This is a genomic window from Polynucleobacter sp. MWH-Svant-W18, assembly GCF_018687495.1.
Classification (GTDB): domain Bacteria; phylum Pseudomonadota; class Gammaproteobacteria; order Burkholderiales; family Burkholderiaceae; genus Polynucleobacter.
On the sequence record NZ_CP061293.1, the window covers coordinates 112,983 to 170,297 of the forward strand.

57 protein-coding genes and 1 tRNA gene (1 of these 58 cut by a window edge) are annotated in these 57,315 nt (G+C 46.0%); 36 read left to right on the forward strand and 22 right to left on the reverse strand.

All coding sequences use genetic code 11. The annotated features are described in order from the left end of the window. Positions 1-10: 10 nt before the first annotated feature. Positions 11-433 carry a large conductance mechanosensitive channel protein MscL gene (mscL, locus tag C2757_RS00655; protein ID WP_215374806.1) on the reverse strand — a complete coding sequence of 141 codons (423 nt, stop codon included), beginning with the start codon at positions 431-433 and terminating at the stop codon, positions 11-13. A 137-nt stretch (positions 434-570) separates the two neighbouring features. On the opposite strand from mscL, the gene petA reads away from it, so the two are divergent. The 6 genes from petA to C2757_RS00685 all read left to right on the forward strand — a co-directional run bounded on the left by petA (position 571) and on the right by C2757_RS00685 (position 4,637). Then, positions 571-1,173, forward strand: coding sequence for a ubiquinol-cytochrome c reductase iron-sulfur subunit (gene petA, locus C2757_RS00660; RefSeq protein WP_215374808.1), 603 nt, complete (start codon positions 571-573; stop codon positions 1,171-1,173). Positions 1,174-1,183: 10 nt separating this feature from the next. Continuing rightward, a complete protein-coding gene (locus tag C2757_RS00665) occupies positions 1,184-2,584 on the forward strand; it encodes a cytochrome bc complex cytochrome b subunit (RefSeq protein WP_215374811.1) in 1,401 nt (466 codons plus the stop codon). A gap of 41 nt (positions 2,585-2,625) precedes the next feature. After that, positions 2,626-3,399 carry a cytochrome c1 gene (locus C2757_RS00670; RefSeq protein WP_371817021.1) on the forward strand — a complete coding sequence of 258 codons (774 nt, stop codon included), beginning with the start codon at positions 2,626-2,628 and terminating at the stop codon, positions 3,397-3,399. A gap of 97 nt (positions 3,400-3,496) precedes the next feature. After that, entirely contained in the window at positions 3,497-4,108 is a 612-nt protein-coding gene (locus C2757_RS00675) for a glutathione S-transferase N-terminal domain-containing protein (protein ID WP_215374814.1), read from the forward strand. Between the two features lie 28 nt (positions 4,109-4,136). Beyond that, complete coding sequence (locus C2757_RS00680) at positions 4,137-4,544, forward strand: ClpXP protease specificity-enhancing factor (RefSeq protein ID WP_215374817.1); 408 nt, start codon at positions 4,137-4,139, stop codon at positions 4,542-4,544. A 17-nt stretch (positions 4,545-4,561) separates the two neighbouring features. Further along, a tRNA-Thr gene (locus C2757_RS00685) sits at positions 4,562-4,637 on the forward strand. Between the two features lie 52 nt (positions 4,638-4,689). On the opposite strand, the gene C2757_RS00690 is transcribed toward C2757_RS00685, so the two are convergent. Beyond that, entirely contained in the window at positions 4,690-6,039 is a 1,350-nt protein-coding gene (locus C2757_RS00690) for an MFS transporter (protein ID WP_215374820.1), read from the reverse strand. A 173-nt stretch (positions 6,040-6,212) separates the two neighbouring features. Between C2757_RS00690 and C2757_RS00695 the strand changes: the two genes are divergently transcribed. Then, complete coding sequence (locus C2757_RS00695; RefSeq protein ID WP_215374823.1) at positions 6,213-6,797, forward strand: phasin family protein; 585 nt, start codon at positions 6,213-6,215, stop codon at positions 6,795-6,797. 86 nt (positions 6,798-6,883) lie between these two features. Here the strand turns inward: C2757_RS00695 and rmuC are convergent, their stop codons facing one another. The 5 genes from rmuC to hemA form a co-directional block, all read right to left on the reverse strand. Continuing rightward, positions 6,884-8,158: a DNA recombination protein RmuC gene (gene rmuC, locus C2757_RS00700; RefSeq protein ID WP_215374826.1), complete on the reverse strand. Its 1,275-nt coding sequence runs from the start codon at positions 8,156-8,158 to the stop codon at positions 6,884-6,886. A 12-nt stretch (positions 8,159-8,170) separates the two neighbouring features. Further along, entirely contained in the window at positions 8,171-8,479 is a 309-nt protein-coding gene (grxD, locus tag C2757_RS00705) for a Grx4 family monothiol glutaredoxin (protein WP_215374829.1), read from the reverse strand. Between the two features lie 98 nt (positions 8,480-8,577). Beyond that, positions 8,578-9,429 carry a peptide chain release factor N(5)-glutamine methyltransferase gene (gene prmC / locus C2757_RS00710; protein ID WP_215374831.1) on the reverse strand — a complete coding sequence of 284 codons (852 nt, stop codon included), beginning with the start codon at positions 9,427-9,429 and terminating at the stop codon, positions 8,578-8,580. A gap of 6 nt (positions 9,430-9,435) precedes the next feature. Beyond that, positions 9,436-10,515, reverse strand: coding sequence for a peptide chain release factor 1 (prfA, locus tag C2757_RS00715; protein WP_215374834.1), 1,080 nt, complete (start codon positions 10,513-10,515; stop codon positions 9,436-9,438). Next, entirely contained in the window at positions 10,516-11,832 is a 1,317-nt protein-coding gene (hemA, locus tag C2757_RS00720; RefSeq protein WP_215374837.1) for a glutamyl-tRNA reductase, read from the reverse strand. Here hemA and C2757_RS00725 point away from each other — a divergent pair. Further along, a complete protein-coding gene (locus C2757_RS00725) occupies positions 11,803-12,075 on the forward strand; it encodes a hypothetical protein (protein WP_215374840.1) in 273 nt (90 codons plus the stop codon). The genes hemA and C2757_RS00725 overlap by 30 nt on opposite strands. 43 nt (positions 12,076-12,118) lie before the next feature. Here C2757_RS00725 and C2757_RS00730 read toward each other — a convergent pair whose 3' ends face one another. From C2757_RS00730 to C2757_RS00745, 4 genes are read right to left on the reverse strand one after another with little or no spacing between them, the layout of a single operon-like run. Beyond that, positions 12,119-12,874 carry a uracil-DNA glycosylase gene (locus C2757_RS00730; RefSeq protein WP_215374843.1) on the reverse strand — a complete coding sequence of 252 codons (756 nt, stop codon included), beginning with the start codon at positions 12,872-12,874 and terminating at the stop codon, positions 12,119-12,121. 8 nt (positions 12,875-12,882) lie between these two features. Next, positions 12,883-14,676: a M61 family metallopeptidase gene (locus C2757_RS00735; RefSeq protein WP_215374846.1), complete on the reverse strand. Its 1,794-nt coding sequence runs from the start codon at positions 14,674-14,676 to the stop codon at positions 12,883-12,885. Positions 14,677-14,678: 2 nt separating this feature from the next. Then, positions 14,679-15,395, reverse strand: coding sequence for a DsbC family protein (locus C2757_RS00740; protein ID WP_215374849.1), 717 nt, complete (start codon positions 15,393-15,395; stop codon positions 14,679-14,681). After that, positions 15,388-16,662: an FAD-dependent monooxygenase gene (locus tag C2757_RS00745; RefSeq protein ID WP_215374852.1), complete on the reverse strand. Its 1,275-nt coding sequence runs from the start codon at positions 16,660-16,662 to the stop codon at positions 15,388-15,390. The genes C2757_RS00740 and C2757_RS00745 overlap by 8 nt, the downstream gene beginning before the upstream one ends. A gap of 40 nt (positions 16,663-16,702) precedes the next feature. On the opposite strand from C2757_RS00745, the gene ychF reads away from it, so the two are divergent. Further along, positions 16,703-17,797 carry a redox-regulated ATPase YchF gene (ychF, locus tag C2757_RS00750; protein ID WP_215374855.1) on the forward strand — a complete coding sequence of 365 codons (1,095 nt, stop codon included), beginning with the start codon at positions 16,703-16,705 and terminating at the stop codon, positions 17,795-17,797. Here ychF and C2757_RS00755 read toward each other — a convergent pair whose 3' ends face one another. Continuing rightward, positions 17,798-18,148, reverse strand: a complete 351-nt coding sequence (locus C2757_RS00755; RefSeq protein WP_215374858.1) for a hypothetical protein — start codon at positions 18,146-18,148, stop codon at positions 17,798-17,800. 123 nt (positions 18,149-18,271) lie between these two features. Here C2757_RS00755 and C2757_RS00760 point away from each other — a divergent pair, with 123 nt between their 5' ends. Then, positions 18,272-18,841, forward strand: coding sequence for a hypothetical protein (locus tag C2757_RS00760; protein ID WP_215374861.1), 570 nt, complete (start codon positions 18,272-18,274; stop codon positions 18,839-18,841). Here the strand turns inward: C2757_RS00760 and trpC are convergent. Genes trpC through rpe form a run of 5 tightly spaced genes read right to left on the reverse strand, consistent with a single transcriptional unit; the run spans position 18,822 to position 23,445 of the window. After that, positions 18,822-19,625, reverse strand: a complete 804-nt coding sequence (trpC, locus tag C2757_RS00765; RefSeq protein WP_215374864.1) for an indole-3-glycerol phosphate synthase TrpC — start codon at positions 19,623-19,625, stop codon at positions 18,822-18,824. The genes C2757_RS00760 and trpC overlap by 20 nt on opposite strands. Before the next feature lie 6 nt (positions 19,626-19,631). Beyond that, complete coding sequence (gene trpD, locus C2757_RS00770; RefSeq protein ID WP_215374867.1) at positions 19,632-20,657, reverse strand: anthranilate phosphoribosyltransferase; 1,026 nt, start codon at positions 20,655-20,657, stop codon at positions 19,632-19,634. Between the two features lie 7 nt (positions 20,658-20,664). Continuing rightward, complete coding sequence (locus C2757_RS00775) at positions 20,665-21,231, reverse strand: aminodeoxychorismate/anthranilate synthase component II (RefSeq protein WP_215374870.1); 567 nt, start codon at positions 21,229-21,231, stop codon at positions 20,665-20,667. Continuing rightward, the gene (gene trpE / locus C2757_RS00780) at positions 21,215-22,720 is read right to left on the reverse strand and encodes an anthranilate synthase component I (protein ID WP_215374873.1); all 1,506 of its coding nucleotides are present in this window, start codon (positions 22,718-22,720) and stop codon (positions 21,215-21,217) included. Before trpE ends, C2757_RS00775 begins: the two co-directional genes overlap by 17 nt. Then, entirely contained in the window at positions 22,720-23,445 is a 726-nt protein-coding gene (gene rpe / locus C2757_RS00785; RefSeq protein ID WP_215374876.1) for a ribulose-phosphate 3-epimerase, read from the reverse strand. Before rpe ends, trpE begins: the two co-directional genes overlap by 1 nt. Before the next feature lie 49 nt (positions 23,446-23,494). Between rpe and apaG the strand changes: the two genes are divergently transcribed. The 3 genes from apaG to C2757_RS00800 all read left to right on the forward strand — a co-directional run bounded on the left by apaG (position 23,495) and on the right by C2757_RS00800 (position 25,930). After that, positions 23,495-23,869 (forward strand): Co2+/Mg2+ efflux protein ApaG, encoded by a 375-nt coding sequence (apaG, locus tag C2757_RS00790; RefSeq protein ID WP_215374879.1) that lies wholly within the window; start codon positions 23,495-23,497, stop codon positions 23,867-23,869. Positions 23,870-23,994: 125 nt separating this feature from the next. Further along, on the forward strand, positions 23,995-25,125 hold the full coding sequence (locus C2757_RS00795) for a murein transglycosylase A (RefSeq protein WP_215374882.1): 1,131 nt from the start codon (positions 23,995-23,997) through the stop codon (positions 25,123-25,125). Between the two features lie 28 nt (positions 25,126-25,153). After that, positions 25,154-25,930 (forward strand): enoyl-CoA hydratase, encoded by a 777-nt coding sequence (locus tag C2757_RS00800; RefSeq protein WP_215374885.1) that lies wholly within the window; start codon positions 25,154-25,156, stop codon positions 25,928-25,930. A gap of 7 nt (positions 25,931-25,937) precedes the next feature. Here the strand turns inward: C2757_RS00800 and C2757_RS00805 are convergent, their stop codons facing one another. The 4 genes from C2757_RS00805 to bioA are packed head-to-tail and all read right to left on the reverse strand — an operon-like array spanning position 25,938 to position 30,485. Continuing rightward, on the reverse strand, positions 25,938-27,131 hold the full coding sequence (locus tag C2757_RS00805; RefSeq protein ID WP_215374888.1) for a M20 aminoacylase family protein: 1,194 nt from the start codon (positions 27,129-27,131) through the stop codon (positions 25,938-25,940). Between the two features lie 59 nt (positions 27,132-27,190). Beyond that, positions 27,191-27,898, reverse strand: coding sequence for a dethiobiotin synthase (bioD, locus tag C2757_RS00810; protein ID WP_251366757.1), 708 nt, complete (start codon positions 27,896-27,898; stop codon positions 27,191-27,193). A gap of 8 nt (positions 27,899-27,906) precedes the next feature. Beyond that, complete coding sequence (bioF, locus tag C2757_RS00815; protein WP_215374894.1) at positions 27,907-29,142, reverse strand: 8-amino-7-oxononanoate synthase; 1,236 nt, start codon at positions 29,140-29,142, stop codon at positions 27,907-27,909. Continuing rightward, a complete protein-coding gene (gene bioA / locus C2757_RS00820) occupies positions 29,139-30,485 on the reverse strand; it encodes an adenosylmethionine--8-amino-7-oxononanoate transaminase (RefSeq protein WP_215374897.1) in 1,347 nt (448 codons plus the stop codon). Before bioA ends, bioF begins: the two co-directional genes overlap by 4 nt. A gap of 89 nt (positions 30,486-30,574) precedes the next feature. Between bioA and bioB the strand changes: the two genes are divergently transcribed. From bioB to lpxC, 19 genes are all read left to right on the forward strand, one after another. After that, entirely contained in the window at positions 30,575-31,612 is a 1,038-nt protein-coding gene (gene bioB / locus C2757_RS00825; RefSeq protein ID WP_215374900.1) for a biotin synthase BioB, read from the forward strand. A gap of 12 nt (positions 31,613-31,624) precedes the next feature. Next, positions 31,625-32,254, forward strand: a complete 630-nt coding sequence (coq7, locus tag C2757_RS00830) for a 2-polyprenyl-3-methyl-6-methoxy-1,4-benzoquinone monooxygenase (protein WP_215374902.1) — start codon at positions 31,625-31,627, stop codon at positions 32,252-32,254. Between the two features lie 293 nt (positions 32,255-32,547). Next, a complete protein-coding gene (gene mraZ / locus C2757_RS00835) occupies positions 32,548-32,976 on the forward strand; it encodes a division/cell wall cluster transcriptional repressor MraZ (protein WP_215376719.1) in 429 nt (142 codons plus the stop codon). A gap of 12 nt (positions 32,977-32,988) precedes the next feature. Further along, positions 32,989-33,939, forward strand: a complete 951-nt coding sequence (gene rsmH / locus C2757_RS00840) for a 16S rRNA (cytosine(1402)-N(4))-methyltransferase RsmH (protein WP_215374905.1) — start codon at positions 32,989-32,991, stop codon at positions 33,937-33,939. Continuing rightward, on the forward strand, positions 33,936-34,202 hold the full coding sequence (gene ftsL, locus C2757_RS00845; protein WP_215374908.1) for a cell division protein FtsL: 267 nt from the start codon (positions 33,936-33,938) through the stop codon (positions 34,200-34,202). The genes rsmH and ftsL overlap by 4 nt, the downstream gene beginning before the upstream one ends. After that, the gene (locus tag C2757_RS00850) at positions 34,199-35,971 is read left to right on the forward strand and encodes a penicillin-binding protein 2 (protein WP_215374911.1); all 1,773 of its coding nucleotides are present in this window, start codon (positions 34,199-34,201) and stop codon (positions 35,969-35,971) included. Before ftsL ends, C2757_RS00850 begins: the two co-directional genes overlap by 4 nt. After that, positions 35,968-37,518 (forward strand): UDP-N-acetylmuramoyl-L-alanyl-D-glutamate--2,6-diaminopimelate ligase, encoded by a 1,551-nt coding sequence (locus tag C2757_RS00855; RefSeq protein WP_215374915.1) that lies wholly within the window; start codon positions 35,968-35,970, stop codon positions 37,516-37,518. The genes C2757_RS00850 and C2757_RS00855 overlap by 4 nt, the downstream gene beginning before the upstream one ends. Then, positions 37,518-38,966: a UDP-N-acetylmuramoyl-tripeptide--D-alanyl-D-alanine ligase gene (murF, locus tag C2757_RS00860; protein ID WP_215374918.1), complete on the forward strand. Its 1,449-nt coding sequence runs from the start codon at positions 37,518-37,520 to the stop codon at positions 38,964-38,966. Before C2757_RS00855 ends, murF begins: the two co-directional genes overlap by 1 nt. Further along, the gene (gene mraY / locus C2757_RS00865) at positions 38,957-40,126 is read left to right on the forward strand and encodes a phospho-N-acetylmuramoyl-pentapeptide-transferase (protein WP_215374921.1); all 1,170 of its coding nucleotides are present in this window, start codon (positions 38,957-38,959) and stop codon (positions 40,124-40,126) included. The genes murF and mraY overlap by 10 nt, the downstream gene beginning before the upstream one ends. A 13-nt stretch (positions 40,127-40,139) precedes the next feature. Then, a complete protein-coding gene (gene murD / locus C2757_RS00870) occupies positions 40,140-41,762 on the forward strand; it encodes a UDP-N-acetylmuramoyl-L-alanine--D-glutamate ligase (RefSeq protein ID WP_215374923.1) in 1,623 nt (540 codons plus the stop codon). Continuing rightward, positions 41,759-43,030 (forward strand): putative lipid II flippase FtsW, encoded by a 1,272-nt coding sequence (ftsW, locus tag C2757_RS00875; RefSeq protein ID WP_215374926.1) that lies wholly within the window; start codon positions 41,759-41,761, stop codon positions 43,028-43,030. The genes murD and ftsW overlap by 4 nt, the downstream gene beginning before the upstream one ends. Continuing rightward, positions 43,027-44,100, forward strand: coding sequence for an undecaprenyldiphospho-muramoylpentapeptide beta-N-acetylglucosaminyltransferase (gene murG, locus C2757_RS00880; protein WP_251366758.1), 1,074 nt, complete (start codon positions 43,027-43,029; stop codon positions 44,098-44,100). The genes ftsW and murG overlap by 4 nt, the downstream gene beginning before the upstream one ends. Then, on the forward strand, positions 44,097-45,533 hold the full coding sequence (gene murC / locus C2757_RS00885; RefSeq protein WP_215374929.1) for a UDP-N-acetylmuramate--L-alanine ligase: 1,437 nt from the start codon (positions 44,097-44,099) through the stop codon (positions 45,531-45,533). The genes murG and murC overlap by 4 nt, the downstream gene beginning before the upstream one ends. Before the next feature lie 19 nt (positions 45,534-45,552). Beyond that, a complete protein-coding gene (locus C2757_RS00890) occupies positions 45,553-46,539 on the forward strand; it encodes a D-alanine--D-alanine ligase (protein ID WP_215376725.1) in 987 nt (328 codons plus the stop codon). After that, on the forward strand, positions 46,536-47,393 hold the full coding sequence (locus tag C2757_RS00895; protein WP_215374932.1) for a cell division protein FtsQ/DivIB: 858 nt from the start codon (positions 46,536-46,538) through the stop codon (positions 47,391-47,393). Before C2757_RS00890 ends, C2757_RS00895 begins: the two co-directional genes overlap by 4 nt. Positions 47,394-47,402: 9 nt before the next feature. Next, positions 47,403-48,632 (forward strand): cell division protein FtsA, encoded by a 1,230-nt coding sequence (gene ftsA / locus C2757_RS00900; protein WP_215374935.1) that lies wholly within the window; start codon positions 47,403-47,405, stop codon positions 48,630-48,632. A gap of 48 nt (positions 48,633-48,680) precedes the next feature. Continuing rightward, a complete protein-coding gene (gene ftsZ, locus C2757_RS00905) occupies positions 48,681-50,021 on the forward strand; it encodes a cell division protein FtsZ (RefSeq protein ID WP_215374938.1) in 1,341 nt (446 codons plus the stop codon). A gap of 111 nt (positions 50,022-50,132) precedes the next feature. Next, entirely contained in the window at positions 50,133-50,633 is a 501-nt protein-coding gene (locus C2757_RS00910) for a peroxiredoxin (protein ID WP_215374940.1), read from the forward strand. Between the two features lie 31 nt (positions 50,634-50,664). Then, positions 50,665-51,579: a UDP-3-O-acyl-N-acetylglucosamine deacetylase gene (gene lpxC / locus C2757_RS00915; RefSeq protein WP_215374943.1), complete on the forward strand. Its 915-nt coding sequence runs from the start codon at positions 50,665-50,667 to the stop codon at positions 51,577-51,579. 7 nt (positions 51,580-51,586) lie between these two features. Here lpxC and C2757_RS00920 read toward each other — a convergent pair whose 3' ends face one another. Further along, positions 51,587-52,117 (reverse strand): hypothetical protein, encoded by a 531-nt coding sequence (locus tag C2757_RS00920; RefSeq protein WP_251366759.1) that lies wholly within the window; start codon positions 52,115-52,117, stop codon positions 51,587-51,589. 24 nt (positions 52,118-52,141) lie between these two features. Between C2757_RS00920 and secA the strand changes: the two genes are divergently transcribed. The 4 genes from secA to C2757_RS00940 form a co-directional block, all read left to right on the forward strand. Next, positions 52,142-54,907, forward strand: a complete 2,766-nt coding sequence (secA, locus tag C2757_RS00925; protein ID WP_215374946.1) for a preprotein translocase subunit SecA — start codon at positions 52,142-52,144, stop codon at positions 54,905-54,907. A 64-nt stretch (positions 54,908-54,971) separates the two neighbouring features. Next, positions 54,972-56,207 (forward strand): bifunctional glutamate N-acetyltransferase/amino-acid acetyltransferase ArgJ, encoded by a 1,236-nt coding sequence (gene argJ, locus C2757_RS00930; RefSeq protein ID WP_215374949.1) that lies wholly within the window; start codon positions 54,972-54,974, stop codon positions 56,205-56,207. Between the two features lie 14 nt (positions 56,208-56,221). Further along, positions 56,222-57,079, forward strand: a complete 858-nt coding sequence (locus C2757_RS00935; RefSeq protein ID WP_215374951.1) for an ATP-binding protein — start codon at positions 56,222-56,224, stop codon at positions 57,077-57,079. 14 nt (positions 57,080-57,093) lie between these two features. Next, a protein-coding gene (locus C2757_RS00940) for an NUDIX domain-containing protein (protein WP_215374954.1) crosses the window boundary here: on the forward strand, positions 57,094-57,315 show its 5' portion. It continues 201 nt past the right edge of the window; the window shows 222 of its 423 coding nt (coding positions 1-222); its start codon is at positions 57,094-57,096; its stop codon lies beyond the right edge, outside the window.

The window sequence follows — 57,315 nt, forward strand, 5'->3', positions numbered from 1 at the left end:
ACTTTATGAATTATTTTTTGAGGCTGTCACGAATTTCACGCAACAACACAATATCTTCTGGTGTTGGTGGTGGAGGAGGGGCATCCATAATGCGAATTTTGTTGACAACCTTGACCATTTGAAAAATTACGAATGCCAGCAAAATGAAATTAATAGAAATAGTGATGAAGTTGCCATAGGCGAAAATCGGCACCCCAGCCTTTTTGAGGGCGTCAAAAGTTCTGGGAACTCCCTCTGGGACGTGACCCAAGACAATAAATAGGTTTGTAAAGTCGATATGACCCCCAAAAAGGGTCGAAATAACCGGCATGACGACATCATTTACCAAGGAATCGACGATTTTGCCGAAGGCCCCGCCAATAATCACACCAACTGCCAAATCAATCACATTGCCCTTAACGGCAAAGTCCCGAAATTCCTTTAAAACGCTCATTTAGCCTTCCCTTCCTATCTGGATCCTGATTAACTCGAGATTAACCCCATAACTTTCTTGCTTACCCCACTTTTTACTTTAAAATCCTATCTTTAAGCAATTTCCACCCATAAATACCCTTTTTAGGAATTTTGTAAATGAGTGACAAGCCCTCAATGGACAAGGATCGCCGTAACTGGTTGATCGCCACTTCGGCAGTAGGTGGTGTAGGTGCAGCAGCAGCCCTTTACCCTTTTATAGATAGTTTTGAGCCATCAGAGCGTGCAAAAGCCGCTGGTGCTGCAGTCGAAATCGATATCACTGGCATGCAGCCTGATGAGATGAGAACAGTTGAATGGCGCGGTAAGCCTGTTTGGGTTATTCGTCGCACACCAGAGCAAGTTGCTGAACTTTCTAAGTTGGATAGTGAATTGGCTGATCCAGATTCATTGCGTGATCCTGCTCAGTTCACTCCACCTTATGCTCAGAATCAATGGCGCTCCATTAAGCCTGAATACCTTGTGGTAGTTGGTATTTGCACTCACTTGGGTTGTTCACCAAATGCGAAGTTTGAAGCGGGTCCACAACCATCCTTGCCAAATACTTGGCCAGGTGGTTTCCTTTGCCCATGTCATGGCTCTACTTTTGACATGGCCGGCCGTGTGTATAAAAACAAACCAGCCCCAGATAACCTTGAAGTGCCGCCACATATGTATTTGAGCGATACCAAGATTTTGGTTGGCGACGATAAGAAGGCCTAAGGAGAGATAGATGGCATTCCACGAAAAACAAGTTCCAGCAGACGCCTCTGCTGCTCAAAAGCTGATGGCTTGGGTTGACTCACGCCTGCCGGTAACAGAAGCTTTCAAGCGGCATATGAGTGAGTATTACGCACCAAAGAATTTAAATTTCTTCTATATTTTTGGCGCCTTAGCGATTGTTGTGTTGGTAAACCAGATATTTACCGGTATTTTCTTGACCATGAACTACAAGCCTGACGCTGCCAAGGCGTTTGATTCTGTTGAGTACATCATGCGCGAAGTGCCGTGGGGCTGGGTGATTCGCTATATGCACTCTACCGGCGCCTCTATGTTCTTCGTAGTGGTTTACATGCATATGTTCCGCGGTTTGATCTACGGTTCTTATCGCAAGCCACGTGAATTGATTTGGATTTTCGGTTGCGCAATTTTCTTGTGCTTGATGGGCGAGGCATTCTTCGGTTACTTGCTCCCATGGGGTCAGATGTCTTACTGGGGCGCTCAAGTAATTGTGAACTTGTTCTCTGCAATCCCATTCATTGGTCCAGACCTATCCCTTTGGTTGCGTGGTGATTATGTTGTGGGTGATGCAACTCTGAACCGCTTCTTTGCATTCCACGTGATTGCGATTCCACTGATATTGGTTGGTTTGGTAGCAGCCCATATTCTTGCTTTGCATGAAGTTGGTTCCAATAATCCTGATGGCGTTGAGATCAAAGATACCCTTGATGCAAACGGACACCCAGTAGACGGCATTCCTTTCCATCCTTATTACAGCGTGCATGACGTGATGTATTTGGGCGGATTTTTAATGGTCTTTGCTTGCATCGTGTTCTTTGCTCCAGAGATGGGCGGCTACTTCCTTGAAGCCAATAACTTTGTACCTGCAAATCCATTGCAAACGCCTCCACACATTGCGCCGGTCTGGTATTTCACACCGTTCTACTCTATGTTGCGTGCAACTACCTCAAACTTCTTGTTGCCCTTATGGATTTTCTTGGCAGTGATTTTGGGTATGTTTGCCTTGAAAACCAAAGATCTTAAGGTGAAGGGTGCTTGTGCTGCAATCGCTTTGGCTTTAGCTGGCGGCTTCTATTTGTTTGATGCTAAGTTTTGGGGTGTTGTGATCATGGGTGGTTCTGTAGTGATCATGTTCTTCTTGCCATGGCTTGATCATTCCCCAGTGAAATCCATTCGCTATCGCCCAGATTTCCATAAATATATTTATGGCGTCTTTGTGGTGAGCTTCGTGATCTTGGGTTACTTGGGAATTCAGCCACCATCACCAGTATTTGAAAAGATTTCTCAGGTTTGCACTATTTACTATCTGGGCTTCTTCTTAGGAATGCCGTTCTGGAGCACGCTTGGTACATTCAAGCCAGTTCCAACACGCGTTACCTTTAAGTCCCATTAATTTAAGCCTGCGATAACAGCGAAGAGAAATTAGGAACTAGTATGAAACGAATTCTGCAAACTTTGATGGGCATCTGCCAAGCCACAGTATTAGTTGCCGCCCTTGGTCTGAGTCTGAATGCCAATGCAAATGAAGGCGGCTTTCCATTAGACGCTGCACCTAACCGCGTAAGCAACAATGCTTCATTGCAAAACGGTGCAAAGATTTTTGTGAACTATTGCTTAAATTGCCACGCAGCATCTAGCATGCGTTACAACCGCTTGCGCGATATTGGCCTAACTGATCAGCAAATCAAAGACAATCTGATTTTTACTGATGCCAAGGTGGGTGACTTGATGACCATTTCAATGTCTCCAAAGGAGGCTAAGGCATGGTTTGGTAAGAATCCTCCAGACTTATCTGTAGAGGCTCGTGCGCGTGGAACGGATTGGCTGTATACCTACTTCCGTACCTTCTACAAAGACGACACCACTCAAACGGGTTGGAATAATTTGGTTTATCCAAACGTAGGTATGCCGCATGTTCTTTGGCAGCTACAGGGTGAGCGTGCTGCGAAGTTTGAAGAGCACAAAGATCCGCATGATGAAGGCAGAATGGAAAAGGTGTTTGTTGGCTTTGAGCAATTAACACCTGGAACGATGAAGCCCCAAGAATATGACGACAACATCGCTGACTTGGTTGCTTTTATGTCTTGGATGGCCGAGCCAGTCCAACTGGAGCGTAAGCGTCTTGGCGTGATAGTGCTTTTGTTCTTGGCGATCTTCACGATCTTGGCTTGGCGTCTAAACAAAGCTTATTGGAAAGATATCCACTAATGTAGTTCATGAGCCCTGAATTGGGACTCATGAGTGAAAAGATTTAACGCTGATGTGCGTTTGTTGTATTGAAGTAGAAATTTAAGGAACTATATTTATGATGGTGTTGTACTCGGGTACTAACTGCCCCTTCTCGCAACGCTGCCGTTTGGTGCTTTTTGAAAAAGGCATGGATTTTGAAATCCGCGATGTTGACTTGTTTAATAAGCCAGAAGATATCTCGGTGATGAACCCTTATGGCCAAGTGCCGATCTTGGTTGAGCGCGATCTTATTTTGTATGAATCAAACATCATCAATGAATATATTGATGAGCGTTTTCCTCATCCACAGTTGATGCCGCCTGATCCAGTAGCCCGTGCGCGTGCACGTCTCTTCCTCTTCAATTTTGAGAAAGAGTTATTTGTACACGTTGCCTCATTGGAAAATGAAAAAGGTAAGGCTGCAGAAAAGAATCATGAAAAAGCGCGTTTAGCTATTCGTGATCGCTTGACACAGTTGGCGCCGATTTTTGTTAAGAATAAGTACATGCTCGGTGATGAGTTCTCAATGCTAGACGTTGCCATTGCGCCATTGCTATGGCGTCTTGAGCACTACGGTATTGATCTTTCTCGTAATGCTGCAGCACTCTTGAAATACGCTGAGCGTATTTTCAGCAGACCAGCCTATATCGAAGCATTGACCCCTTCAGAAAAGGTCATGCGCCGCTAAGCAATTCTAGCGGTTCATTATGGTCGGGATGTCTGACGTTCCAAGCAATAAACCCTATCTAATCCGTGCCCTACATCAGTGGTGCACGGATTTTGGTTTTACACCCTTCATTGCTGTTTTTGTAGATGCAAGGGTTGAGGTGCCAATGGAGTTTGTGAAGAATGATGAGATTGTTTTAAATCTCTCGCTAGAGGCATGTCACCAGCTGCAAATGGAAAATGATTGGATCAGCTTTCAAGCCCGGTTTGGGGGCGTTCCTAGAAAGATTATGGTGCCCGTGAGCCATGTCTTGGCGATTTATGCCAGAGAGAATGGGCAGGGCATGTCTTTCCCGTTTGATCCTGCCAAAGCCAGGGATCTACACGTTGCTGATTCTGGGGATCAGGAGTCTGAAAAACCCAAAGCCGGCAGACCTTCCTTGAGGATTGTGAAATAAGTTAAAATATCCCTGTTGCCCCTTTAGCTCATCTGGTAGAGCAACTGATTTGTAATCAGTAGGTGGTCTGTTCGAGTCGGACAAGGGGCACCAAAAAATTCAAAAGCCACTAAGCAGATTGCCTTGGTGGCTTTTTCTTTTGGGGCTAGAGTCTTAAGTCCGCATTTCTGGTCTCGGGTAAATATAAAAGTGCAATAAGTGCCGCGCAAGCAAGAAAGATTGTTGGGTACCATAAACCTGCCAAATCATTACCCCATTGTTGATTAAGCCAGGTAATAACCAGCGGCAAAAGTCCACCAATCCACCCGGCTGCAAGATTATGGGGGAGGGTGGCGGCACTATTTCGAGTCTTAGCCGGAAATAGCTCCGCCAATAGAGCTGTTTGTGGGCCAATCACTAAGGCTAGCGACAAAGAGAGAGCCGTTAAAAGTAGTCCGATCAAAATGATGGTGCTGTTGGTATTTGGCGCTTCAAGATATTGCCCGCTTAAACTTTGCAGCATTTCAAACGCTGGTTGAGTAAATACTGCGCCCAACAAAAGCCCGCAAATCACAACCGGCCTTCTCCCAACTTTATCTGATAGCCAGCCAGCAAAAAGTGTGAAAGGGAAAAGGGCTAAGGTCGCATAAATACTGAGTTGGTCTACTAGTCCCGCCGGTAGCTTAACTGAGGTCTTTAAAAAGATTGCGGTATAAACCTGAACACAGAAAAACAGGACGGCTCCGCCAGCCGAGATGCAAAAGAAAAGCAAGAACATGTGCTTACGAGTTTGCGGGTCACGAAAATTACTCAGCAATGGATGCACAGTCTTTTGCTGAGTTTTGCTAAGCCCCAAAAATATAGGGGTCTCTTCTAGGGACCGTCGAGTGTAAAAAGCAATGATGAGTAAAAAAAACGAAATCCAAAAAGGTACGCGCCATCCCCATGATAGAAACTCTTCTGGTGATAAGCATTGCCTCAGAAAAGCAATCTGCAATGTTGAAAATAAAATTCCCAGTGGACCCATCAACTGCAAAAAACTGGTCTTAAAGCCCCTATATTTGCTGCCAGCGTGCTCGGTAAGATAAACGGCGCCACCGCCAATTTCACCACCGGCAGATAAACCTTGAAGTAGGCGCAAACTTACCAAGAGGATTGGGGCCCAGATACCAACTTGTGCATAAGTGGGTAAAAATCCCACGCTGACTGTTGCGAGACCCATCAGCGCAATGGTCATCATGAAAACGGGTTTGCGACCAATGCGATCGCCCATTGAGCCGAATATTGCTGCGCCAACAGGACGGACTACCATTCCAACCCCAAAGGTCGCTAAGCTGGCCAAAAGGCCTGTGCTTGGGTCGCTTGACGGAAAGAAAAGGGGCCCAAAAACAACCGCTAGGGTAGCAAAGGTCAGAAAGTCATACCATTCCAAAAATGTCCCAAAGCAGGTTGCAATGGCTATTTTTCGATAGGAATTTGAACCTTTAATTTTTTCTAAGTTATTGATTTTATTCAATTTATATAATCTTGTGAATTATTTGTTGCAAAGCAGCAAAAAGTTCTTGATTTGCCATATTCCTTCAGTTACAGTTTGATGGTGCAGTGCAATATTTAAGCATCCGAAGTTTCCAAATTATTAAATCGCGCACTTAATGAACTAGTTGTACCACTGAATTTATGGAGAAATACATGAACCAAGCTCAAATCACCGCTAAATTGTCTCAAATGAATAGCAAAGGCCTCGAGGCCTCATTTTCTTTAAGCGAAGCTGCTTTGGAAAATGCCCAAAAATTGGCTGAGTTGAACTACGCTGCTTCTAAGGATGTATTGGTAAATGCTCAAGATGGTATTGCGCAAGTATTGTCTGCTAAAGACCCAAAAGAAGTTACAGAACTTTTGAGTACAGAAACATTGCAAGCTGCCAGCAATCAAGCAGTTGCCTACCAAAAGAAAGTTAGCAAAGTATTGCGCGAAGGCAATAAAGAATTTGCAAATGTAGTTGATGCCAGCATCGACCAGTTGCAAGATGGATTCCAGGATTGGATGAATACCTTTGCCGCTAATGCACCTGCAGGCTCAGATGTATTTTTGTCTTCTTTCAAAACTGCATACGGTAGCGCATTGCAAGGCTTTGAGCAGTTCCGCGCTGCTAGCAAAGAAGCATTTGCAACTGCAGAAAAAACTACTGATCAAGCAATTGAAGCGGTTCAAGGTCAAATTGCTCAAGTAAAGAAAGCAGCTACACCGGCATCACGTGCACGTAAATCTGTATAAGTCACTGAAGCAATAGATTTATCGGAATTGGGTTTTAAATAAATCCCCGCTTAGTACGAACTAGGCGGGGATTTTTCTTGCTTGGTTTACTCAGAATCCGAAGAGGATTCGATCAGGGGGGTTGATAGGTTCTTGCTGGGTTTGACGCCGAGCTCACGAACTTTTTCAGCGGAGCGAATCAGATTGCCTTTGCCAGTCTTGAGCTTATTAAAGGCATCGTGGTAGCTGGTTTGTGCTTGATCCAGACGTTGCCCAAGCTTTTCTAAGTCTTCAACAAAACCTACAAATTTGTCATAAAGATTGCCACACTGTTTAGCAATTTCGAGTGCATTGCGGTTCTGGTGATCTTGTCTCCAGAGATGAGCGACAGTACGTAAGGTTGCCATCAGCGTACTTGGGCAAACCAACACAATATTCTTAGACAAGGCTTCTTGATAGAGATTTGGCGCTGTCTTTAAAGCCAATAAAAATGCGGGTTCAATGGGTACAAACATTAAAACAAAATCAACAGAGCCAGCGCCATACAAGGCGCTATAGTTCTTTCCAGAAAGCCCTTGAATATGCTGACGTAAAGACTGGATGTGGGCCGCTAGCTCTTGTTCGGCGATTACTGGGTCAGTAGTCTCGGCATGCCTTGCGTAAGCGGTAATGGAGACCTTGCTATCGACGACCAGACTTCTTCCTTCGGGAAGCTTAATGACTACGTCGGGCTGAAGACGTGAGCCATCAGCTTGCGTATGGCTATCCTGCACAAGGTACTCTTCACCCTTGCGAAGGCCAGAGGATTCTAGGATGGATTCCAGAACGAGTTCGCCCCAGTTGCCTTGAACCTTGGAGTCACCTTTGAGTGCTTGGGTGAGGGAACGTGTCTCATCAGACATGCGCAGATTCAGATTAGCAAGGCGCTCAATTTCACTTTTGAGGGCATGGCGTTCGCGCGCTTCATTGCCATAAGAGGTATTGACCTGCTCTTTGAATTCAGTCAACTTGGTTTGCAAAGGCTTAAGAAGTGCATCAAGGCTGGCAGTATTTTGTTCTGCAAAGCGCTTTGACTTATCTTCTAAAATCTCATTAGCCAGATTTTTAAATTGATTTGTAAGAGCCTCTTTAGCTTCATTCAATGATTCAATGCGTCCAAGACCTTGCTTGCGTTCAGAATCTAATTCAGCCTCGAGACGAATGGCATTTTGAAGGGCTTGATCACGTTCGGCCCTGAGACTAAATGCTAGAGCAACTTCGGTTTGTATTTGAAGTTCTGCACGCGCAAGACTTGAGCGCAAACTGAGCGCATAAACCAAAAGGCCTGCACATACAGCAAATGGCAGGCCAAATAGTAGGAGGGAGTTTAGATCAAAAGTCACTCAGGCAATACTTTAGGCTTTAACCAGTTTCTGAAGTTCACCTGACTGGAACATTTCAGTCATGATGTCTGAGCCACCAATGAACTCGCCGTTGATATATAGCTGAGGGATGGTTGGCCAATTGGCATACTCTTTGATGCCTTGGCGAATCCCAGCATCCTCCAATACGTTCACAGTATGGAGTTTTTCAACGCCGCTAGCTTTCAAGATATTGATTGCGTTGCCAGAGAATCCACATTGCGGAAACTGTGCAGTTCCCTTCATAAATAAGACAACAGGATGGCTAGTAACGATTTCTTTGATTTGAGCTTGTGTGTCCATAAATTCTTTCTTGAAAGCAGTCATTCTGTAAAAAGGGCTTGAAACGCTATAGGATAGATTTTAAGACTTTATGTGGAAAAAGGTTATTAAAGAAACTTCTAGGCATCAGCTTTCCTTCCAGAGGCGACGCGCCTATGACCGGCCAAATCCAGGTGCGCCTGAATGTCAGCAAACCCGGCAGCCCTCATCAAACCCATCACTGCATCCGATTGGTCAAAGCCATGTTCAAGCGCCAGTAGGCCATTGGGGGTGAGATATTTCTTTGCGTCACTGATGATGGCCCTTATGCACTCAAGTCCATCGGCCTGATCAGTCAGTGCTGAGATAGGCTCAAAGCGAAGGTCACCCTGAGTCAAGTGCGGATCTTGTTTGGCAATATAAGGGGGATTGCTGAGGATGATGTCAAAGCAAGTTTCAGCATCTAAGGCCTGATACCAGTTGCCCTGTAAAAATTGCACTTGATTCTCTAAATCCAAAAGTTTGGCATTGGTTTTTGCAATCTCCAAAGCCTCAGAGAACTGATCTGTGGCTATCACTATTGCATTGCGTGCCGAAGATGCGACTGCTAAAGCAATGGCTCCAGAGCCAGTACCCAAATCCAATACCTTCGCTGAGTGATGAAGGCGTTTGATTTCTCGCAGACCAATTTCAACTAATAACTCAGTTTCAGGGCGGGGGATGAGGACGCCAGGTGCAACTTGGAGCTCAATATTGTGAAAACCTCTTTTACCAATGAGGTAAGCAATTGGTTCACCTTGAATTCTTTTGGACTCAAGGTACTTCCAGCTCTCTAGTGCCTTGGCGTTGAGCTCTAGATCATCCCGCGATAACAGGGCAGAGCGTGGTAATTGGTAATGGACATCAAGTACGTGCGCCATCAGAATGCGCGCTTCATTTGGTGGCAGTACAGAAGCGCCCAGCAAAGAGCGTAAGCGCAATTCTTGCCCCATGAATGCTTAGCTGTCGCCCAGGGCGGCGAGCAGTTCTGCTTGGTGCTCAGAGGCTAAAGCATTGCACAGATCATCAATGTCACCATCCATCATGGCATCTATTTTGTAGAGTGTGAGATTGATGCGGTGGTCAGTGATGCGTCCTTGTGGAAAGTTATAAGTACGGATGCGATCACTTCGATCACCCGAGCCAATCAGGGATTTTCGGGTTTGGGCTTCAAGCTGATGCTTCTCACGCTCACGCGCATCCATAATCCGAGAGACTAAGACTTTCATAGCCTGCTCACGATTGCGATGTTGGCTGCGATCATCCTGGCATTCCACTACTGTACCGGTAGGTAAGTGGGTGATGCGGACGGCAGAATCAGTTTTATTGATATGCTGGCCACCAGCACCAGAGGCGCGGAAAGTATCGATGCGTAACTCAGCAGGATTAATCTTCACGGCTTCTAATTCATCTGCTTCGGGCATCACTGCTACGGTACAAGCCGATGTATGAATACGTCCCTGAGTTTCTGTCTGGGGAACGCGTTGTACGCGATGCCCTCCAGACTCAAACTTGAGGCGAGAATAAACGGATTGACCAACCAAGCGGAGGACAACCTCTTTATATCCACCCAAGTCAGATTCAGCGGCACTCACAACCTCTACTTTCCAGCCTTGACGTTCTGCAAAGCGGGTGTACATACGCAAAAGATCGCCAGCAAAGAGGGCGCTTTCATCACCACCAGTTCCTGCTCGAATTTCTAAGAAGACATTGCGCTCATCATTTTCATCTTTAGGTAGTAGTAGCTTTTGCAAAGTTCCTTCAAGCAATTCCATGGTGGCTAAGGCTTCTTTTTGCTCCTCATCGGCAAAGTCCTTCATATCTGGATCTTTGCGCATTTCTTCTGCAGCTTGTGCATCTGCCTCAGCTTGCTTGTAGAGGCCAAACTGCTCCACCACAGTCGCGATATCAGAATGTTCACGCGTGAGTTTCCGATAGGCATCCATATCTTTGGTTGCTTCTTCGGAAGTTAACAGGGAATTAAGTTCGGCTAAGCGCGTGTCTAGATGTTCTAGCTTAGCCCGCATGCTAGGCTTCATCTAATGGTCTTCTGGCTTAGCGTGGGAGGCAAATAGTTTGGGTAAGAGCTTAATGAGGGCATCACGTTCTGCCCCATTGGAATGTTGTAAGGCATGAAGCGAGCCATGTAAAAATTTATTGGTCAAACCTTGTGCCATGGCATTGAGCACTTCTTGCGGGTCTTCACCACGCATGAGACGTTTCATGGCGCGCTCTAACTCAAGTTGTCTGAGGCGCTCACCTTGCTGCTGGATATCTTGAATAATTGGTACGGTATTGCGTCCTTGCATCCAATGCATGAAGTTCCCAACCCGATCTTCAATAATAGCTTCGGCTTGACTGACTGCAGCTTGGCGTAAGTTAGCGCCAGTTTGAATCATCACACCCAAATCATCTACGGTGTATAGATAGACATCGTCCAAACGAGAGATCTCGGGCTCAAAGTCACGAGGTACGGCAAGATCAATCATGACCATCGGCTTATGGCGGCGTTGTTTCAGAGCACTTTCGACCATACCCAGACCAATGATCGGCAAGGAAGAAGCTGTACTAGAAACAATAATGTCAAATTCATGGAGGCGGCCAGGAAGTTCTGAAAGCTTAAAGGACTGGGCGTCAATACCTTGAGCGGAAATGGAGTCTGCTAATTCTTGACCACGTTCAATCGTGCGGTTGGCGATCACTACATTTTTTGGTTTACGTGCAACAAAATGCGTCGCGCAAAGCGAGATCATGTCGCCAGCACCAATAAACAAAATACGCTGATCAGAAATCTTTTCAAAGATTCTTTCGGTAAGACGAACTGAGGCAGCTGCCATTGAAATCGAATGGGCGCCAATTTCAGTAGAACCACGCACTTCTTTTGCTACTGCAAATGTTTTCTGAAAAAGTTGATTGAGGTAGGTTCCCAATACGCCCGCATCATTTGCAGTCCGAACTGCATCTTTCATTTGTCCCAAAATTTGGGTCTCACCAATCACCATGGAATCCAAGCCACAGGCAACCCTGAAGGCATGACGCACTGCATCGGATTGGGGTAATGAGTAAATATGGGGCTGTAGACTACTTGTTGAGACCTGTTGGGTTTTGGCTAGCCAATCAAAAGTAGCTTCGTGAAGAAGGCTGGCAGCGCTGGCATCATTTGCTGCGCAGTAAACCTCAGTACGATTGCAGGTTGACAAGATGGTTGCTTCAGGCAGGCCGGTCTGATTCGCGCCAACCAAATGTTGGCGTAAATCGTGCAACGCTTCTTGAAGAAATTCAGGGTCGAAGGCGACCTTTTCCCGAATGGCGACCGGCGCTGTGTGATGATTGATGCCGAGTGTCAACAACTTCATAATGGTGATTATAGATTTGATGGCGGCATTAATGGGGGCAACAATGGGGTTTTTGGCTTTTCTGGTGATTGGGGGTATTTCTGGGGCTTCAGCCTGGATTTTTTATCCTGGGCAAGCTGCTCGACCAAAGGCGGGCAGGCTTTTGCTGGCGGCCTTTCTGGGCTTTTTGGCTGCAATCGTGAGCTCCTACCTTGGGCAATATCTGGGATTTTTTCAGTCAGGGCAAATGCTAGAGTGGTTTAGCGCCATTTTTGCCTCTTGCCTGGTGGGCTGTATTTTTACCGCTCTAGCGAAATAGTTCCGCCTGATCTGTTGAAGCAATCCACCGAATCTCTTCTTTGCCAAACTGTTTTAGCCATTGGTTGGTTTTGGTGAAGTGCCCACAGCTTGCTTTAGCGCCAGGCTCTAAAAAAGGCTGATTGGTCTTATATACGCCCAGGCCTGAAGGGTGTGATGATTGCAGAATGACTTGATCCTTGCCCGCTTCTATCAGTGGGAGTTTGGATTGGGCATGACCACCCCACAGCATCCAAATTAAATGTGGTTTTTGGAATGCTAGACCTGAAATCAATTGATCAACAAAGCCTTTCCATCCCAGATTAGCGTGACTGCCTGCTTCTCCCAATCGAACGCTCAGTGCAGTATTAAGTAGCAACACCCCTTGCTTTGCCCAATGTTGTAAATCTCCATTTGGTAAATTGCCAAAGCCTTCGAGCATTAGTGCTTTACTGATGTTGCGCAATGAGCTGGGAAACTCGCGAGAGTTTGTAGGGATATTTTTGGGGATCGAAAATGCAAGGCCTTGTGCAAGGCCAGGGGAATGATAAGGATCCTGCCCAAGAATCACAACCTTAGTGGATGCTACCGATGTCAACGCTAAGGCTTTAAAAAAATGACTAGGCTCAGGTCGAATCATTTTTGGATCAGCATCAAGGACGGCTTGTAAATTGCTTTGCAATGTATTCCAAGCGTCAGAATCTAGATAGTCGCCTAATAATTTGCGCCAATCTTCAGGTATGTTGTCTTTAGAAAAAGTAGACACTAGAAAAGTCAATGAGATTTAGTTTTGGCGCTATTGGCAATGAGCTCGTACTGGGCGGGTAATTGATTCGGATTCAAGCTCGCAATTCGTTCGTGTTCCAAGTCATCTCGATAGAAACAGAAATGAATATTTTGGCCTTCTGCAAGACCGCCAAGGACCTTATCAATACGGGCACCCGTAATGCGTTGACCATTGATGCTAGCCAGAAGGTCACCAGGCGCTAGACCCGCCGACTGCGCTGCTCCACTATCCAATACATGGGTTATCTTTAGCCAGCCGTTAACATCAGTGTGACGCATCCCAAGCTGTAACTTGATCCTCTCCAACTTGGATGATGATTTTGTTTTCACTGATACGAAGTTCGACGCGATCCACTTTTGAATCGGGATATCTTCAGTACCAAAAATATAGCGAGACTTGATTTCATTCCAGGTCTTGGAAAAATCTGTGCCGATAGCTTTAAGCACCAAATCGTCTAATCCATTCTCGGCAATGCCCTCAAGGGTGACGCCATGCTTTTGCCAGACAAGACGCATGAGATTATCTAGTGATTTTTGATTTTTCGAGAATGCCCGAATTTGTAAATCCAGCCCAAGTGCCAGTAGTGCACCTTTGCCGTAATAGCTAACTACAGCATTCGGGGTGTTCTCGTCGGTTTGGTAATACTTAGTCCAGGCATCAAATGAGCTATCAGCAAGGCTTTGTTTATTTCTGCCAGGCCCGCGCAGGATCGCATTCCAGTTATTCGCCACCAAATCTAAATAGGTTTGCAGATCAATGCGCTTGCTTCGTAAAAGTTGCAGATCGTCATAGTAGCTTGTAAAGCCTTCGAATAACCAAAGTAAACGAGTGTGATTCCGTTGGCTCAGATCATAGGGTTGAAATGCTTTCGCTTGGATGCGCTTAACTAACCAGGCGTGGAAATATTCATGGCTGCACAAGCCCAAAAAATCTCGGTAAGCAGTTTCATCTAATGGCGTGTCTTGTTGAGGAATTTGATCACGGCGACACAGTAATGCTGTGCTATCACGATGCTCGAGGCCGCCGTAACCATTTAACACTGCATTGACCAAAAAGAGATAGCGACTAAAGGGTGCTTGCTTTGTTTTTGGTTCAAAGAGATTGATTGTGCAGTTGCAGATCGCTTGGAGATCTTGTGAAAGTCGCTTTGCATCGACTTGGTGAATGCATCCTTGAATTGCCATGCTGTGCGGTGTGCCATTGGAGGCCCACTGAACCAGCTGAAATTCACCCATGGCTACAGGGTGGTCCAGAAGATCGGCATAGTTTTGCGCAAGATAAAAACCAAAGCCTCGATCATCGGTTTTGACTGATCTTAGGGTAGTTTGAATAGACCAGTGAGCAGCAAACTCAGTTTCGGGTGGAGCGATTGCGAGTGAGCAAGGTAAATCCGACTGACCTTTGACCTCTAAACATAAGCTACTGGCATTGAAAAATGCACGCTCAGTGTCGAGATAGGCTGCGCGTACTGAAGAATCATAGGCGTAGATCGTAGTGAGAATCTCTACTGCACCATTGACCTTAGGTAATCGCCATTGATCGTTATTGATTCTCTCCAAGGGTAGCTTCTGCTTGGTTTGAGCCGAATAGGCCTCAATCGATTCAATATGTTTGCTGAAATCCCGAATCAAATAACTTCCCGGAATCCAAGCAGGCATTTGCAATACCTGACCTTCTGAGTCCGGGTTTGCAATCTGCAATTTCACCTGATAGCGGTGACCATGTAAATCGGCTGGCCATACCGTGTATTGGATTTCAGGAAGATTAGTTACGGTTGTCATATTTACTTAAGGGAGCCCAATTTCTTTTCAATATCGGCGATTTGAACTGCACCAGGAAAACGACTGCCGTCGGCAAAAAATAGCGTTGGTGTGCCAGTAATCCCATAGGTTTTCGCAAAGGCTAGATTTTTATCAAGGGGTGTACTGCAATCCGTTTTGCCGCTTGGACTTACTCCATTGACCATCCAATCAATGTAAGACTTATAGGGATCTGCGGAGCACCAAATTTGCTTTGATTTCTGGGCTGAATCTGCAGATAAGATCGGAATCAGATAGGTATAGATTGTGACTTTATCTAATTGCTGTAAGGATTTCTCTAGGCGTTTGCAGTAGCCACAATTGGGATCAGAAAAGACTGCCAGTTGACGACTGCCATTGCCTCGGACGTTTTTGATGGCGTTGGCTTGATTCAAATCGGCCCACTTAATACGATTCAAATCAGATTGCCTTTGCTCGGTAATATTTTTACCGCTAGATAACTCAATGATCTCGCCTTGGATCAGGTATTTACCAGACGCGTCTGTATAAAAAATCTCATTTCCTACTAAAACTTCATATAAACCTGTCACTGGCGAGGCAGTGACACTTCTCACTTTTGTGTTTGTCCCCAACTTTTTCTGTATCTCTGTTTTGATCTGCTGTTCGGCTTGCGCGTTGGCAAATCCAGAGCAAAGTAGAGTGGCAAGAAAAATACTTAATACAGATAACAATTTAATCAAAATCAATTTCTCCGAGGGCGCGCTCAATGAGACGCTGTTTGATGAAGTGGCTTTTGTTCACAAGACCAAGGCCCCAATTCCGTAGATGGCGCTCTGTATTGCTACTAGCAGAAAATAATTTCATTAGCTTATCGGTAACCCACAGTAGGGCGCTGGTATCGCCTTGTCTCTGGCGCTCATAGCGGCGGAGTAATACCGTATCACTGGGCAATCGAAAAGATTCACGTTTTCCCAGAATGTTGAGTAGCACCGCAACATCCCGTAAGCCCAAGTTCAATCCTTGCCCCGCTAGGGGATGCATCACATGGGCAGCGTCCCCAATGAGAACAACCTTGGGAGTAGATTCGGGGCCGATAAAGCGCTCTGCACGAATCTTTCTTAATGGAAATGCTGCGGGGGTTGAATTCAGCGTGAGATCTCCTAACTGCTTCAGAATAGCGCCCTTGGCAATTGAGCTAAAACGCTCTTGCCATTGGGCTTGATTCAGCTTTAATAAGTCGGCAGCATGCTCAGGTGAGGTAGACCACACCATAGATATTTGTTTGCCAGGTAAAGGCAGCATTGCGACAATATCGCCACCTGGCAAGAACCATTGATAAGCGGTTTCTAAATGTGGATAGGTGCAAGTCCAGTTGGCAACCACTGCGCTTTGTGAATAACTCTCTTCGCTCGTAGTAATGCCAAGCGATGCTCGAATAGGCGAGTTGGCGCCATCGGCAGCAATCACTAATTGCGCATGAATAGACCCACCAGTTTTTAAATGCAGCGTACTTCCATCTGCATCAACATCTATTCTGTCGACAGCATCGTTAATTCGCTCCAATTTATTTTGGAAGCGGGACGCTTGATCAAGGGTGTGTTCAATTAAATTAGATTCACCGATCCAGGCAAGTTGTGGCGTTCCAGCTTCGAATGCAGAAAGGTGGAGTTGATCTTGCAATTCGCCACGATCGCCAAAGATGCGCATATCCCGTACTGCTTGCATGCGGGTGTGATCTAGCGCATCCCAAATTTGTAGATGGGAGAGCAGTTTTTGAGTGCTTGGTGAAAAAGCATAGATTCTTTGGCCCCATTCAGAGCCTTGGGGGCTTGTAATGGCCTGCTCGAGATCTGGGGCGATCTCGAGGGTTTGTAAACCTATTTGGGCTAACCCGAGGGCACAGGCCTTGCCCACAATGCCTCCGCCAATAACAACGACATCCGCAGAGCGCTTTTTGGCCGAATGGGTAGAGGATTTGGAGGGCTTGTTTTGGTGAGCTTCTGACATAACTCGATGATATCGAAACCAGCCCCTTTACAATAAGCCCATGTCTTTGAAATGTGGCATCGTCGGCCTGCCTAACGTCGGCAAATCTACCCTCTTTAATGCGCTTACCAAGGCTGGAATCGCAGCGGAAAACTATCCTTTCTGCACGATTGAGCCTAATGTGGGCGTAGTTGAGGTTCCTGACCCCCGTCTTGCTGCCTTAGCCGAGATCGTCAAGCCCGAGCGCGTTTTGCCTGCCGCCGTGGAATTTGTCGATATTGCGGGCTTAGTGGCGGGAGCTTCTAAGGGTGAAGGCCTCGGAAATCAATTTTTAGCCAATATTCGCGAAACAGATGCAATTACTCATGTGGTGCGCTGTTTTGAGGATGCGAATGTTATTCACGTGGCTGGCAAAGTGGATCCTATTGCTGATATCGGCGTCATTGACACCGAGTTGGCTCTCTCCGATTTAGCTACTGTGGAGAAAACGCTTAGCCGTTCTACTAAAGCAGCTAAGTCGGGTAATGATAAAGAGGCTGCTGCTTTAGTTGCCGTTCTGACCAAGGTGCAAGCCCATCTCGATTCAGCACTGCCAGTGCGCAGCCTAAATTTGAGCGAGGAGGAGCTCCTCCTAATTAAACCTTTGTGTTTAATTACTGCAAAGCCAGCAATGTACGTCGCTAACGTCAAAGAAGACGGCTTCACTAATAATCCGCATCTTGAGGCAGTAAAGCAGCACGCTGCAAAAGAAAAGGCCCCAGTCGTTGCTGTCTGTGCAGCGATTGAAGCAGAGATTGCAGATTTAGATGATGCTGATAAAACAGAGTTTTTGGCTGACTTAGGTATGGAAGAGCCTGGCTTAGACCGCGTGATTCGTGCGGGCTATTCTTTATTAGGCTTGCAGACTTACTTTACTGCTGGGGTTAAAGAAGTTCGCGCTTGGACTATTCACCAGGGTGATACAGCTCCACAAGCAGCTGGTGTCATTCATACGGACTTCGAGCGTGGATTTATCCGAGCACAAACGATTGCCTATGAAGACTTCATTCAGTTTAAGGGTGAATCAGGCGCTAAAGAGGCTGGCAAGATGCGCGCTGAGGGTAAGGAATACGTCGTTAAAGATGGAGACGTACTGAACTTCTTATTTAATGTTTAATTAAGCAGCTTTAATTGCTTTCTCAAGACATTTAGAGATTTCTTCATAGCGTTTCAGGGCTAATTTGGTAGGCACGACCTCTTTCTTGCGCCCATCAGCGTTTGCAACCATCTTGATATAACCCATAGCGCTGAGATTTTTCAGGCGACCATGTAATGTTGCTTGAGAACCAAGCTCTGAGAGGGCAATTAAATCACCTACCAAGATAGATTCTTTTGTATGTGCACAGTTAACAATCTTATCTAGCAAGTTTTCTTCAATACCATCTAATTTTTTGCCGGGGTTCATTCGACCTAAGGCATCGATCAAATTGAGAAAGCGAAGATAAGAAAGCGGCTTATTGGTTGCCATAATGTCTCGAAGGTTAATTTTCTTGTTGTGCAATAAAATTTGGGTTACAGCTAGTATATTCCCTAATAAGGCTCTTCGCTGATGAGATGTGTTGCGCAAATGAATAGGTTGATAATTAAAGCAATGTCTAAAATTTCAGCAATTTTTTCTGAGACGTTTTTTGGGTTTGCCGTCAGTGCCCTGACTTACGCATCTCTTTTCTATTTCAATAACTGGCTTACCAGTGAGCTCACTTTTAGTCTTGGCGTCAATTGGATTTATTCACCTGCTGGCCTTCGCTTGTTTTTGACGTTGATTTTTGGCCTGCCGGGGGCTATTGGCATTGCTCTAAGCTCATTCTTAATTAGCTACTATGGCGACTTCCCGCATGATTTGAGTGTGTGCATCGGCATTGGCCTGATCTCTGGATTTGCCCCTTACCTTGCCAGGGTTCTAGTAATCAGGAATATTCAGCTGGCACCCGACTTAAGCGACCTCAATATGCCAAAGTTACTGGGTTGTATTTTGGTATATGCCGCATTGAGCGCTGGGGCACATCAAGTGTGGTTCACTCTCTCAGGCTTTGAAGATGCTGGTAGCCTCAATCACTTTTTGGTGATGTTTATTGGCGATGTATTGGGTTCAATACTGCTCATTGCATTGATTAAATACTGCTTAGATAGCTTGAAGAGGTTTATGAAAAAAGCTCATTAAGAGCGATGCCTGGATCTGGCGCACGCATAAAGGCTTCGCCAACTAAGAATGCATTGATGTGGTTGTCACGCATTCGTTGTACGTCAGCACGATTCAATATCCCGGATTCAGTTACCAAAGTCTTATTACTTGGAACCATAGATAAAAGTGAGAGAGTAGTTTCTAGAGTGACATCAAAGGTCTTCAGGTTGCGATTATTGATTCCCACTAAAGATGTTTTGAGTTCTAGGGCCTGTTCTAGCTCTGGAGCATTATGAACTTCAACTAAAACGTCGAGACCTAATTCGTGGGCACACGCTTCGAGCTCTTTCATCTGGTTGAGCTCCAGGCAGGCGACGATTAACAAAATAGCATCTGCACCAATCGCACGAGCCTCATAGATTTGATAGGGATCGATGGTGAAATCCTTGCGCAGCACGGGAATGCCGCAAGCAGATCTCGCCTCTTTTAGATAGGCATTGCAACCTTGAAAGTAGTCGATATCCGTCAGTACGGATAAGCAGGCCGCGCCATATTTTTCATAAGATTGGGCAATTTCTGCTGGTTTGAAGTGCTCTCGCAAAATCCCTTTACTAGGACTTGCTTTTTTAATCTCAGTAATAACGCCCGCTTTGCCTTGTGCAATCTTATTGTTGATGGCGTCAATAAAGCCGCGGGGCTTTAGCAAAGCATCTTGATTATTTGACTGCGCGAGATCACGTTGATTAGCTAGTGATATTTGCTTTGAGATGTTTGCAATCTCAATCTTCTTGGTTGCAACAATTTTGTTGAGAATATCGCTCATAGGAAATTATTTAGATTGGGTTGCAGCAATAAATTCGTCTAACTTCTGACGGGCTGCGCCGGATGCAATTGCTGCTTTGGCCATTGCGACTCCTGAGCCAATATCTTTGGCGACCCCAGCGACATAGAGGGTGGCGCCGGCGTTCAAGCAGACAATATCGCTTGCTGCGCTAGGCTTGTTATCGATTACATCTAAAACAATATTCTTGGATTCTGCAGCGTTGGCTACTTTGAAGCTAAAGGTAGGCGCGGTGCTGAGTCCAAAATCTTTTGGTTGAATTTCATATTCGCGTACTACCCCATCTTTGAGCTCACCAACAAGTGTGGGGCCCTCAAGAGAAATCTCATCTAAACCGTCGCGACCATAAACCACCAATGCGTGCTCCATACCCAGAGCTTGCAATACCCGCGCTTGAATACCAACTAAATCTGGATGAAACACGCCCATCAGAATGCGTTTTGCATCCGCGGGGTTGGTGAGAGGCCCCAAGATGTTGAAAATCGTGCGTACACCCAATTGCTTACGAATAGGCACTACATTTTTCATGGCCGGATGGTGGTTGGGGGCAAACATGAAGCCAGCTCCCACTGTGGCGATGCATTTGGCAACTTGTTCTGCAGAGAGATTGAGATTTACACCCAAAGCTTCCAGAACATCGGCACTGCCAGATTTACTGCTGACACTCCGGTTACCGTGTTTTGCAATTTTTGCTCCAGCCGCTGCCGCCACAAACATGGCTGCGGTGGAAATATTGAAGGTATGTGCGCCATCGCCGCCAGTGCCCACAACATCAACTAGGTGAGTGCGGTCATCAATATGCACAGGAGTAGCAAATTCCCGCATGACTTGTGCAGCAGCAGCGATTTCTCCAACGGTTTCTTTTTTGGTGCGTAAGGCTACTAATAGTCCAGCCACAAGCTCAGGTGGCATTTCACCACTCATGATGAGCCGCATCATGGCGGTCATCTCGTCATGAAATAGTTCACGATGTTCAATGCAGCGTTGTAATGCTTCTTGTGGAGTAATAGGCATCGGACGTTTATTTAGTTTGTAAAAAATTCTTTAGCAGGGCATGGCCATGCTCAGAAAGAATAGATTCAGGGTGAAATTGCACGCCTTCCACTGCAAGTTCACGGTGACGTACTCCCATAATCTCGCCATCAGAAGAGGTAGCTGTTACTTCCAACATAGCCGGCAAAGAGCTTTTCTCAATGGCCAGTGAATGATAGCGAGTGACCTTAAATGGATCAGGCAGGTTTTGGAAAACACCCACACCAGTGTGATGAATAAAGTCAGTCTTACCATGCATCACTTTTTGAGCACGAATGACTTTGCCGCCAAAGGCTTCACCAATAGCTTGATGACCAAGACATACTCCCAAAATTGGTATCTGTCCTGCATAGCGTTTGATGGTCTCCACTGAGATACCTGCCTCAGCTGGGCTGCACGGTCCAGGGGAGATACAGATTCTGGCAGGATTGAGTTTCGCAATCTCATCCACTGCAATTTCATCATTACGAAAGACTTTCACCTCTTCTCCTAGCTCAGCAAAATACTGCACAAGGTTATAGGTAAATGAATCGTAGTTATCAATCATTAGGAGCATCAAGTCCTCCTTGTACTAGTTCTGCGGCAGTCAAAACTGCGCGTGCTTTAGCTTCAGTTTCTTTCCACTCAGCAGTAGGATCGGAGTCCGCGACTACACCAGCACCAGCTTGGGAATGCAGCATACCATTACGAATCACACCAGTACGAATAGCAATCGCTACATCCATATCTCCCGAGAAAGAAAGATAGCCTACTGCACCACCATAAACTCCGCGCTTTACAATTTCCATCTCATCAATGATTTCCATGGCACGAATTTTTGGTGCGCCGGAGAGTGTCCCCGCTGGGAAAGTTGCTCGTAACACGTCCATATTGCTCATATTATCGAGAAGATCACCCTCTACAGAGCTCACAATATGTTGTACGTGGGAGTACTTCTCAATTGACATGGAATCCGTGACTTTTACTGAGCCAGTTTTTGCGATTCTGCCAACATCATTACGGGCAAGGTCAATCAGCATCACGTGCTCAGCGATTTCCTTAGGGTCGGCTAAGAGCTCTTTAGCAAGACGTTCATCTTCTTCAGGATTGGCACCCCGTGGACGTGTCCCAGCTAAAGGACGAATGGTCACAATCTTTTCTGCTGCACGCTTTTCTTGTCGTACCAAAATTTCTGGAGAGGAGCCCACAATCTGCATATCTCCAAAGTCATAGAAATACATATAGGGCGAGGGATTTAGGGAGCGAAGTGCTCTATAGAGGGCTAATGGTGACTCAGTAAAGGGTTTACTAATGCGTTGACCAATGACCACTTGCATGCAGTCGCCAGCCAAAATATATTCTTTGGTTTTGCGGACTGCATCTTCAAAATCAGCCGCCTTAAATTTGCGAAGCAATTCTGTTTTGGTGCTTGGCAATGATGCCGGCATATTAGCTTGCTTGCCGAGGCAAGCAAGCAATTCTTTTAAGCGCTGCTGCGCCTTGTCAAAACTATCAGGAATACTAGGGTCCGCATAGACAATCAAATAAATTTTGCCAGCCACGTTGTCGATCACTGCAAGTTCTTCAGTCAACATCAATTGGATATCAGGAACACCCAGTTCGTCAGGTAAAGCATGTGTAGCTAAGCGTGCTTCAATATAGCGAACGGTATCGTAACCAAAGTAGCCAGCAAGACCACCGCAAAAACGGGGCAAGCCTGGTTGAAGAGCAACTTTAAAACGCTTGAAATAGGCATCAACAAAATCCAGTGGATTATCAGTATTACTCTCAACCACTTTTCCATCGGTAAGTACTTCGTTCAGAGGTGCTATTGGCGTACCAACTGTTCTGAGGATGGTTCTTGCAGGTAGACCAATAAAAGAGAAGCGACCAAAGCGCTCGCCACCCAAAACTGACTCTAGTAGATAAGTATTTTTTGTCCCAAAGGCCTGGCTGAGCTTGACGTAGAGCGATAGAGGTGTTTCTAAATCGGCAAGCACTTCTTTGACTAGAGGAATGCGATTGAAGCCCTGTTGGGCTAAGGCATTAAATTCTTCAAGCTGCATTAGGCTTTTCCTAACTTACCTAATTCTGAGTGCATTGCTTCAATGACTTTTGCGTAATTCTCTTTACCAAAAATTGCAGAGCCTGCAACAAAAGTATCTGCACCTGCTTGTGCAACTTGGCCAATGTTATCCACCTTAATGCCACCATCGACTTCAAGACGAATGTGGCGCCCAGTTTCAGCTTGATAGCGGTCGAGACGTTCGCGCACTTGTGCGATCTTATGAAGGGTACTCGGAATAAATGATTGCCCGCCAAAGCCAGGGTTGACTGACATCAGAAGCACTAGGTCAAGTAATTCCAAAGTGTGATCTAAATGATCAAGTGGAGTTGCGGGATTTAATACAAGACCCGCTTGGCAACCTTGATCACGAATAAGGTTCAGCGTGCGATTTACATGAGGACTGGCCTCGGGATGAAAGCTAATTAAATTTGCCCCCGCTTTTGCAAAATCAGGAACGATGCGATCTACAGGTTCAATCATTAAATGCACATCGATCACAGCGGGTTTGCCATTTTTAGTAGCATGTGGGCGGATAGCCTCGCAAACCAATGGGCCAATAGTCAAATTGGGAACGTAATGGTTATCCATCACATCAAAGTGAATCCAATCGGCACCAGCCAGCAAAACGTCTTGGACCTCTTTGCCTAGGCAGGCAAAATCCGCCGACAAAATGGATGGGGCTATAACAAATTGGCTATTTAAGGATGAATTTTGGCTTTCCATCCCTAGATTCTAGCTTGCAGTTGGCCTTGGGATGGAGCAGAATTCGATCATGAATCCCCATGAAATGAGTATTACGGTCAAAGCCCAGTACCTTCCTGAGCAATCTGACCCCGATAACCGCCAATTTGCCTTTGCCTATACGGTCACTATCCGAAATACTGGTACAGCCAGTATTCAGTTAATTGCCCGCCATTGGCTCATTACGGATGGTGATAATGATGTCCAAGAGGTTCGTGGCTTGGGTGTGGTTGGGCAGCAGCCTTTATTGCGGGGTGGAGAGCAATTTGAGTACACCAGTTGGGCAACATTGCCAACACCAGCTGGAACGATGCGTGGAGAGTATTTTTGTGTAACGGAAGAGGCACAGTTTTTTCAGGCACCCATTCCTGAATTTGCCCTTGTGATGCCTCGCACGCTACATTAGCAGCGTATAAAAACTATTTTTTGCCCTTGCCAGTCCAAAGGACAATAAATAACAAGAGTCCCAAGGCAATAGCGCCTTCAATCACAAAAAGCAGCATGGGGTATTCATCGAGTAAATTGGCAATCATGATTTCTAAATGTAAATTATTTCCAGCAAGTGTATTCGCAATTTTGATTGCTGCCTTGATCGCTGGCTGTTCAACACCCCCGACTCGTGGAACGGGTTATCGCTCCGGCGGATCGGGTGGTCCCCCAAGCACTTACAGTTCTTCGATTGCGACCTTTAGTGCAGTTTCATGGCAAGCTGTGCCGGGGTGGCAGGAAGATGATCTATTGCAAGCTTGGCCTGCATGGCTCAGAAGTTGCGACGCCCTACGTAAGCGTGGTGGCGAAGTGAATTGGCGGCAGGCCTGCTCCCAGACTACTAATGTAGCTAGTCGTGATACGCGAGCTATCCGTCAATATTTCGAAAGCAATTTTCAGGCTTATGAAATTCGCAATAGCGCTGGAAGTGAAACCGGTTTAATTACAGGCTACTACGAGCCTTTAATGGAGGGTTCTCAAACTCGTACAAGTACTTATACCGTCCCGCTATATGCCTATCCCAATGCCTGGAAAAAATCTCGACCAAATCCTGGCCCAACCCGTGCAGAGCTGATGAGCTCAGGGATTCTTCAGGGTTCAGAAATTGCTTGGGTTCAAGACCCAGTAGCAGCAGCCTCTTTGCAAATTCAGGGGTCTGGAAAGATTCGCTTACCAGATGGCCGCATCATGAGATTGGGGTTTGCAGGAACCAATGAGCAGCCCTTCAAATCTTCAGCGCAGTGGTTACTAGATCGCAAGGAAATTACGCGCAGTGAAGCAACAATGCAAGGCATTTCTCAATGGGCTAAACGCAACCCAGATCGTGTCAATGAAATGCTCAATGCCAACCCTCGCTTTGTGTTCTTTAAAGAGTTGCCAAGTAGCATGGATGAGAATTTAGGTCCCATAGGCGCGCTAGGCGTTCCTTTAACTAGCGAGCGCAGCATAGCAGTAGATTTGCAAGCGATGCCATTAGGAGCGCCTGTATTCTTATCCACTACAAAACCTTTAAGTAATCAGACCTTGCAAAAATTAGTCATGGCGCAAGATACAGGTAAGGCCATTGTCGGGGGCGTTAGGGCTGACTATTATTGGGGTTCTGGGGAGTCTGCTGGAGAAATTGCTGGCCGTATGAAACAAAATGGCAAGATGTGGTTATTGTTACCGCGTTAATTAATGGATCTTAAATAGAAAGAAATTGATGAGCTACAAAACAATTTTGACAGAAGTAGAGGGCAAGATTGCCATGGTTACCTTAAATCGCCCCGAGGTTCTCAATGCGCTAAATGATCAATTAATGGACGAGCTTGGCGCGGCATTGCTGAGTTTTGATGCAGATGACAATATTGGTTGCATCATTGTGACTGGTAGTGAAAAAGCATTTGCTGCTGGCGCAGATATTGCATCCATGGCGAAGTATGGTTTAAAGGATGTTTATCGTGATGATTTCATCACCCGCAATTGGGAAACCATTCGAAAAGTTCGTAAACCAGTAATTGCGGCCGTCTCTGGTTATGCGCTTGGTGGGGGCTGTGAGTTGGCCATGATGTGCGACACCATCATGGCGGCAGATAATGCCAAGTTTGCCCAGCCAGAAGTAAAGCTTGGCATTATTCCAGGGGCTGGCGGGACACAACGTTTACCACGTGCGATCTCTAAAGCGAAAGCCATGGATTTGGCTTTAACTGGCCGCATGATGGATGCTGCAGAGGCTGAGCGCTCAGGTTTAGTAGCGAGAGTATTTCCTAAAGCTGAACTATTAAAAGAAGTCAAAGCCATCGCCAAAGAGATTGCTGACATGCCTTTGCTAACTGCGATGATGGTGAAAGAGGCTGTGAATACAGCTTATGAAACAACTCTCTCCGAAGGAATCCATTTTGAGCGTCGTTTATTCCATGCTTGCTTTGGAACGAATGATCAAAAAGAGGGAATGGCAGCCTTCATGGAAAAACGCCCTGCGAAATTTACCAATTCTTAAGAATGGATTATTTGTCTAGATAGCGCTGAGCTAGTTTGACCCAATAGCTCACGCCGATCGGAATTAAAGCGTCATTGAAGTCATAAGAGGGATTGTGTAGATGGCATGGTCCCATGCCATGCCCTACAGAGCGGTGATCCCCATCACCATTACCCAGAAACACATAGCATCCAGGCTTTTCAAGCAACATAAATGCAAAATCTTCTGCGCCCATAGTGGGGTCAATTGCTGTATCGACATTTTGCTTGCCCACTAATTCGCTCATCACTTCACTGGCAAATTCGACTTCAGCCTCATGATTGATTAGTGGTGGATAGTTTCGAGAAAAGATGATTTCTGCCTGGCAATCGAATGCGGTCGCAACATTATGGGAAATTTCTCGCAAGCGCTCTTCCATTAAATCGAGCACTTCAAGCGTAAAGGTTCTAATCGTGCCGCCAATGAAGGCACTATCCGGAATCACATTGCTAGTCTCGCCCGCATGAAATTGCGTCACTGATAGCACTGCGGCATCAACAGGGCGCTTGTTACGGGTGATGATGCTCTGTAATGCTAGTACTACTTGTGCGCCAGTGAGCACTGGGTCGGCACTATTGTGAGGAAGTGCGGCATGACCACCTTTGCCGGTGATAGTAATTTCAAAAGAATTGCTTGAGGCCATCATGGGGCCTGCTGTCACGCCAAAGTGACCTGCGGCTAAGCCCGGCCAGTTATGCAAACCAAAGACAGCATCGCAAGGAAATTGCTTAAAGAGTCCATCTTTGATCATTTCATTTGCACCAGCACCACCTTCTTCGGCGGGTTGGAAAATAAAAATGATGCTCCCCTTGAAGTCTCGGTGATTAGAAAGATATTGCGCAGCACCCAAAAGCATTGCAGTGTGACCATCATGTCCACAAGCATGCATCTTTCCAGCATTACGGGATGCGTGTGCAAAATTATTGTGCTCTTGTAAGGGCAGCGCATCCATATCAGCGCGCAAACCAATCATCTTGCCCGGGCCTAAGTCGCCATCTAAGCGACCCACGACACCGGTTTTCCCCATACCGCGGTAAACGGATATACCCCAGCTTGATAGCGCTTCAGCTACGAGATCAGCCGTGCGGTTCTCTTCGAAACGCAATTCTGGATGAGCATGAATATTGCGACGAATGTCTTGGATAGATTCTGCAGAATCCAGGATTTCAGGGAGTAAATGCATGCCTTCATCTTATCTGAAAGTCATTCCGCATGCACCTTTACACCGCTGTAAGGATGAATTTAAGGTGCTGGCAATCGAATATGCTGTGCTGCAAAATTAAGGGCTTCAATAGAGTAGGGTTGATTTTGTAGCTTTTGAAGATCTTTAGGTAATGTCGGAATGTGTCCTAAAAAAGGAGCGTGAATTCTAGATTGCAAGGTTTGAATATTTTCATTTAAGAACGGCATTTCAATTAATGGAGAATTTGCAATCCAACCAGCAATTGTTAATTTGCGAGATTGGATTGCCTCTAGAGTGAGCAGTGCGTGATTGATACAACCCAACTTCATGCCGACCACCAAAATGACTGGGAAACCAAGCTGCTGGGCAAAATCACCAAGATCCTCTTGATCATTGATCGGAGTTAAGAGCCCACCTGCACCCTCGACGACAACATAATCACATTGCTTTTGAACGACATGAAGCGCTTGCATGATGGTTTGCATCTCCAGCCGCAAGTTATCTTTAGCGGCCACTAAATGTGGGGCAGCGGGGGCATCCAGCACGTAAGGGCACAAAGTTAGATCACCTGGGGATAGCCTAGAGGCTAATCGAAGCGTTTCTAAATCTTCATTCAGAACTTGGCCATTTGAGTTTTTGAAGGTTCCTGCAACAACAGGCTTAAATCCAATTGCGTTAATGCCCTGATCACGCAGCTTCACAATGAGCGCGCCACTCACCAGGGTTTTGCCAACCTCCGTATCAGACCCAGTTACGAAAAAATTCATGCGATTACTCATGAAGATGCTTGCTCGATCACTGTTTGCTCGATTGAATTTAAAGTCTTCATGAGTTTTTGTAAATCTTCAAGACTGTGATTAGCTGAAAAGGTAATACGTAAGCGCGCACTACCAACCGGAACGGTTGGCGGACGTATTGCTGGAATCCAATAACCCGCTTCATCTAGCAATTTAGCTGCCAGTAGTGCATTGGCATTGCTACCAAGAACGACAGGTTGAATCGGCGTGCAAGATGGAACTTTTTGCCAGCTTGTGAACACCATTTCGTCTCGCCACATGTTGATTAATTGGCTTAGTTGGGTACGGCGTCGAGCACCTTCATCACTCTCAATAATTTCTAGGCTCTTTAGTAGGGCATGTGCAATGGCTGGCGGAGTTGCAGTGCTGTAAATATAGGGACGCCCTTTTTGTATCAGCCACTCTATAAAGGTGTCTTGAGCGCAAATGAATGCTCCACTGACGCCCGCAGCCTTACCTAGGGTGCCAATATAAATAATTCGATCGGAATGAATATTTTCCTGCTCCAAAATGCCGTGACCAGATTTACCTAGCACTCCAAAGCCATGCGCATCATCCACTAAGAGCAGAGCATCGTATTGCTCGGCAATTTTCAGCAGCTCTCTAACTGGTGCGAGGTCTCCATCCATACTAAAAACACCATCCGTTACGATGAGTTTTAGCGCCTTACTGTCTAGACTGAGTTGCTCAATCAGAGAGCTAAGGTCAGTGTGATCAAACAAGCTAACACTTGCGCTCGACTGAGCGCTTGCAAGGCGGACGCCATCAATCAAAGAGGCGTGATTGAGTTTGGCAGAGTAAATGCTCGCACCCTTTGGGGGTGCAAGTCGAATCAGGCCTGTAATTGCAGCAAGATTGGCTAAGTATCCAGTGCTAAAAAATAAGGCACGGGCTTGAGGAATATGCTCTTTTTGAAAAGTAGCTAATTTGTCTTCTAGTAATGCATGGGCAGCACTATGGCCACTAATTAAATGAGATGCGCCACTACCAACCCCATATTTTTCGGCGCCCTGCGCTAGCGTTTTTATAAGCTCGGGGTGGTTGGCAAGGCCTAAATAATCATTGCTACAAAATGCTTTAAGCTTCCTGTCGCCAACGATGGCATTGACATCACAAGGCGATTGAGTAGCACGTAAAGTGCGCTTTAGAAGTCGCGAGTCCAGCTCTTCAATCTGTTCTTGAGCCAGGTTTAGGGCTGTAAATACTTTTTTCATGCGAGAGTTTTCTCCAGCGCACTTTGAACTGCAGCACCCATTTGCTTTGTCTCGTCAGCAGACAAGATATAGGGCGGCATGACATAAATCGTATTGCCAATGGGTCTAATCAAAATGCCCTGAGTTAAGCCATTCGCAAACATCTCACGTGCAAAGAGGCTTGGGTTTTTGATGGCAGAAGTTTTGACATCAAAAGCCAAAATCATTCCTTGTTGGCGCCAATGCTCGATACGAGAATCTGCTTTTGCCCATGTAAAAGCATTTGCTAAATCTTGCGAGCGAAGACTATTTTTTTCTAAAACATGTTCAGTTTTAAAAATCTTTAAGCAAGCTAGAGCTGCAGCACAAGCTAATGGATTTCCAGTGTAAGAGTGGGAGTGAAGAAAGCCCTGTTGTGTTTGGTCGCTATAAAAAGCGCGATAGATAGAATCCGAAGTGAGGCAAAGAGAAAGCGGTAGATAGCCTCCGCTAATGCCTTTAGATAAGGTTAAAAAATCAGGCCAAATACCGGCATGCTCACAGGCAAAAAATCGACCGCTTCGGCCGCAGCCCACTGCAATCTCATCTGCTATCAGATGAACTTCATAGCGATTGCATAAATCTCTTGCCAGACGAAGATATTCAGGGGAATACATAGCCATTTGCCCCGCGCATTGCACCAAGGGTTCGATAATGATGGCAGCAATCTGTTTATGTTCTCTTTGAAGCAGTTGTTCAAGCTCACTGGCCGCATGTTGAGCAACTTGCTCTGCGCTCTCACCAATATTTGCCTTACGTGCATCAGGTGATGCAACGGTGAAAACATCCTGTAGTAGTGATCCGTAAGCCTCGCGGAAGATGGCAACGTCAGTGACTGCTAATGCCCCTAGTGTCTCTCCGTGATACCCATTTTCTAAGCAAACAAATTTTTTCTTTTGAGGTTTGCCCTTGAGTTGCCAAAAGTGGTGACTCATCTTTAAAGCAATCTCTACTGCAGAGGCACCATCAGAAGCATAGAAAGAGTGGCCTAAATTGCCGCCAGTTAGTGCGGAGAGTTTTTCAGACAACTCAACAACGGGAGCATGAGTAAAGCCTGCCAGCATCACATGCTCAATCTTTTCTAATTGATCGATGATGGCTTGATTGATTTGAGGATTGGAGTGGCCGAATAGATTTGTCCACCATGAACTAATGCAATCAAGCAGAGCATTTCCCTGCTCATCGTAAAGCCATGCACCCTTACCTTTGCTAATCCCCACCAGAGGAAAGGATTCATGGTGTTTCATCTGAGTGCAGGGGTGCCAAACGGCAGCGAGGCTGCGATCAACGAGACTGGGTTGATTTAAATCAGAAATATCCTTCATGTTTGATATTTGACCACTAGTTTTTCCAATTTCCGGCTTGTATCTGTTATGTTTATGCCTTGAATTGATCTATTTTCTGGAATTTGCCCATGTTGGACGCCCAAACTGTTGAAAAACCGCTTGCCTTAGTCAAATCTAAGGCAAATTTACGTAAAGAGGTCGATGCCTCTGGTGAATGGACGGTTGCGCAAATAGAGGCTTTATTTGACTTGCCTTTCAATGAATTAATGAGCAAAGCCCAAGAAACGCATAAGGCAAATTTCCCTGAGGGCGATGTCGAATTGGCAACATTGCTCTCCATCAAGACAGGCGGTTGTCCCGAGGACTGCGGTTACTGCCCACAGGCTGCCCGCTATGACACCGATGTCAAAGCAGAAAAACTCATGGGCTTGGAAGAGGTTTTAGAGGCTGCTAAAGCAGCTAAAGCAGCTGGCTCAAATCGTTTTTGCATGGGCGCCGCCTGGCGTGAGCCTAAGGATCGGGATATTGAAAAAGTCACTGCGATGATCAAAGGTGTCAAAGCCTTGGGTCTTGAGACTTGCGCTACCTTAGGCATGCTGGAGGCCGATCAAGCTCAGGCACTGCAAGAGGCTGGCCTGGATTTTTACAATCACAACCTAGATACGAGTGAAGACTTTTATCGTTCCGTGATCTCTACACGGGGCTATCAAGATCGTCTGGATACTATTTCAAACGTTCGTGCTGCAGGAATGTCTGTGTGCTGTGGCGGTATTGTGGGCATGGGGGAATCTCGTGAACAACGTGCTGCTTTCCTAGCTCGCCTAGCGAATCTCAGCCCCTATCCTGAGTCAGTGCCGATTAACCATCTCGTGCCAGTTGCAGGCACTCCCCTAGCCGATCAAAAGCCTTTAGACCCCTTGGAATTCGTGAGAACAATCGCTGTTGCCAGAATCACTATGCCCAAGGCACGTGTGCGCTTATCTGCTGGTAGACAAGAGCTGGGAAGATCTGTACAGGCCATGTGCTTTCTGGCTGGAGCCAATTCCATTTTCTATGGTGAGCAGTTACTCACAACCGGCAACCCTGAGGCAGAGCAAGATCGCGCACTCTTGGCAGAATTGGGGCTTAAGACCAAACAAAGTTGTAAAGCTGAGGTTTTGGTCTAATTTTTTCGGTTTATGGCCCTCATCGACCGTTTCATTATTGAATTTGACACTGCGCTGCGCTCGGTTGTGGGCGGGGCGAATGCGGGGCGGCCAACGCCTGGCTCAGAAGTGGGAGTAACGACAGCTCTTGATGCTGCTGAGCGAAAGCATGCTGCCGGCTTGATGCGCGTGAATCACGTTGGTGAGGTCTGTGCTCAAGCACTCTATCAATCACAAAAATTAGTTGCCAGAAATTCGCAAATTCAACAGATGCTAGATCACTCTGGTCAAGAAGAAATGGATCACTTGGCTTGGTGTGAAACACGTCTTAAAGAGTTAGGTTCGCACACGAGTTATCTCAATCCTTTTTGGTATGCCGGATCCTTTGCAATCGGCTTGGTGGCTGGCTTAGCGGGCGATCAATGGAGTTTAGGTTTTGTTGCAGAAACTGAAAAGCAAGTCGAGAATCATTTAGAAAGTCATCTCCAAAAGTTGCCCGAAACAGATCAACGTTCACGCGCTATTGTTGATCAAATGCGCATGGATGAAATTGCACATGGACAAGCAGCTTTGCATGCAGGCGGTGTTAGCTTGCCAGAGCCAATTCAGAAAATTATGCAAGCGATGTCAAAACTCATGACGACAACTGCTTACAAAATTTAAAATCAATCAAAGCAATTTCATTTAACGATTATTTTTTTAAAGTCATTTTTTAGAATACTGTTTTTAAATACAGTATATTTAGGCATTATCTGGCCTTATAGCTAAGACCTATTCTTAAGTATATTTTCCAAGCCATTGTTTCAAGTAGCTATTTTATTATCAGTATTTTCTCAGGACATGACGCTAAGTGTTTGTAAACACTAGAGAAATTCTCAAAAAAATCCCCAAAAACACTTGACCCCCCTAGCGTGATCCTCTAAAGTGGGAGGAAGTGTGAAAAAGTGGGGTAAATGGTGTTTCAAGGTGCGTCAGCTCTCAATTTGGATGCAAAAGGCAGGATGTCTATTCCCGCCAAGCATCGTGACGCCTTGTTGGTTCAAGGCGAGGGTCGAATCACGCTGACAAAACACCCTGATGGCTGCCTTTTGCTTTTTCCAAGGCCGGAGTGGGAAACCTTTAGAGCAAGGGTTGCGCAACTTCCGATGGATGCCCATTGGTGGCGCAGAATTTTTCTCGGTAATGCAGCTGAAATGGATCTTGATAGTGCAGGTCGCGTATTAGTAGGTCCAGAGTTGCGTGCAGCTGCAGGACTAGAAAAAGAAGTGATCTTGCTTGGTATGGGTAGTCATTTGGAATTGTGGGACGCAGCAACTTACGCTGCAAAAGAACAGGCTGCAATTGCACTAGGTATGCCTGAAGCACTCAAGCAATTTAATTTTTGATGACAGGGTGCTATGAACATAACTCATCGCCCAGTGTTACTGGCCGAGGCGGTGACGGCGCTAATCAGTGGTCCGCTCATTCAGAATCAAAACGCATCAGAAAATATTGTAGTGATCGATGGAACATTTGGGCGGGGTGGTCATACCCAGGCATTGCTCAAGCAGCTTCCTCCAACCGCGCGCATGATTTCTTTCGACAAGGATTTAGATGCGATCGCAGTTGCACAGACAATCCAAGATCCACGTTTAACGATCGTGCACGACAGCTTCGCACGGATGGATCAATATGCCCAAGCAGAATCGGTCGATGGAATTTTGTTAGATCTCGGAATCAGTTCTCCGCAGGTGGACGAAGCGCACCGTGGGTTTTCATTTCGTCGCGCAGGACCTCTCGATATGCGGATGAATACAGAGCAGGGCTTAACAGTGGCAGAGTGGTTAGAGCAGGCATCGCTCGAGGAGATCACTTACGTGATTAAGACTTACGGCGAAGAGCGTTTTGCATTTCAGATTGCTAAAGCTATTGTGGCTAAGCAAGAAGAGGGATTGTCACCAAAAACAACCACTGAATTGGCTGCACTAGTAGCTAGCGTGGTTCGCACACGCGAAGTTGGTCAAGATCCTGCAACCAGAACTTTCCAAGCCTTACGGATTTTTATTAATCGCGAATTGGAAGATTTGGAATTAGGCCTAAAGGCTGCTCTGCGTTTATTAAAGCCAGGAGCGAGACTAGCTGTCATTAGTTTTCACTCCTTAGAAGATCGCATTGTTAAACAATTCTTGCAATCCAACGCCAAAGTGGAAGTGCCACGTGGCCTTCCAGTGCGCGATAGAGATTTGCCACAAAGTGCCTTAGAAATTATTGCTAGGGTAAAGCCCAGCGACATTGAGATTTTAGAAAATCCGCGTGCACGCTCCGCAATTATGCGAGTAGCAGAAAAGCGTATCGGAGCATTTGCATGAATCGTGCAACTCTAACCTTGCTCGCTTTACTTTTAATTTGTGCACTCTCTTTGGTGGCAGCACAGCAACGAGCTCGAAAACTTTTCATCGCACAAGAGCGGGCTCAAATTGAAGAGCGCGCTTTGAAGCAAGAAGGATTGCGTTTGGAATACGAACAGCGCAACCTATCTAAATCTGCACGGATTCGTGATGTAGCACGCAATCAATTGCATATGTCCCCAATTTCTCCTGAGCGTACTCTGTATTTGAAGGAGGCTAAATGAGGCCGGTTGGTTTTTCTACTACTCCAAATTTAGTGCTGCGCCTGCCAATGTGGCGGTCACGCTTGATGCTATTTCTCTTGTTCTTTGTATTCATGTTGCTATTGCTGCGTGCATTTTGGATTCAAGGTCCGGGAAATGCGTTTTATGAAGCCAAGGGTGTACGTGGCACACAACGAGAGTTAGAGTTGCCTGCCAGTCGTGGCAAGATTTTGGATCGCAATGGTCAAGTCATTGCTACCAGTCTTGAGGCAAAGTCTGTGATTGCATACAACGATACAGTTCCCGATGATTTAGCAGCAGATAAAGTTCAAAAGCTTGCGAGCTTATTGCAAATGAGTGAAGCAGAATTGCGCAGGAAACTCAAAGAAGAACGCAAGCAGATTTTCCTAAAGCGTCAGGTTGAACCAGCTATTGCTCAACAAATTAAGCAGCTTGAAATACCTGGCATTGGTCTAAATAATGAATATCGTCGTTTCTATCCAGAAGGCGAGGCGATGGCGCATGTGGTGGGCTTTACCAATGTGGAAGATCGTGGCCAGGAGGGAATGGAGCTTTCCAGGGAGAAAGAACTTGCTGCACACCCTGGGCAAAGACGGGTAGTCATTGATCGTTTAGGTCGTGTTGTGGAAGATCTAGCAATTGAGCAATTGCCGCAAAACGGCAAAGACTTACAACTGTCGATTGATAGCAAGATTCAATATCTTGCCTATAACGCGGTAAAAGATGCTGTGATTGAGCATCATGCTAAAGCGGGCGGCGCAGTGGTCTTGGATACTCAGACTGGCGAAATTTTGGCTTTAGCAAATTACCCAAGCTACAACCCAAACGATCGCAGAAATCTGAGTGGTGAGCAACTCCGTAATCGTGTGATGACTGATACGTTTGAGCCTGGCTCAACAATGAAACCATTAACTGTTGCAATTGCCTTAGAAAAAGGTGCCGTTGCACCCAATACCAATATGGTGATTGGTGCGAAATATCTGGTTGGTCCAAAACCGATTACTGATACACATCCATATGGAAATCTCACGGTTGCTCAGATCATTCAAAAATCAAGCAATATTGGTACCGCAAAGATTGCAATGAATAATCTCTCACCAGAAGAGATGTGGGATTTTTATACTGCTGTAGGTTTGGGGCAGGCTCCAAAAATTGGTTTCCCTGGAGCAGTTGCAGGAACTGTCCATCCATTTAAGAAGTGGATGCCTACTGACCAGGCCCGTATCGCATTTGGATATGGTATTTCGGCATCGCTGTTTCAGGTGGCTCGTGCTTACACAGTGTTTGCGCGTGATGGCGAATTGGTACCCCTCACGATTGAGCGTAGCCCTGAATTTAAGCCAGGCACTCGAGTGCTTTCAGCAAAAACTGCTATTGAAATGCGCGGCATGATGGAGGCCGTAACCGAGCCTGGCGGCACAGCCGTGAAAGCGCAGACTGAGGGATATCGTGTTGGCGGTAAAACAGGTACTGCTCATAAGTTAGTAGGTAAGGGATATGGAAACTCGTACCGCGCTTATTTTGCTGGACTAGCACCGATTAGTGCGCCACGTATCGTGGTTGCAGTCATGATTGATGAACCCACTGGTGGAAGTCACTATGGTGGCGATGTCGCTGCACCGGTTTTTTCAACGATTGTTGGTGAAACACTGCGTACATTGAATGTGTTGCCAGACAACAAAGTGAAACAGATGGTTCTGGAGGATAAGAGTCCTGCAGAAATTCGTACTGCGAATGTGCAGACACAGCATGTGGCTTTGAAAAGATGAGGGCAGTAGTGAATATTGAGCCCAGTCTCTTAATTGATCGTTTGCATGAACTAGCGAAGAGCTCTGTAACAGTGAGTGCAGATAGTCGCCAGATTCAATCTGGCGATATCTTTTTTGCTTACCCAGTTGGTCATGGGTCTGTATTACGGGATAGCCGTCAATTTATTGAAGCGGCATTAAATGCTGGTGCAGCAGCAGTTGTATTTGATCCCCTGGATTTTGCTGAGCAGTATGCAGAGCATCCCCAATGTATTCCGGTTGAAAATCTTGCAGCTAAAGCGGGTGAAATTTGTGCGCAGTGGTATGGGCATCCAAGTCAGCAATTAAAAGTGATTGGGGTCACAGGTACTAATGGGAAAACGAGCATTACCCAATGGCTAGCCCAAGCACTGGATGGGGCTAATCACCGTACGGCAGTCTTGGGGACTTTGGGGACCGGCTTCCCAGGTGCGTTAGTTCAAACTGGCTACACCACACCCGATGCTCCCAAGTTACAAACTCAATTAAAAGAATTATTAGATGCTGGAGCCAAACAGGTGGCGATGGAAGTTTCATCGCATGCACTGGATCAAGGTCGAGTATCTGGAACCCAATTCAATTGCGCTGTGTTTACCAATTTGACACAAGATCATCTGGATTACCACGGCAGTATGGCTGATTATGCACAAGCTAAAGCCAAACTATTTCAGCAATCCAATTTAGAGCATGCAGTACTCAATTTTGATGATTCATTTGGCCGTGAATTGGCTATGAAACTTTTGGCTAAAGCTGAGACAAAAGTTTGGGCTTATGCCTTAAGTCAAAAAGCACTTGAAGGCTTTGAAAAGTTTGGCGATCGTTTGCAGCGAGTGTATGCAAAAGACATCATCTTGAATGGTGCTGGCTACGATGTTGTATTTGTATGTGAAAACCTTGGTCAAAGCGTACTGCATCTTCCATTGTTGGGTGAATTTAATGTAAGCAATGTACTGGCAGTTTGGACTGTATTACTCAGTCAAGGTTTGACTTGCGAAGAGGCTGGCAAAAGAATTTCCCAATTGCGTCCTGTTCCAGGCCGTATGGAGCTGATTGAATTGGGTAAACAGCAAAAGTCTGAGGGCTTAATGGTAGTCGTAGATTATGCCCACACACCAGATGCGCTCGAAAAGACATTAAAAGCATTAAGACCAATCGCTGAGCAGCGCGGTGGAAAAATTTGGTGTGTATTTGGTTGTGGTGGCGATCGTGATCTTGGTAAACGCCCACAAATGGGTGCTGTAGCTTATCAAACCGCAGATTACATTGTGATTACCAGCGATAACCCACGCTCTGAAGAGCCTCAGGCAATTATGGAAATGATTCGCTCTGGTATTGCTGCTGCTGCCGAGAATGTACAAATGGTTGAGGATCGGGCAGCTGCGATCATGGCCGCGGTACGCAATGCCTCTTCTAAAGATGTCGTTTTAGTAGCTGGCAAGGGTCATGAAACTACTCAAGAAATTCACGGTAAGAAATTTGACTTTTCTGATCAAGAGCATATTCGTCTAGCGGCTGGGGGATTGGTGTGATGTCGAGTATGACCACATTAGCTCAAGTACATGCAATGTTGCCTGGTAGCAAGTTGCTCAATATTTCTGAGGAAGATGCGCAAGCATTAAATATCTCTCGTGTTGGTACCGATAGCCGCCAAATTGAATCCGCAGAGTTATTTGTGGCTTTATCTGGCGAGCGCTTTGATGCGCATGATTTTTTAAGCGATGTTGCGCAGGCTGGCGCAGCTGGTGCATTAATTAGCAATACCGAAAAATGTCCTACAAATCTTTCCGCAGTTTGTGTTGCTGATACCCGCTTTGGCTTAGGCGAATTGGCGAAAGAATGGCGAAAAGCTCACCCGATCCCATTGGCAGTCGTTACTGGTAGCAATGGTAAGACTACGGTTAAAGAAATGATTGCCGCTATTTTTAAAGCTGCGGTAGGAGAAGGGCACACTTTAGTTACCAAAAGTAACCTCAATAATGAGATTGGGCTTCCTTTAACCTTACTCAAACTCAGATCAACAGATCGCCTTGCTGTGGTTGAGTTAGGTATGAACCATCCGGGTGAGACTGCCCAATTAGCAGCGATTGCTCAGGCCAATATTGCATTAATTAATAATGCGCAGCGTGAACATCAAGAGTTCATGGCAACAGTGGCGGCAGTAGCACAAGAGCATTCTGATGCCATAAAGGCCTTGCCAAAAGACGGCGTTGCAGTCTTTCCCGCAGATTCGGAGTTCACTCCAGTTTGGCAAGCGGCTGCGGCGGGTCGCAAAGTCATTGATTTCGTTTTACAGTCTGGCAATACAAAGACTCAAGCCGGTGTTAAGGGAATGCTCTTGAATAACGGCCATGTCCAAGTGGAAACTGAACTAGGCTCTATTGAAGTTCAATTAAATACACTCGGTAGCCACAATGTCCGCAATGCTTTGGCTGCAAGCGCAGTAGCAATAGCAGCAGGCATCAGCCTTGAAAAAATTAAAGAAGGTCTCGAAGCGTTTGTTCCAGTGAGCGGGCGCATGCAGACCAAGAAAATTGATTCGCATTACACCCTAATTGATGATAGCTATAACGCTAATCCAGATTCAGTGAGAGCAGCGATTGATGCTTTAAAGCAGTCCGGACATATAGCTTGGTTAATTTTGGGTGATATGGGTGAGGTAGGCAATCAAGGACCTGAGTTTCATCGTGAGGTTGGTGCCTATGCTGCTGAGCAGGGCATTGCTCAGTTATTTGCCTTGGGTGAGCAATGTCAATTTGCTATCAAAGGATTTGACGAGGCCAAGAAAAACAGTCAATTTGAGAAGAGTGCCCAACATTTCTCAGATGTGGATAGCTTGATTGCGCAATTGAGGGGCGCCCTTCAAGCCAAGTCAAATTCGAGCAATTCACATATTCATATATTGGTTAAAGGTTCCCGTTTTATGCGCATGGAGCGTGTAGTGCAAGCCTTATTAGAGGAGGCTAAAACATGCTCTTAATTTTGGCGCAATGGCTCCAAGACGACTACGGCTTTTTGCGAGTCTTTAACTACATCACCTTTAGAGCAGTGATGGCAACCGTTACTGCTTTGTTGATTGGTTTGGCTGCTGGTCCGTGGGTCATTCGTAAATTAAGCGCTTTAAAGATGGGTCAGGCAGTCCGTACCGATGGACCACAAACACATTTAGTGAAATCCGGTACTCCAACCATGGGTGGTGTATTGATCCTGATTGGTATTTTTGTTTCTTGCATGTTGTGGGCTGATTTAAGCAATCGTTTTATCTGGATTGTGATGATTGTTACTTTTGGATTTGGAGCAATTGGTTGGGTTGATGATTATCGTAAGGTTGTGCGCAAAGATCCCAATGGTATGGCCTCAAGAGAAAAGTTCTTTTGGCAGACCTTGATTGGTTTATTTGCAGCAATTTATTTGGCGTTCTCAGTTTCTGAGGCAAATAACCTCAAAGTATTGCAATTGTTTTATGAATGGCTCCAAAGCGGTTTTGCACTAGACCTTCCAGCAAAAACTAATTTGCTAATCCCTTTCATGAAAGAAGTGAGCTATCCATTGGGAATGATGGGCTTCATCATTTTGAGCTACTTGGTGATGGTGGGTAGTAGTAATGCCGTTAACCTCACTGATGGACTAGACGGCCTAGTCATCATGCCGGTCATTTTGGTCGGTGCAGCACTGGGTGCATTTGCCTATGTGATGGGTAATGCCATTTACGCTAAATATTTACTATTTCCATACATCCCAGGCGCTGGAGAGTTGCTGATCTTTTGTGGCGCGATGGGCGGTGCTGGTTTGGCTTTCCTCTGGTACAACACGCATCCTGCGCAAGTATTTATGGGTGATGTTGGAGCGCTGGCCCTGGGCGGCGCACTCGGAACAATTGCAGTCATTGTTCGTCAAGAGATCGTACTTTTTGTAATGGGCGGAATCTTTGTTGCAGAAACCGTTTCAGTAATGTTGCAAGTGGTTTGGTTTAAGTTGACTAAAAAATATTGTGGCGAGGGACGGCGTATTTTCCGTATGGCACCCTTGCACCATCATTTTGAATTGGGTGGTTGGAAAGAAACTCAAGTGGTAGTGCGCTTCTGGATTATCACCATTCTCTTAGTATTAATTGGTTTATCTAGCTTGAAATTACGGTGAGCCACAAGTCAATATGTTGAATATAGAAAATACTTTCGCTAACCCAGCCTTAATATCTGATTCAGCTTATCAGGCACCTCATCGCTTTTTGATTTTAGGTTTAGGTGAATCAGGTGTTGCCATGGCGAAGTGGTGTTTGCGCAATGGCGCTGCAGTACGGCTGGCAGATACACGCGAACCAACAAATTTGACCGAGCGTCAGAATGCTTGGTTAGATGAATTAAAGATTGCAGGTCTGAAAGATATTCAGTTTGGAGCATTCACTGATGAGTTGCTGGTAGATATTGACGTGATTGGTATTAGTCCTGGCTTATCACCGATTCAAGAGCCAATCCAATCCTTTTTGATCAAAGCTAGAAAAGCCAGAATCGATGTTTGGAGCGAGATTGAATTTTTTGCTCGCGCTATGGCGAGTTTGGATCGCATGGCGCAATTAATGGAGTCAACTTATTCCAGTTCAGTCTTAGCAGTTACAGGTACCAATGGCAAAACGACGACTACCGCATTAACTGGTCAACTCTGTGAGCGCGCTGGTAAGAAGGTTGCAGTAGCTGGGAATATCAGTCCTGCCGCTCTTGATAAGTTGATGGATTGTTTAAATGGAGCAGATCAGATTGAGGATATGCCAGATATTTGGGTGCTCGAGTTATCTAGCTTCCAGCTGGTCTATACCAACACCCTAAATCCTACTGCTGCCACTGTTTTAAATCTATCGCAAGATCACTTAGATTGGCATGGTGATATGTCCTCATATGCAGATGCAAAAGCCAAGATATTTGGTGCCGACACCGTTTGCATTTTGAACCGCGATGATTCTCTAGTGATGAATTTGCTTTCGGATGAGCAAAGGGCAGAAAAATCGATCGTGACTTTTGGATCTAATCGCCCAGATGAACAAGGTGCTTTTGGTATTGAGCATGACTTGCGCGCGGGCGGTATTGATTGGTTGGTATGGGCTGAGATAGATGAAGATCTTGAGCCTAAACCAAAGCGCCGTCGGAAGTCTGCTGAGATTACAGAAGATGAGCCATTGCGCTTAAAGCGTTTAATCCCTGCTGATGCATTACGTATTCGGGGTCGTCATAACGCATTAAATGCCCTGGCTGCACTTGCTTTAGCCCGAGCTGCTAATTTGCCAATGAGTGTGTTGTTGCATGGTCTTCGTGACTACCATGGCGAACCACATCGTGTTCAAAGTATTGCGATTGTGAACGACGTTGAATATGTGGATGATAGTAAGGGTACAAATGTCGGCGCCACTGTTGCGGCCTTAAACGGTTTGGGTAGTAACGAGTCTGGTAAACGAATTTGGTTAATTGCTGGTGGTGATGGTAAGGGGCAAGATTTCAGCCCATTGCGTGAGCCAGCCTTACGTTTCGTAAAAGGCGTTTTCCTGATTGGAAAAGATGGCCCTACCATTGGCGAATCTTTAGGTGGCGACATTCCTTGCACATTAAGTGGCAACTTAGAGGCTGCTGTAAAAGCTGCTGCACAACAAGCTCAGTCTGGTGATCTCGTTTTACTGTCACCTGCATGTGCAAGTTTGGATCAATTTAAAGATTATGTTGCTCGTGCACAGGTCTTTGCTGCAGAAGTCGAAGAGTTGGGAATGCGTTTCGAAGGAGTTCAGGCATGAATTTAAAAGAAAAATTCTTTCCAGAAAATCGTTTGAGCCTAGATCGCTTCTGGAATTTTTCTAGAGGTGGAATTGATAACTTCCGCACCGGCTTAAGAGATGCAGTGTCTGGTGTAGAGCAAACTCGCTCACGCATGATGGAGTATGACCAGTTGTTGGTTTGGGCCGTTCTCTCCCTGGCCTTAATTGGCTTAGTCATGGTCTATTCAGCCTCAATTACATTGGCTGACGGCCCTAAGTATGCCAATTACAGCAGCAACTTTTTCCTCATTCGTCACGTAATCTCTTTAGTGATTGCAATTGGAGTTGGCATCTGGGTATTTAAGATTCCAACCAAAGTGTGGGATCGATATTCACCAGTGATTTTTGGCATCACAGTGCTACTGCTAATCGCCGTACTTATTCCAGGCATTGGTAAGGGCGTCAACGGCGCTAGACGTTGGATTCCATTGGGATTAATGAACTTCCAACCTTCGGAGTTAATGAAATTTGCAGCAGTCATTTTTGCTGCTAGCTATACAGTGCGTCGTCAAGAATATTTACATTCCTTCTCTAAGGGAATGTTGCCTATGGGTATTGCAGTTGCTTTAGTGGGTGGCCTTTTGATGAAAGAGCCTGATATGGGTGCTTTCATCGTGATTGCCATCATCGCTTTTGGCATTCTATTTTTGGGCGGTATCAATGCCAAATTATTTGGGGGCCTAGTAGCGGTTGGAATTGCCAGTGCTGTCACCATCATCGCACTATCACCATTTAGGCAAAAAAGGATCATGGCATTTGTGGATCCTTGGCAAGTTGATAACGCAGCCAATAAGGGCTATCAGTTAACTCACTCCTTGATGGCATTTGGTCGCGGGGAATGGTTTGGTTTGGGGCTTGGAGGCAGTGTTGAGAAATTGCATTACTTACCTGAGGCTCATACCGACTTCATTATGGCGGTGATTGGTGAAGAGCTTGGGTTTGTTGGCGTGCTCGTCATGATTTTCTTGTTCTATTGGGTGGTTCGTCGTGCCTTCTTAATTGGCCGAACTGCTTTGCAGTTGGATCGTAGCTTTGCTGGACTGGCTGCAAAGGGTGTGGCGATTTGGATCGGTTGGCAGGCCTTTATTAATATGGGTGTGAACTTGGGTTTACTTCCAACTAAAGGTTTGACTTTGCCCTTAGTCAGTTACGGTGGCTCAGGTATTTTGATGAATGCAGTAGCAATTGCAATGCTGTTGCGCATTGATTATGAAAATCGCGTTTTGATGCGTGGAGGGAAGCTGTGACAAGACCCTCAATTTTGGTGATGGCAGGTGGTACTGGTGGGCATATATTCCCAGGCCTGGCTGTCGCTGAATATTTACGGGTCTGCGGTTGGAACGTGTCGTGGCTAGGAAATCAAAGCGGTATGGAATACCGCCTAGTGAAGTCTTGCGATTTTCCATTTGAAGCCATTGAGTTTGGAGGATTGCGCGGCAAAGGACTAAAGCCTAAGTTAATGCTACCAATCAACTTAATGCGCGCTTGCTTCCAGAGTTGGAAAATTATGCGTCGCATTAAACCCTCGGTTGTATTAGGTATGGGTGGTTACATTACCTTTCCAGGCGGTTTAGTAAGTAAGTTATTAAAGCGCCCTCTCGTGCTGCATGAGTCAAATTCTGTTGCTGGTAGCGCTAATCGTGCGCTTGCCAAAATAGCAATGCGGACCTTAACGGGATTCCCAAATACGATGAATGGTGCAGAGTGGGTGGGCAATCCGATCCGCGAAGAATTTGAACATGTCGCTCCAACGGCTGCCCGCTACGATCAACGTCAAGGCCCTCTATCTATTTTGGTGGTTGGAGGCAGTTTAGGGGCAGCAGTACTGAATGAAACGATCCCTGCAGCCTTGGCGCTAATCTCAAAAGACGCACGTCCTTTGGTTATTCACCAAGCTGGCGACAAACACCTTGCGGATTTACAAAAGCACTACGCAGATATGGGTGTGACAGCAGATATACGTCCATTTATTGAAGATATGCCAACCGCTTACGCACAGGCAGATCTGGTGATTTGTCGTGCTGGCGCCATGACGGTAGCCGAGGTTGCCGCATGTGGGGTTGCTGCATGTTTTATTCCATTTCCATTTGCAATTGACGATCATCAAACAGCAAATGCAAAGTTTTTGGCTGATGCAAACGCTGCAATATTGTTGCCCCAGAAAAATCTGAATTCACAAGATTTAGCACTCATGCTGCAAAACTTGAACCGTGAAGATTTAAAAGAAATGGCTTTGCGGGCACACGCTTTAGCTAAGCCAAACGCAACTCAACGAGTGGCTGAGGTTTGTGCAGATTGTGCGGGGGTGGGCGTATGAAACATATTGTTCAGCAAATCCATTTCATTGGTATTGGTGGTGCCGGTATGAGTGGCATTGCAGAAGTACTCTTGAACCTCGGTTATCAAGTGTCTGGATCAGATTTAGCTGAGGGCGCGGTAACCAAGCGCCTTGAAGAATTGGGTGCTGTTATTCACATTGGGCACGATCCTAAAAATATTGGTACTGCTGAGGCTGTTGTGATTTCAACAGCTGTTGCTGGTAATAACCCAGAAGTGTTGGCAGCGCGTGCGGCGAAGATTCCGGTGATTCAGCGCGCAGTCATGTTAGGCGAGTTGATGCGCTTGAAGCAAGGCATTGCGATTGCTGGCACACACGGTAAAACTACAACAACGAGTTTGGTCGCATCCGTATTAGCAGAGGGTGGTTTAGATCCAACGTTTGTGATTGGCGGTAAGCTCAATTCTGCAGGTGCTAATGCGCGCTTAGGGCGCGGTGATTTCATTGTGGTTGAGGCTGATGAATCAGACGCCTCTTTCTTACAGCTTTTTCCAGCAATGGAAGTGGTGACTAATATCGATGCTGATCATATGGATACTTACCAGCACGATATGGCTAGGTTGAAGCAGGCCTTTGTGCAATTTATCCAGCGTATGCCTTTCTATGGTGTAGCAGTTTTGTGTATTGATGATGCTAATGTGCGAGATATTATTCCGTTTGTATCTCAGCCAGTCTTGCGGTATGGTCTTTCAGAGGATGCAGACATTCGGGCGAGCAATGTGCGTGCTGATGGAACATGCATGCACTTTACCGTAGAGCGTCGCACTGTTCGTAGGCATGGCAATAAGCCAGGCCCTCTCGAGGTAACACTGAATTTGCCGGGCTTGCATAATGTCCGTAATGCCCTGGCTGCTATTGGAATTGCTACTGAGCTTGGTGTTGGTGATGAAGCAATCACAAAGGCGCTCTCTGAATTTAGTGGTGTTGGCCGACGTTTCCAGCGTTATGGCGATATTGCACTTAGCTCTGGCGGCAGCTTTACCTTAATTGATGACTATGGTCATCACCCAGTTGAGATGGCGGCAACTTTAGCAGCTGCACGGGGTGCTTTTCCTGAGCGTCGCTTGGTCTTAGCATTTCAGCCACATCGCTTTACAAGAACGCGGGATTGCTTCGGTGAGTTTGTCCAAGTCTTGAGAAATTTTGATGCTTTGGTATTAACTGAGGTATATCCTGCTGGCGAAGCAAAAATTCCTGGGGCAGATGGTAAGAGTTTGATGAAGGCTGCTCTTACAGAAGATAAAAACGCTAAACACCCCTTAAATTCTGCTGCAACTATTTATGCGGCAAGTATTGCCGAGATGCCAGAAAAACTTAGCCAAGTCCTGAAGGATGGCGATGTCTTAATTACGATGGGCGCAGGTTCTATCTCTGCTTTGCCACACTCTTTAGTGGAGGCAAAAAGTGTCTAAGTCTGAAATGGGTCTCGGTATGTGGGGTGATCGCGTGAAGTCAGATCTATCTCGCTTGGATGTGGCGGAGTTTGGCCGAGTTGGGGTTTTATTAGGCGGTCGCTCCGGTGAACGTGAGATCTCTTTAATGTCAGGTAATGGCGTCTTAGAGGCCCTGCTCTCCAAAGGCGTTGATGCACATGCTTTTGATCCAGGTTTACGTTGCCCTACAGAGTTGGCTAAAGAAAATTTTGATCGAGTATTTATTTCTCTTCATGGTCGCTATGGTGAAGATGGCACGATCCAGGGTTTATTGGACCTATTAAGCCTTCCTTACACTGGTAGTGGTGTATTGGCTTCTGCTTTATCCATTGACAAAATTGCTACCAAACAAATTTGGCTGAGCAACGGTTTATCTACTCCAGAGTTTGAGGAGCTTACTGCAGCCAGTGATTGGAGTGTGGTTGTTAAAAAATTGGGCTTACCACTCATTGTGAAGCCAGCCCATGAGGGTTCCTCTCTCGGCCTTACCAAAGTCAAGTCGGCAGAAGAATTACCAGCTGCATATCAACTTGCTGCAGGCCTCGATAAAAAAGTCATCGCTGAAACATGCATTGTGGGCGATGAGTTAACTTGCCCATTGGTCGGTCAAGGTGAGACGGCTGAAGCATTGCCGGTGATCAAAATTATTCCGCCACAAGCCAATTACGATTTTCATAATAAGTATTTTTCGGATGAAACCCAATACCTTTGCCCAACCGGGTTTGCTCCAGAAGTTAATGCGCAAGTTCAAGCACTAGCTCTGGCTGCATACAAAGCCTTGGGATGCCGTACTTGGGGTCGTGCTGATGTCATGCTGGATCAAAAAACCGGTAAACCATACTTGTTGGAGATGAATACCTCTCCTGGAATGACCTCTCACTCACTAGTTCCGATGGCAGCTAAGGCAGCCGGAGTTGGCTATGCAGATTTAGTCTTATGGTTATTAATGCAAACACTGCAGCAAAAGGAAGGCGCCAAAGCATGAGCTCTTTCTTAAATCGCAGTGGTGAAATCTTAGCGACCCTTGCCTCTCCTCTTTGGAATCATCCAGACCGGATGCAACGATTGAGTCAATTCTTAATGCGCTGTTTTGCTGCGATGTTAGTGGTTGGGATATTGGTTTGGTTAAGTCAAAGACCAGTTTTTGCTTTGAAGACGGTTCAGATTGAGCCAGTTGCTGGACAAACCTTAAAGCATATTAATAAAGCGCTTGTGAAGCGTGAGGTATTTGAAACTGCCCAAGGTAACTTCTTTAGCGTGCGTTTAGAGGATGTTAAGCGGGGTTTTGAAAGCATGCCATGGGTGCGACATGCAACCGTTCGCCGTGTTTGGCCTAACGGCTTAGTAGTAAATATCGAAGAGCAGAAGCCTTTTGCTACTTGGGGTAGTGAGAGCAGCAACACCTTAATGAATACCTATGGTGAGTTATTTACAGGCCGTGTTTCTGAGGTCAGTGGTGACACACAGCTGTTGGATTTTGCGGGTCCTGAAGACGCAGGCAAAGAAGTGATGAGTCTTTATGAAAAGGCCAATAACTGGTTTAAACCATGGGGCGCTGAAGTAACTAGTCTAGCTTTGACCGAGCGTTACGCATGGCATGTGAAGCTGTCGAACGGCATGAAAGTAGAGTTTGGGCGCGATGAAGAGAGCTCTGATAAGAATTTAACTGAAGAGCGCGTTGCACGCTTATTCAAATATTGGCCACAGGTTCAAGAGAAATGGGCGAATCGAATCGATGCAGTTGACTTGCGTTATGCAAATGGTTTTGCAGTGCATTTGGCATCTGCAAATATCAAAAAGAATGACGTAGATGGCAAAAAAATAGGGCTCAAGCAATGAGGAATGGTAATGAGTAAAGATAATCGTGACCTATTGGTCGGTTTAGACATTGGAACCTCCAAGGTAGTGGCCTTGGTTGCAGAGTTAGCACCCGATGGCCAATTTAATGTGGTTGGGGTTGGTCAAACTGCATCTAAAGGATTGAAGAAGGGTGTCGTAGTCAATATTGAAGCGACTGTGCAGTCGATTCAGAAGGCCCTCGAGGAAGCTGAGGTGATGGCCGATCGCCAAATTGTCCAGGTATTTACTGGCATTGCAGGTAATCACATTGTGAGTTTTAACTCCAGCGGTATGGTGGCAATTCGCGATAAAGAGGTTGGTGCTGGTGATGTAGAGCGCGTGCTAGAGACTGCGAAAGCAATCAATATTCCAACGGATCAGCAAATTTTGCACATCCTAGTTCAAGAATTCATTATTGATGGCCAAGAAGATGTACGTGAACCCATTGGTATGAGTGGCCTGCGTCTTGAGGTGAAGGTACATATCGTTACTGGTGCGGTCAGTGCCGCACAAAACATTGTGAAATGTGTGCGCCGCTGTGGTCTTGAAGTAAATGACTTGATTCTGCAGCCTTTGGCATCCAGCTTAGCCGTTCTCACTGATGATGAAAAAGAATTGGGTGTTGTTTTAGTGGATATTGGCGGTGGCACTACTGACATCGCAATTTATTGCCAGGGATCCATTCGACATACTGCAGTGATTCCAATAGCCGGTGATCAGATCACCAATGACATTGCCATGGCATTGCGTACGCCAACGATTGACGCTGAAGATTTAAAGATTGCACATGGAATTGCTCGCCAAGAAATGGCGGATCCCGCCGCCATGATTGATGTGCCGGGTGTAGGTGATCGTGAACCACGTCCAATGTCTAAGCAAGCACTAGCTGCAGTGATTGAGCCCCGTGTCGAAGAGTTATTTACCTTGGTGAGAGGTGTGGTGCGTGACTCAGGGTACGAAGACATGGTGTCTTCCGGAATTGTGCTCACTGGTGGTACTGCATTAATGCCTGGAATGGTAGAGCTCGCGGAACAGGTGTTCTTAAGGCCTGCGCGCATTGGTACTCCTGAGTACCGGGGCCACTTACATGAAGTATTACGTAGCCCTCGATATGCCACCAGCATTGGTTTATTGATGGAAGGTCAGGCACAGTTACTGCGTGGCCGTCGTGTTTCTCAATCAGGCGCGTTACAAGGAGTAATGGCGCGCATGAAGGAATGGTTTGCAGGAAATTTTTAAGTTTTTTCGTCGTCGTCAATGTAGTAAGTTATTTACCTAGGAGGGTATATGGAATTTGAAATGTTAGATCAAGAAATAGCTGGCAAGACCATTATTAAAGTGGTTGGAGTCGGTGGCGCTGGTGGTAATGCTGTCCAGCACATGATCCGTCGCGGTGTTAACGGCGTAGAGTTCATTTGCATGAACACCGATGCTGGCGCTTTACAGCGCTCTGAGGCATCTGTGAATTTGCAACTGGGCTCTAGCGGATTAGGTGCTGGTGCTAAACCAGAAATTGGTGCAGCTTCCGCTGAAGAAGCGCGCGCACGTATTGCAGATACATTGCAAGGTGCACATATGGTGTTTATCACTGCAGGTATGGGTGGTGGTACAGGTACTGGTGCAGCTCCAATCGTTGCTCAAGTTGCTAAAGAGATGGGTATTTTGACCGTAGGCGTGATTAGCAAACCCTTTGACTTTGAGGGTGTAAAGCGCTTGAAGGTTGCTGAGAATGGTGCTGCAGAGCTTGAGTCTTATGTTGATTCATTGATTGTTGTTCTCAATGAAAAGCTTTTTGAAGTCATGGGTGAAGATGCAGAGTTTGATAAAGCCTTTGCTTGTGCTGATGATGTATTGCATAACGCAGTTTCTGGCATTGCAGAAATCATTAATGTACAAGGTTTGATCAACGTTGACTTTGAGGACGTGAAGACAGTAATGGGTGAGCAAGGTAAGGCGATGATGGGAACAGCAACTGTTTCTGGCATGGATCGTGCACGCTTAGCTGCTGAAGCTGCAGTTGCTTCACCATTACTCGAAGGCGTTGATTTATCTGGTGCCCGTGGCGTATTAGTCAATATCACTGCTAGCCGTTCATTGAAATTGTCTGAAACTCGCGAAGTAATGGCTGCCATCCGTGGCTATGCGGCAGACGATGCGACCGTGATCTTTGGTACTGTTTATGACGAAAGCTTGGGTGATGCATTGCGCGTGACTGTAGTAGCAACCGGTTTGAATAATCCACAAGCACGCAAACTAAATCAGCCAGAAGTAGTTTGGAGACAAGCAACTGGTACTAGTGATGCAATGCCAACAATGGCAGATCTGAATACCTTTGCTCCTGCTAGCCCATCTGCAGCTATGAGCAAGGTTGGCTTAGATTCTGCTTTGAACACCAGTGCAGGCATGGCCCTCACAGGCTCAGGGAGTGCACTAGCGATGGCAGCCCAACCTGCAAGCACTGGCGTTGATTACAGCAAATATGATTTGCCGCGGGTCTTTCGTAACTCTCGTGAAGCGACTTCTACGCCGACTCTAGGTGCTGATAGCTCGCCTCAGGCAAAAACCATGCTGGATAAAGGGGCTGATTACTATGAGATCCCCGCTTTTTTACGTAAACAAGCGGACTAAGTAAAGCTTAATACAATAGGTAATTGCAAAATGCCAGCGCGGCGCCCCTCCGGACGACGAATCCCGCGCTTGCGTTGGCATGCTTACTAACAATTACTTATTGGAGATGTCATGATTTCTGTTGGACAAAAATTACCAAACGCCACTCTTTATGAATTTTTTGATGAAGAGAGTGAAGGTTGCTCCTTAGGTCCAAATGCCTTTGAAGTTGAGAAACTGGCTGCTGGTAAAAAAATTGTGGTTTTTGCTTTGCCTGGTGCATTTACTCCTACTTGCTCTGCAAAACATGTTCCTGGATATGTCGAACACTATGATGCGATAAAAGCAAAAGGTGTTGATGAGATTTGGTGTATTTCAGTGAATGATGCTTTTGTGATGGGTGCTTGGGGGCGTGATCAGAAGGTTGGTAAAAAGATTCGCATGCTGGCAGATGGCAGTGGTGAATTCACTAAAAAGATGGGCATTGAGCTGGACTTAACTGCTCGCGGTTTAGGTGTTCGCTCAGATCGTTACGCCATGATTGTTGAAGATGGCGTAGTGAAAAGCTTAGATCGTGAAGCGCCAGGCAAGTTTGAAGTCAGTGATGCTGCTTCTATTTTGAAGAAGTTGTAATTTATATCCCCCTGAATTTAGAGACAGCACCATGATGAAACAAAGAACCATTGCTAGCCCAGTCAAAACGGTGGGCATTGGTTTGCATTCTGGTTGCAAGGTAACGATCTCAATTAAACCTGCGCCTATTAATTCAGGGGTGCAGTTTGTACGCGTCGATACAGCAGAGCAGTCGGTGGTTCCTGCTACGGCTTTGGCTGTTTGCGATACACGTCTAGCATCTGTGATTCAAAAGGATGGCGTACGCGTTTCAACCGTTGAACATTTACTCTCAGCTTGCGCTGGATTAGGGCTTGATAATTTATTGATTGAGCTTGATGGCGAAGAAGTTCCCATCATGGATGGTAGTGCCGCCTCATTTCTGTTTTTGATTGAGTCTGCCGGCATTGCTGAACAAGAAGCGCCACGTCAGTTTGTGGTGATTAAAAAGCCAGTTGAAGTTCGGGACGGTGATAAGCTCGCGCGGCTTGAACCTTTCTTTGGATTTAAGTTGGATTTCACTATCGACTTTAAGCATCCAGCGGTTGATAAAACCGGTCAACGATTTGTAGTCGACTTTGCAGAGCATGCTTACCGTAGTGAAATTGGTCGTGCACGCACATTTGGATTTGCTCACGAAGTAGAAGCTTTGCGAGAAATGGGGTTGGCTCGCGGCGGTAGCTTAGATAATGCGATTGTGTTGGATGAGCACCGCATTCTCAATAATGAAGAACTTCGTTATGAAGATGAGTTTGTGCGTCACAAAATTTTAGATGCAATTGGCGATTTATATTTAGTCGGTTACCCAATTGTCGGTGCGTATGTGGCTGAAAAATCTGGCCACGCCTTAAACAATGCATTGTTGCGCAAGCTATTGGAAGACCCAACTTCCTATGAGATTCAGTCTTTTGCAGAGGGTAAGGCTCCAGGGGCTTATTCTCAGGAAAGCCAACCCCTCTATTTCTAGAGTGGATTTAGTGGGATTTATTTTGTAGAAGGCGCTCAACTGCCTTGTGCAGATCAGAATCTGGCTCAAGTTTTTCTAATAAGTCTTGCCATGATTTCTTGGCTACCGGGTTTAGCCCTTTTGGAGCGATATTTTTGGTGTTTTCTCGAGGCTTGACTTCCCAGGCTGGGGCGGACGGCTTCACTTTGACCTTAATCACTTTGCAGTGCAGCCCATTCTTAGCTAACTCATTGATTAGACTGGGTAAAATCTGTTGTAAACGTGTTCCTATGCTGGCACTGCTGACCAGCAAGAAAAGCTCATCTTGGCCACCAGACCGCCATCCAGCCTCAATTTTGGAGCTCAAGTGACCAAGATCTAGGGTTTCTAGGGCGATAAAGAGCCTAGCTTTGAGTTTGGCCAAGTCTTCCGTTTTAGCCAGGATCCCACCAAGACCATCTGATTCCCGCAGGTAATCCAGCCAGTCATGGGCTGTGCGATTGCGGGATGGTTTGCGAGCAGGGTTCATAAAAAATGGGGTTGCGGGTGATAAACTCAAGGACTTAATTTTCTACAATATCCCATGGTAATCGGTCTTCTTAAAACCCTGGTCGGCAGTCGTAACGACCGCCTCTTAAAACAGTATCGCAAAGTCGTTGCCAAAGTTGGTGCTTTTGAACCAAGTCTGCAATCTTTGGATGATGCTGCACTTGCTGCCAAAACTGCTGAATTTAAATCACGTTTGGCTGCAGGCGAGTCTTTAGATGATATCGCTGCAGAAGCCTTTGCGGTAGTTCGTGAGGCTAGCGTTCGCGTCATGAAGATGCGTCATTTTGATGCGCAGATTATGGGCGGCCTTGCTTTACATCAAGGCAAGATTGCAGAGATGGGGACTGGCGAGGGAAAAACCTTAACAGCAACACTACCCGTATATTTGAACGCCTTAACTGGCAAGGGTGTTCACGTTGTTACAGTCAATGATTACTTAGCACAACGCGATGCTGAGTGGATGTCAACACTTTATAACTTCTTGGGTATGAGGGTTGGTGTGAATCTATCGCAGATGGATCACAAGACAAAACAAGAAGCCTATGCCGCTGATATTACCTACGGTACGAATAATGAATTCGGCTTTGATTACTTGCGCGATAACATGGTCCAAGATTTGGATCAACGGGTACAACGTGGATTAGCGTATGCAATTGTCGATGAGGTCGATTCGATCCTGATTGATGAAGCACGCACACCACTGATTATTTCTGGACAAGCCGACGATCACACTGATCTCTATATCAAAATCAATGCATTGCCCTCTTATTTAGAGCGCCAAATCGGTGAAGAAAAGGCAGATGGTACTGGTGTTGAGAAGCCTGGCGATTACTGGGTAGATGAAAAGTCTCAACAGGTCTACTTGACTGAGCAGGGGCATGATAAGGCTGAGGAAATTTTGGTGCAGCTGGGGGCTTTGAATGATGGCGCATCCTTATACGCGCCCCAAAATATTACCTTGATGCATCATGTATATGCTGCGCTACGAGCACATTGCTTGTACAACCGCGATCAACATTATGTTGTCCAAAATAAAGAAGTCATCATTGTTGATGAGTTCACTGGCCGTTTGATGCAAGGACGACGTTGGTCTGATGGATTACATCAGGCAGTAGAAGCTAAAGAGGGTGTACCGATTCAGAATGAGAATCAAACTCTAGCGACAATTACCTTCCAGAATTATTTCAGGATGTATGGCAAGTTGGCCGGTATGACTGGTACCGCGGATACTGAGGCGTATGAATTTAAGGAAATCTACAACTTAGAAACAGTAGTTATTCCACCCAATCGAATTAGTCAACGCAAAGATCGTCAAGATCAAATTTTTAAATCTTCCCGCGAGCGCTACGATGCCGTCATTAAAGATATTGAGGATTGCTACGAGCGCGGCCAACCCGTTCTGGTTGGTACGACATCGATTGAGAATTCTGAGTTAATTTCGGGTTTACTGGATAAACGTAAGTTGCCGCATCAAGTATTGAATGCTAAACAGCATGCTCGTGAGGCTGAAATCATTGCTCAAGCTGGTCGTCCAAAGATGATCACCATCGCCACCAATATGGCAGGTCGTGGAACGGATATTGTGCTTGGCGGTAATGTTGGCAAGCAGTCCTCATTAATTGAGGCTGACTCTGCGCGCTCAGAAGCAGAAAAAGCTAGCAAAATTAAACAGCTTCAAGATGAGTGGCAAAGTATTCACGATCAAGTATTGACTGCAGGTGGTTTGCACATTATTGGTACTGAGCGCCACGAGAGTCGCCGAATTGATAATCAATTAAGAGGTCGTTCAGGTCGTCAAGGTGACCCTGGTTCATCACGCTTTTATCTTTCCTTAGATGATTCATTACTACGTATTTTTGCTGGGGATCGCTTGCGCGCAGTGATGGAGCGCTTGAAGATGCCTGATGGCGAGCCAATTGAAGCGGGTATGGTGACGCGTTCCATCGAGTCTGCGCAGCGCAAGGTTGAAGGTCGTAACTTTGATATTCGTAAACAATTGTTGGAGTATGACGACGTAGCGAACGATCAACGCAAAGAAACTTACCGCCTGAGAAACGAAGTTCTCGAAAGTAAGGATATTGGCGATTTAATTGCCAATTTGCGTGAAGATGTCTTGCGCTCAGTCTGCTCTGTGTATGTTCCAGCTGAATCTATGGAGGAGCAGTGGGACCTACATGGGCTAGAAAATGTTTTGGCAAATGAGTGGGGGCTTACGGTTGATCTCTCTAAATGGGTTGAGAGTACTGAGACAGTTGATGATTCAGAAATTGTGGAACGCGTATTACAGGCTGCACAAGAGACATATGATGCCAAGGTTGAATTATCAGGGCGCGAGTCATTTGCTGGGTTTGAGCGCTCTGTTCTCTTATATAGCCTAGATAGTCATTGGCGAGAGCACTTAGCCGCCTTAGATCATCTGCGCCAAGGCATCCATTTGCGTGGCTATGCTCAAAAGGATCCAAAGCAAGAATACCGCCGTGAGGCATTTGAGTTGTACGGTGAATTGCTGAGCATTATTAAGAATGATGTTGTCAAAAGTATTATGAGCGTACAGATTCGAAGCGCTAGTGAACTCGATCAAGCCGCTGAGTCGATGAATGAAGATTTGGCAAATCTAGCTGATGTGCAATATCAACATGCTGATCCTGATAAAGAGGTCGCAGGCTCTACTGGTGATCGTGGTGCCTCGATTGAGGTGATTCCCGCCCCTGTAAGGGCTGGACCTAAGATTGGCCGTAATGATCCTTGTACTTGTGGCAGCGGTAAAAAATATAAGAATTGCTGCGGCGCTTTAAGTTAAGCGCTGTTTTAAGGGTGCTCATGGGATAGCACCCACCGATGCCCTCATCTACAATTGTCGAACTATGACAGTTAACCTTCCCCTCCCCCAAAAAACTGATCTCAAGCCAGTAAAAGGTTTTGAGATGGGTATTGCCGAAGCCGGTATCAAGAAAGCCAATCGTAAAGATTTGCTGGTAATGACTTTGGCGCCAGGATCTCAAGTGGCCGGCGTGTTCACCTTAAATCGTTTTTGTGCTGCCCCCGTTCAGGTTTGTCGAGAGCATTTGGCGCAAGATGGTCGCAATGGTGAAATCCGGGCCTTAGTTGTGAATACAGGCAATGCCAACGCAGGCACTGGCGAATCAGGCATGAAGCATGCACTTGAAACTTGCGCAGCATTGGCAAAAGATCTCCAGTTGAATCCCGAGCAAATTCTGCCGTTTTCAACAGGAGTTATTTTAGAGCCCCTGCCAATTGAAAAAATTATTAGCACCCTCCCAAAGGCGGTTGCGAACCTGGGTGAGGATAACTGGCTTGATGCGGCGCAAGCCATTATGACGACGGATACCCAGCCTAAAGCAACTTCGATGACCGTATCTACACCGGCCGGTCCAGTGGTGATTACTGGCATCTGTAAGGGTGCTGGAATGATTCATCCAAATATGGCCACTATGTTGGGATTTATTGCCACGGATATTGGCTTCGCTCACGGCTTGCTGGCTAATCTCACCCGTGAAATTGCAGATCTTTCTTTCAACGCCATCACGATTGATGGTGATACCTCGACAAATGATTCCTTCATCATCATGGCAACTGGCCAGTCTGCAGTGCAGATCAAATCAGTGGATGATCCAAGCTATGGTGTAGTGCGAGATGCCTTGATTGTTCTTGCCAGAAAGTTGGCGCAAATGATTGTGCGTGATGGCGAGGGTGCTACCAAATTTATAACGATTGAAGTTGTGGGTGGTAAGACCTCAGAAGAGTGTCGTTTAGTTGCAAAAGCAGTAGCCCATTCTCCACTAGTAAAGACAGCTTTCTTTGCAAGCGATCCAAACTTAGGCCGTATTTTGGCTGCAATTGGCTATGCCGGAATTACAGATTTGGATGTCAATCGGGTGCAGATGTGGTTAGGTGATGTTTGGGTTGCAAAAGATGGTGGCCGCAATCCTAGCTACCAAGAGACTGATGGTCAACGTGTTATGCAGGCTCCAGAAATTACTGTGAAGATTGATTTAGGGCGCGGTAGTGCTATGCAAACCATGTGGACATGTGACTTATCTCATGATTACGTTTCAATTAACGCAGACTATCGCTCATAGAAACCTATAAAAAGATGAATGAAAAATTAGACCGACTATTAAGTCATCTTGAAACCTTTTTACCTAAACCTCTGAATGAAGAGCAATGGAAATCTTCTACAGCATTTAGGTGGCGCCGCCGCGACAGTATCTTTGGCAGTATTGGTTTCTTGCAGCCGGTGAGGCATGTCTCCGATATCACCTTTGATGACTTAAAAAATATTGATCGTCAGCGCGATGCGATTCGCGACAATACAAAAAACTTTATTCACAAAAAGCCAGCAAACAACATTTTGCTTACTGGTGCAAGAGGTACGGGGAAGTCATCTCTCATTAAGGCTAGTCTTCATGAGTTTGCTAGTCAGGGATTGCGACTAGTTGAGGTTGAAAAAGAGCATTTGGCTGATCTGGCGGACATTACAGACATCTTGGCTGAGCGCCCTGAGTGCTTCATCATTTTTTGTGATGATTTGTCTTTTGAGGATGGGGAATCTGGTTATAAGGCCATGAAATCTGCTCTAGATGGTTCAGTTTCGGCGCAGGTAGACAATATTTTGATTTATGCCACTTCAAATCGACGCCATTTACTGCCTGAGTATATGAAAGATAACGAAGGTTATGTTCATGGTGACGATGGTGAGATTCATCCGGGTGAAGTCGTTGAGGAAAAGATTTCTTTATCAGAGCGCTTTGGTCTATGGCTCTCGTTTTATCCACCCAAGCAAGATGAGTATTTGGCGATCGTTGCCCATTGGCTTACCCACTTTGGTTTAACTGCTCCACAAATTGAAGCTGCTCGTCCAGAGGCATTGGTTTGGGCGCTAGAGCGTGGTTCCCGTTCTGGCCGTGTTGCTTGGCAATTTGCAAAACACTGGGCAGGATTGCATGCCTAAAGGAATGTATTTCCATGAGTGAAATACAGCGTCCCATTACGGTTGTAGCCGCCGGAATATTGCTAGATTCAGAAAATCGCTATCTCTTGGGTCAACGACCCGAGGGTAAGCCGTATGCTGGTTACTGGGAAGTGCCTGGCGGTAAAGTCGAAAAAGGTGAAACGGTTTTTCAGGCTTTGCAGCGCGAGTTGCAAGAAGAGCTGGGCATCGATATTTTCTCTAGCGAAGAATTAACC

Bases quoted from the DNA above. Each gene is read 5' to 3' on its own strand.
- ftsA (WP_215374935.1), top strand. From the start codon at position 47,403: ATGAGTAAAGATAATCGTGACCTATTGGTCGGTTTAGACATTGGAACC.
- ftsL (WP_215374908.1), top strand. From the start codon at position 33,936: ATGAATCGTGCAACTCTAACCTTGCTCGCTTTACTTTTAATTTGTGCA.
- C2757_RS00695 (WP_215374823.1), top strand. From the start codon at position 6,213: ATGAACCAAGCTCAAATCACCGCTAAATTGTCTCAAATGAATAGCAAA.
- secA (WP_215374946.1), top strand. From the start codon at position 52,142: ATGGTAATCGGTCTTCTTAAAACCCTGGTCGGCAGTCGTAACGACCGC.
- C2757_RS00725 (WP_215374840.1), top strand. From the start codon at position 11,803: ATGATTGATGCCGAGTGTCAACAACTTCATAATGGTGATTATAGATTT.
- rsmH (WP_215374905.1), top strand. From the start codon at position 32,989: ATGAACATAACTCATCGCCCAGTGTTACTGGCCGAGGCGGTGACGGCG.
- C2757_RS00895 (WP_215374932.1), top strand. From the start codon at position 46,536: ATGAGCTCTTTCTTAAATCGCAGTGGTGAAATCTTAGCGACCCTTGCC.
- ftsW (WP_215374926.1), top strand. From the start codon at position 41,759: ATGAATTTAAAAGAAAAATTCTTTCCAGAAAATCGTTTGAGCCTAGAT.
- trpE (WP_215374873.1), bottom strand. From the start codon at position 22,720: ATGCAGCTTGAAGAATTTAATGCCTTAGCCCAACAGGGCTTCAATCGC.
- C2757_RS00680 (WP_215374817.1), top strand. From the start codon at position 4,137: ATGTCTGACGTTCCAAGCAATAAACCCTATCTAATCCGTGCCCTACAT.
- bioF (WP_215374894.1), bottom strand. From the start codon at position 29,142: ATGAAAAAAGTATTTACAGCCCTAAACCTGGCTCAAGAACAGATTGAA.
- bioD (WP_251366757.1), bottom strand. From the start codon at position 27,898: ATGAATTTTTTCGTAACTGGGTCTGATACGGAGGTTGGCAAAACCCTG.
- C2757_RS00850 (WP_215374911.1), top strand. From the start codon at position 34,199: ATGAGGCCGGTTGGTTTTTCTACTACTCCAAATTTAGTGCTGCGCCTG.
- C2757_RS00735 (WP_215374846.1), bottom strand. From the start codon at position 14,676: ATGACAACCGTAACTAATCTTCCTGAAATCCAATACACGGTATGGCCA.
- ychF (WP_215374855.1), top strand. From the start codon at position 16,703: ATGTCTTTGAAATGTGGCATCGTCGGCCTGCCTAACGTCGGCAAATCT.
- C2757_RS00755 (WP_215374858.1), bottom strand. From the start codon at position 18,148: ATGGCAACCAATAAGCCGCTTTCTTATCTTCGCTTTCTCAATTTGATC.
- mscL (WP_215374806.1), bottom strand. From the start codon at position 433: ATGAGCGTTTTAAAGGAATTTCGGGACTTTGCCGTTAAGGGCAATGTG.
- trpC (WP_215374864.1), bottom strand. From the start codon at position 19,625: ATGAGCGATATTCTCAACAAAATTGTTGCAACCAAGAAGATTGAGATT.
- C2757_RS00795 (WP_215374882.1), top strand. From the start codon at position 23,995: ATGATTTCTAAATGTAAATTATTTCCAGCAAGTGTATTCGCAATTTTG.
- C2757_RS00670 (WP_371817021.1), top strand. From the start codon at position 2,626: ATGAAACGAATTCTGCAAACTTTGATGGGCATCTGCCAAGCCACAGTA.
- murC (WP_215374929.1), top strand. From the start codon at position 44,097: ATGAAACATATTGTTCAGCAAATCCATTTCATTGGTATTGGTGGTGCC.
- lpxC (WP_215374943.1), top strand. From the start codon at position 50,665: ATGATGAAACAAAGAACCATTGCTAGCCCAGTCAAAACGGTGGGCATT.
- C2757_RS00935 (WP_215374951.1), top strand. From the start codon at position 56,222: ATGAATGAAAAATTAGACCGACTATTAAGTCATCTTGAAACCTTTTTA.
- mraY (WP_215374921.1), top strand. From the start codon at position 38,957: ATGCTCTTAATTTTGGCGCAATGGCTCCAAGACGACTACGGCTTTTTG.
- trpD (WP_215374867.1), bottom strand. From the start codon at position 20,657: ATGCCTATTACTCCACAAGAAGCATTACAACGCTGCATTGAACATCGT.
- C2757_RS00805 (WP_215374888.1), bottom strand. From the start codon at position 27,131: ATGCATTTACTCCCTGAAATCCTGGATTCTGCAGAATCTATCCAAGAC.
- hemA (WP_215374837.1), bottom strand. From the start codon at position 11,832: ATGAAGTTGTTGACACTCGGCATCAATCATCACACAGCGCCGGTCGCC.
- murD (WP_215374923.1), top strand. From the start codon at position 40,140: ATGTTGAATATAGAAAATACTTTCGCTAACCCAGCCTTAATATCTGAT.
- bioA (WP_215374897.1), bottom strand. From the start codon at position 30,485: ATGAAGGATATTTCTGATTTAAATCAACCCAGTCTCGTTGATCGCAGC.
- coq7 (WP_215374902.1), top strand. From the start codon at position 31,625: ATGGCCCTCATCGACCGTTTCATTATTGAATTTGACACTGCGCTGCGC.
- bioB (WP_215374900.1), top strand. From the start codon at position 30,575: ATGTTGGACGCCCAAACTGTTGAAAAACCGCTTGCCTTAGTCAAATCT.
- argJ (WP_215374949.1), top strand. From the start codon at position 54,972: ATGACAGTTAACCTTCCCCTCCCCCAAAAAACTGATCTCAAGCCAGTA.
- murF (WP_215374918.1), top strand. From the start codon at position 37,518: ATGTCGAGTATGACCACATTAGCTCAAGTACATGCAATGTTGCCTGGT.
- C2757_RS00890 (WP_215376725.1), top strand. From the start codon at position 45,553: ATGTGGGGTGATCGCGTGAAGTCAGATCTATCTCGCTTGGATGTGGCG.
- C2757_RS00800 (WP_215374885.1), top strand. From the start codon at position 25,154: ATGAGCTACAAAACAATTTTGACAGAAGTAGAGGGCAAGATTGCCATG.
- rpe (WP_215374876.1), bottom strand. From the start codon at position 23,445: ATGGAAAGCCAAAATTCATCCTTAAATAGCCAATTTGTTATAGCCCCA.
- C2757_RS00910 (WP_215374940.1), top strand. From the start codon at position 50,133: ATGATTTCTGTTGGACAAAAATTACCAAACGCCACTCTTTATGAATTT.
- C2757_RS00855 (WP_215374915.1), top strand. From the start codon at position 35,968: ATGAGGGCAGTAGTGAATATTGAGCCCAGTCTCTTAATTGATCGTTTG.
- C2757_RS00745 (WP_215374852.1), bottom strand. From the start codon at position 16,662: ATGTCAGAAGCTCACCAAAACAAGCCCTCCAAATCCTCTACCCATTCG.
- prmC (WP_215374831.1), bottom strand. From the start codon at position 9,429: ATGGGGCAAGAATTGCGCTTACGCTCTTTGCTGGGCGCTTCTGTACTG.
- apaG (WP_215374879.1), top strand. From the start codon at position 23,495: ATGAATCCCCATGAAATGAGTATTACGGTCAAAGCCCAGTACCTTCCT.
- C2757_RS00675 (WP_215374814.1), top strand. From the start codon at position 3,497: ATGATGGTGTTGTACTCGGGTACTAACTGCCCCTTCTCGCAACGCTGC.
- C2757_RS00760 (WP_215374861.1), top strand. From the start codon at position 18,272: ATGTCTAAAATTTCAGCAATTTTTTCTGAGACGTTTTTTGGGTTTGCC.
- petA (WP_215374808.1), top strand. From the start codon at position 571: ATGAGTGACAAGCCCTCAATGGACAAGGATCGCCGTAACTGGTTGATC.
- C2757_RS00775 (WP_215374870.1), bottom strand. From the start codon at position 21,231: ATGCTCCTAATGATTGATAACTACGATTCATTTACCTATAACCTTGTG.
- C2757_RS00665 (WP_215374811.1), top strand. From the start codon at position 1,184: ATGGCATTCCACGAAAAACAAGTTCCAGCAGACGCCTCTGCTGCTCAA.
- prfA (WP_215374834.1), bottom strand. From the start codon at position 10,515: ATGAAGCCTAGCATGCGGGCTAAGCTAGAACATCTAGACACGCGCTTA.
- grxD (WP_215374829.1), bottom strand. From the start codon at position 8,479: ATGGACACACAAGCTCAAATCAAAGAAATCGTTACTAGCCATCCTGTT.
- ftsZ (WP_215374938.1), top strand. From the start codon at position 48,681: ATGGAATTTGAAATGTTAGATCAAGAAATAGCTGGCAAGACCATTATT.